At 64.8% G+C, this 56,215-nt stretch carries 57 protein-coding genes; 46 read left to right on the forward strand and 11 right to left on the reverse strand.

All coding sequences use genetic code 11. The features are described from left to right. Window positions 1-184: 184 nt before the first annotated feature. On the reverse strand, window positions 185-817 hold the full coding sequence (locus ACIPY3_RS19575; RefSeq protein ID WP_400336705.1) for a uracil-DNA glycosylase: 633 nt from the start codon (window positions 815-817) through the stop codon (window positions 185-187). 242 nt (window positions 818-1,059) lie between these two features. On the opposite strand from ACIPY3_RS19575, the gene ACIPY3_RS19580 reads away from it, so the two are divergent. The 13 genes from ACIPY3_RS19580 (at window position 1,060) to ACIPY3_RS19640 (ending at window position 14,119) form a co-directional block, all read left to right on the forward strand. Further along, window positions 1,060-1,401: a hypothetical protein gene (locus tag ACIPY3_RS19580; protein ID WP_400336706.1), complete on the forward strand. Its 342-nt coding sequence runs from the start codon at window positions 1,060-1,062 to the stop codon at window positions 1,399-1,401. A gap of 170 nt (window positions 1,402-1,571) precedes the next feature. Continuing rightward, on the forward strand, window positions 1,572-2,189 hold the full coding sequence (locus ACIPY3_RS19585) for a SipW-dependent-type signal peptide-containing protein (protein WP_400336707.1): 618 nt from the start codon (window positions 1,572-1,574) through the stop codon (window positions 2,187-2,189). Window positions 2,190-2,192: 3 nt separating this feature from the next. Then, window positions 2,193-2,867, forward strand: coding sequence for a SipW-dependent-type signal peptide-containing protein (locus tag ACIPY3_RS19590; protein ID WP_400336708.1), 675 nt, complete (start codon window positions 2,193-2,195; stop codon window positions 2,865-2,867). Next, the gene (locus ACIPY3_RS19595; RefSeq protein WP_400336709.1) at window positions 2,864-3,412 is read left to right on the forward strand and encodes a signal peptidase I; all 549 of its coding nucleotides are present in this window, start codon (window positions 2,864-2,866) and stop codon (window positions 3,410-3,412) included. The genes ACIPY3_RS19590 and ACIPY3_RS19595 overlap by 4 nt, the downstream gene beginning before the upstream one ends. Continuing rightward, on the forward strand, window positions 3,399-4,226 hold the full coding sequence (locus ACIPY3_RS19600; protein ID WP_400336710.1) for a hypothetical protein: 828 nt from the start codon (window positions 3,399-3,401) through the stop codon (window positions 4,224-4,226). The genes ACIPY3_RS19595 and ACIPY3_RS19600 overlap by 14 nt, the downstream gene beginning before the upstream one ends. Then, on the forward strand, window positions 4,223-4,753 hold the full coding sequence (locus ACIPY3_RS19605; RefSeq protein WP_400336711.1) for a hypothetical protein: 531 nt from the start codon (window positions 4,223-4,225) through the stop codon (window positions 4,751-4,753). Before ACIPY3_RS19600 ends, ACIPY3_RS19605 begins: the two co-directional genes overlap by 4 nt. A gap of 230 nt (window positions 4,754-4,983) precedes the next feature. Next, complete coding sequence (locus ACIPY3_RS19610; protein WP_400336712.1) at window positions 4,984-6,273, forward strand: adenylosuccinate synthase; 1,290 nt, start codon at window positions 4,984-4,986, stop codon at window positions 6,271-6,273. 144 nt (window positions 6,274-6,417) lie between these two features. Continuing rightward, a complete protein-coding gene (locus tag ACIPY3_RS19615) occupies window positions 6,418-7,866 on the forward strand; it encodes an MFS transporter (protein ID WP_400336713.1) in 1,449 nt (482 codons plus the stop codon). 35 nt (window positions 7,867-7,901) lie between these two features. Beyond that, the gene (locus ACIPY3_RS19620) at window positions 7,902-8,768 is read left to right on the forward strand and encodes an SMP-30/gluconolactonase/LRE family protein (RefSeq protein ID WP_400336714.1); all 867 of its coding nucleotides are present in this window, start codon (window positions 7,902-7,904) and stop codon (window positions 8,766-8,768) included. A 59-nt stretch (window positions 8,769-8,827) separates the two neighbouring features. Next, window positions 8,828-10,168, forward strand: coding sequence for an MFS transporter (locus ACIPY3_RS19625; RefSeq protein WP_400336715.1), 1,341 nt, complete (start codon window positions 8,828-8,830; stop codon window positions 10,166-10,168). 111 nt (window positions 10,169-10,279) lie between these two features. Further along, the gene (locus ACIPY3_RS19630; RefSeq protein WP_400336716.1) at window positions 10,280-11,275 is read left to right on the forward strand and encodes a Gfo/Idh/MocA family protein; all 996 of its coding nucleotides are present in this window, start codon (window positions 10,280-10,282) and stop codon (window positions 11,273-11,275) included. Window positions 11,276-11,323: 48 nt separating this feature from the next. Further along, a complete protein-coding gene (locus ACIPY3_RS19635) occupies window positions 11,324-12,616 on the forward strand; it encodes a DUF6379 domain-containing protein (protein ID WP_400336717.1) in 1,293 nt (430 codons plus the stop codon). Between the two features lie 21 nt (window positions 12,617-12,637). Continuing rightward, window positions 12,638-14,119: a DUF6379 domain-containing protein gene (locus ACIPY3_RS19640; RefSeq protein ID WP_400336718.1), complete on the forward strand. Its 1,482-nt coding sequence runs from the start codon at window positions 12,638-12,640 to the stop codon at window positions 14,117-14,119. A 93-nt stretch (window positions 14,120-14,212) separates the two neighbouring features. On the opposite strand, the gene ACIPY3_RS19645 is transcribed toward ACIPY3_RS19640, so the two are convergent. After that, window positions 14,213-15,160, reverse strand: coding sequence for a LysR family transcriptional regulator (locus ACIPY3_RS19645; RefSeq protein WP_400336719.1), 948 nt, complete (start codon window positions 15,158-15,160; stop codon window positions 14,213-14,215). A 196-nt stretch (window positions 15,161-15,356) separates the two neighbouring features. Between ACIPY3_RS19645 and ACIPY3_RS19650 the strand changes: the two genes are divergently transcribed. From ACIPY3_RS19650 to ACIPY3_RS19715, 14 genes are read left to right on the forward strand one after another with little or no spacing between them, the layout of a single operon-like run. Further along, window positions 15,357-16,643, forward strand: a complete 1,287-nt coding sequence (locus ACIPY3_RS19650; RefSeq protein ID WP_400336720.1) for an ABC transporter substrate-binding protein — start codon at window positions 15,357-15,359, stop codon at window positions 16,641-16,643. A gap of 55 nt (window positions 16,644-16,698) precedes the next feature. Then, on the forward strand, window positions 16,699-17,658 hold the full coding sequence (locus tag ACIPY3_RS19655; RefSeq protein WP_397326174.1) for a carbohydrate ABC transporter permease: 960 nt from the start codon (window positions 16,699-16,701) through the stop codon (window positions 17,656-17,658). Between the two features lie 2 nt (window positions 17,659-17,660). Beyond that, entirely contained in the window at window positions 17,661-18,497 is an 837-nt protein-coding gene (locus ACIPY3_RS19660) for a carbohydrate ABC transporter permease (RefSeq protein WP_397326172.1), read from the forward strand. A gap of 2 nt (window positions 18,498-18,499) precedes the next feature. Beyond that, the gene (locus ACIPY3_RS19665) at window positions 18,500-18,871 is read left to right on the forward strand and encodes a nuclear transport factor 2 family protein (RefSeq protein ID WP_400336721.1); all 372 of its coding nucleotides are present in this window, start codon (window positions 18,500-18,502) and stop codon (window positions 18,869-18,871) included. Between the two features lie 30 nt (window positions 18,872-18,901). Continuing rightward, entirely contained in the window at window positions 18,902-19,678 is a 777-nt protein-coding gene (locus tag ACIPY3_RS19670; RefSeq protein ID WP_400336722.1) for a TIM barrel protein, read from the forward strand. Then, window positions 19,675-21,240, forward strand: coding sequence for a GMC oxidoreductase (locus tag ACIPY3_RS19675; protein WP_400336723.1), 1,566 nt, complete (start codon window positions 19,675-19,677; stop codon window positions 21,238-21,240). Before ACIPY3_RS19670 ends, ACIPY3_RS19675 begins: the two co-directional genes overlap by 4 nt. 51 nt (window positions 21,241-21,291) lie before the next feature. Next, window positions 21,292-21,681: a DUF6379 domain-containing protein gene (locus ACIPY3_RS19680; RefSeq protein WP_400336724.1), complete on the forward strand. Its 390-nt coding sequence runs from the start codon at window positions 21,292-21,294 to the stop codon at window positions 21,679-21,681. Continuing rightward, the gene (locus ACIPY3_RS19685) at window positions 21,681-22,784 is read left to right on the forward strand and encodes a sugar phosphate isomerase/epimerase family protein (protein WP_400336725.1); all 1,104 of its coding nucleotides are present in this window, start codon (window positions 21,681-21,683) and stop codon (window positions 22,782-22,784) included. Before ACIPY3_RS19680 ends, ACIPY3_RS19685 begins: the two co-directional genes overlap by 1 nt. Window positions 22,785-22,802: 18 nt before the next feature. Then, on the forward strand, window positions 22,803-23,840 hold the full coding sequence (locus ACIPY3_RS19690) for a sugar phosphate isomerase/epimerase family protein (protein ID WP_400336726.1): 1,038 nt from the start codon (window positions 22,803-22,805) through the stop codon (window positions 23,838-23,840). Window positions 23,841-23,851: 11 nt separating this feature from the next. Then, window positions 23,852-24,622: a nuclear transport factor 2 family protein gene (locus tag ACIPY3_RS19695; protein ID WP_400336727.1), complete on the forward strand. Its 771-nt coding sequence runs from the start codon at window positions 23,852-23,854 to the stop codon at window positions 24,620-24,622. Window positions 24,623-24,630: 8 nt separating this feature from the next. Next, window positions 24,631-25,029 carry a DUF6379 domain-containing protein gene (locus ACIPY3_RS19700; RefSeq protein WP_400336728.1) on the forward strand — a complete coding sequence of 133 codons (399 nt, stop codon included), beginning with the start codon at window positions 24,631-24,633 and terminating at the stop codon, window positions 25,027-25,029. Next, window positions 25,026-26,225, forward strand: a complete 1,200-nt coding sequence (locus tag ACIPY3_RS19705; protein ID WP_400336729.1) for a Gfo/Idh/MocA family protein — start codon at window positions 25,026-25,028, stop codon at window positions 26,223-26,225. Before ACIPY3_RS19700 ends, ACIPY3_RS19705 begins: the two co-directional genes overlap by 4 nt. A gap of 28 nt (window positions 26,226-26,253) precedes the next feature. After that, the gene (locus ACIPY3_RS19710) at window positions 26,254-27,258 is read left to right on the forward strand and encodes a sugar phosphate isomerase/epimerase family protein (RefSeq protein WP_400336730.1); all 1,005 of its coding nucleotides are present in this window, start codon (window positions 26,254-26,256) and stop codon (window positions 27,256-27,258) included. Window positions 27,259-27,277: 19 nt separating this feature from the next. Continuing rightward, complete coding sequence (locus ACIPY3_RS19715) at window positions 27,278-28,060, forward strand: SDR family NAD(P)-dependent oxidoreductase (protein WP_400336731.1); 783 nt, start codon at window positions 27,278-27,280, stop codon at window positions 28,058-28,060. Between the two features lie 13 nt (window positions 28,061-28,073). On the opposite strand, the gene ACIPY3_RS19720 is transcribed toward ACIPY3_RS19715, so the two are convergent. Next, a complete protein-coding gene (locus ACIPY3_RS19720) occupies window positions 28,074-29,060 on the reverse strand; it encodes a restriction endonuclease subunit R (RefSeq protein WP_400336732.1) in 987 nt (328 codons plus the stop codon). Window positions 29,061-29,142: 82 nt separating this feature from the next. On the opposite strand from ACIPY3_RS19720, the gene ACIPY3_RS19725 reads away from it, so the two are divergent. After that, window positions 29,143-29,565, forward strand: coding sequence for a hypothetical protein (locus tag ACIPY3_RS19725; RefSeq protein ID WP_400336733.1), 423 nt, complete (start codon window positions 29,143-29,145; stop codon window positions 29,563-29,565). Here ACIPY3_RS19725 and ACIPY3_RS19730 read toward each other — a convergent pair. Next, window positions 29,562-30,827: an ROK family protein gene (locus ACIPY3_RS19730; RefSeq protein ID WP_400336734.1), complete on the reverse strand. Its 1,266-nt coding sequence runs from the start codon at window positions 30,825-30,827 to the stop codon at window positions 29,562-29,564. The genes ACIPY3_RS19725 and ACIPY3_RS19730 overlap by 4 nt on opposite strands. A 108-nt stretch (window positions 30,828-30,935) precedes the next feature. On the opposite strand from ACIPY3_RS19730, the gene ACIPY3_RS19735 reads away from it, so the two are divergent. The 15 genes from ACIPY3_RS19735 to ACIPY3_RS19805 all read left to right on the forward strand — a co-directional run bounded on the left by ACIPY3_RS19735 (window position 30,936) and on the right by ACIPY3_RS19805 (window position 45,755). Next, window positions 30,936-31,988: a Gfo/Idh/MocA family protein gene (locus tag ACIPY3_RS19735; protein ID WP_400336735.1), complete on the forward strand. Its 1,053-nt coding sequence runs from the start codon at window positions 30,936-30,938 to the stop codon at window positions 31,986-31,988. Further along, window positions 31,985-32,779: a hypothetical protein gene (locus tag ACIPY3_RS19740; protein ID WP_400336736.1), complete on the forward strand. Its 795-nt coding sequence runs from the start codon at window positions 31,985-31,987 to the stop codon at window positions 32,777-32,779. The genes ACIPY3_RS19735 and ACIPY3_RS19740 overlap by 4 nt, the downstream gene beginning before the upstream one ends. Window positions 32,780-32,871: 92 nt before the next feature. Further along, window positions 32,872-33,888, forward strand: coding sequence for a VOC family protein (locus ACIPY3_RS19745; protein ID WP_400336737.1), 1,017 nt, complete (start codon window positions 32,872-32,874; stop codon window positions 33,886-33,888). A 154-nt stretch (window positions 33,889-34,042) separates the two neighbouring features. Then, complete coding sequence (locus tag ACIPY3_RS19750; protein ID WP_400336738.1) at window positions 34,043-35,023, forward strand: fumarylacetoacetate hydrolase family protein; 981 nt, start codon at window positions 34,043-34,045, stop codon at window positions 35,021-35,023. Between the two features lie 11 nt (window positions 35,024-35,034). Next, complete coding sequence (locus ACIPY3_RS19755; protein ID WP_400336739.1) at window positions 35,035-36,045, forward strand: cyclase family protein; 1,011 nt, start codon at window positions 35,035-35,037, stop codon at window positions 36,043-36,045. Window positions 36,046-36,072: 27 nt separating this feature from the next. Continuing rightward, window positions 36,073-37,206, forward strand: a complete 1,134-nt coding sequence (locus ACIPY3_RS19760; protein WP_400336740.1) for an FAD-dependent monooxygenase — start codon at window positions 36,073-36,075, stop codon at window positions 37,204-37,206. Then, entirely contained in the window at window positions 37,203-38,207 is a 1,005-nt protein-coding gene (locus ACIPY3_RS19765; protein WP_400336741.1) for an amidohydrolase family protein, read from the forward strand. The genes ACIPY3_RS19760 and ACIPY3_RS19765 overlap by 4 nt, the downstream gene beginning before the upstream one ends. Continuing rightward, on the forward strand, window positions 38,204-39,169 hold the full coding sequence (locus tag ACIPY3_RS19770) for a fumarylacetoacetate hydrolase family protein (RefSeq protein WP_400336742.1): 966 nt from the start codon (window positions 38,204-38,206) through the stop codon (window positions 39,167-39,169). The genes ACIPY3_RS19765 and ACIPY3_RS19770 overlap by 4 nt, the downstream gene beginning before the upstream one ends. Before the next feature lie 148 nt (window positions 39,170-39,317). Then, a complete protein-coding gene (locus tag ACIPY3_RS19775) occupies window positions 39,318-40,814 on the forward strand; it encodes an MDR family MFS transporter (protein ID WP_400336743.1) in 1,497 nt (498 codons plus the stop codon). 21 nt (window positions 40,815-40,835) lie between these two features. After that, window positions 40,836-42,452 carry a GMC oxidoreductase gene (locus ACIPY3_RS19780; RefSeq protein WP_400336744.1) on the forward strand — a complete coding sequence of 539 codons (1,617 nt, stop codon included), beginning with the start codon at window positions 40,836-40,838 and terminating at the stop codon, window positions 42,450-42,452. Window positions 42,453-42,557: 105 nt separating this feature from the next. Continuing rightward, entirely contained in the window at window positions 42,558-43,046 is a 489-nt protein-coding gene (locus ACIPY3_RS19785; RefSeq protein WP_400336745.1) for a MarR family winged helix-turn-helix transcriptional regulator, read from the forward strand. Next, window positions 43,043-44,308 (forward strand): MFS transporter, encoded by a 1,266-nt coding sequence (locus ACIPY3_RS19790; RefSeq protein ID WP_400336746.1) that lies wholly within the window; start codon window positions 43,043-43,045, stop codon window positions 44,306-44,308. Before ACIPY3_RS19785 ends, ACIPY3_RS19790 begins: the two co-directional genes overlap by 4 nt. A gap of 248 nt (window positions 44,309-44,556) precedes the next feature. Beyond that, window positions 44,557-44,724, forward strand: a complete 168-nt coding sequence (locus ACIPY3_RS19795) for a hypothetical protein (protein WP_397326146.1) — start codon at window positions 44,557-44,559, stop codon at window positions 44,722-44,724. 26 nt (window positions 44,725-44,750) lie between these two features. Beyond that, entirely contained in the window at window positions 44,751-45,242 is a 492-nt protein-coding gene (locus tag ACIPY3_RS19800) for an NUDIX domain-containing protein (RefSeq protein ID WP_400336747.1), read from the forward strand. 51 nt (window positions 45,243-45,293) lie between these two features. Next, a complete protein-coding gene (locus ACIPY3_RS19805; protein WP_400336748.1) occupies window positions 45,294-45,755 on the forward strand; it encodes a type II toxin-antitoxin system Phd/YefM family antitoxin in 462 nt (153 codons plus the stop codon). 136 nt (window positions 45,756-45,891) lie between these two features. On the opposite strand, the gene ACIPY3_RS19810 is transcribed toward ACIPY3_RS19805, so the two are convergent. From ACIPY3_RS19810 to ACIPY3_RS19840, 7 genes are all read right to left on the reverse strand, one after another. Continuing rightward, window positions 45,892-47,403: an MFS transporter gene (locus tag ACIPY3_RS19810; RefSeq protein WP_400336749.1), complete on the reverse strand. Its 1,512-nt coding sequence runs from the start codon at window positions 47,401-47,403 to the stop codon at window positions 45,892-45,894. Window positions 47,404-47,443: 40 nt separating this feature from the next. Beyond that, entirely contained in the window at window positions 47,444-48,913 is a 1,470-nt protein-coding gene (locus ACIPY3_RS19815) for an aldehyde dehydrogenase (NADP(+)) (protein WP_400336750.1), read from the reverse strand. A 63-nt stretch (window positions 48,914-48,976) separates the two neighbouring features. Continuing rightward, a complete protein-coding gene (locus ACIPY3_RS19820; protein ID WP_400336751.1) occupies window positions 48,977-49,774 on the reverse strand; it encodes an IclR family transcriptional regulator in 798 nt (265 codons plus the stop codon). A gap of 36 nt (window positions 49,775-49,810) precedes the next feature. Continuing rightward, a complete protein-coding gene (locus ACIPY3_RS19825) occupies window positions 49,811-50,596 on the reverse strand; it encodes a 2-keto-4-pentenoate hydratase (protein ID WP_400336752.1) in 786 nt (261 codons plus the stop codon). Next, window positions 50,586-51,035 carry an ester cyclase gene (locus tag ACIPY3_RS19830; protein WP_400336753.1) on the reverse strand — a complete coding sequence of 150 codons (450 nt, stop codon included), beginning with the start codon at window positions 51,033-51,035 and terminating at the stop codon, window positions 50,586-50,588. Before ACIPY3_RS19830 ends, ACIPY3_RS19825 begins: the two co-directional genes overlap by 11 nt. 2 nt (window positions 51,036-51,037) lie before the next feature. Beyond that, a complete protein-coding gene (locus tag ACIPY3_RS19835) occupies window positions 51,038-51,601 on the reverse strand; it encodes a flavin reductase family protein (RefSeq protein WP_400336754.1) in 564 nt (187 codons plus the stop codon). Between the two features lie 11 nt (window positions 51,602-51,612). Further along, complete coding sequence (locus ACIPY3_RS19840) at window positions 51,613-52,998, reverse strand: LLM class flavin-dependent oxidoreductase (RefSeq protein ID WP_400336755.1); 1,386 nt, start codon at window positions 52,996-52,998, stop codon at window positions 51,613-51,615. Window positions 52,999-53,128: 130 nt separating this feature from the next. On the opposite strand from ACIPY3_RS19840, the gene ACIPY3_RS19845 reads away from it, so the two are divergent. The 3 genes from ACIPY3_RS19845 to ACIPY3_RS19855 all read left to right on the forward strand — a co-directional run bounded on the left by ACIPY3_RS19845 (window position 53,129) and on the right by ACIPY3_RS19855 (window position 56,188). Next, a complete protein-coding gene (locus ACIPY3_RS19845; protein WP_400336756.1) occupies window positions 53,129-53,914 on the forward strand; it encodes an HpcH/HpaI aldolase/citrate lyase family protein in 786 nt (261 codons plus the stop codon). A 299-nt stretch (window positions 53,915-54,213) separates the two neighbouring features. Continuing rightward, window positions 54,214-55,302 carry a betaine/proline/choline family ABC transporter ATP-binding protein gene (locus tag ACIPY3_RS19850; RefSeq protein WP_400336757.1) on the forward strand — a complete coding sequence of 363 codons (1,089 nt, stop codon included), beginning with the start codon at window positions 54,214-54,216 and terminating at the stop codon, window positions 55,300-55,302. Further along, on the forward strand, window positions 55,292-56,188 hold the full coding sequence (locus ACIPY3_RS19855) for an ABC transporter permease (RefSeq protein ID WP_400336758.1): 897 nt from the start codon (window positions 55,292-55,294) through the stop codon (window positions 56,186-56,188). Before ACIPY3_RS19850 ends, ACIPY3_RS19855 begins: the two co-directional genes overlap by 11 nt. Window positions 56,189-56,215: the final 27 nt, after the last annotated feature.

The following is a 56,215-nucleotide window of genomic DNA, read 5'->3' on the forward strand; positions in this document are numbered from 1 at the left end:
CCGCGAAACCTGCACTCCCATGGGAAGCTGGCGCGGAAGGACCCAGCCCGGCGATAATGACCGCCCCAGGCGGGCCGCCCCCGTTCATATTGTCTGACTGGCAGTAGTGGTTGCTATGAGCGCTTGCTATGAGCGCTCAAAACAACAACAAATGCGAGCTAGTTGGGGGGCGGGTGGCGGGTAGCTACGCCTTGCGCGGGATGCCCGTGCGTGCCATGGCTTCGGCGTAGGCCGCGTGGATGGCGTCAAGGTATTCCTGCTGGCGTTCGGGCGTTCCGGCGAAGGAGCGGCCACCGAGGGAGCGGACCTTGAACGTCTTGAAACCGCGGCGGGCGATGCTGGCCGGAGCGGCCTTAATGAGCTGGTCGGCGAGGCGGTGTGCCTCGTTGCCGTGTGCCACCAGGGCGGACGTGCGCGGCAGGAGCTGCAGGAGGCGCAGGAGCGGCTTGAGGCCCTCGGTGATGTTGGCGGGGGTGAGCTTGCCCGGTTCCTCGGTGGGTTCGATCCACGGGTAGGCGTTCCACGGAATGACGTATTCCGGACGCAGGCCCAGCTGCCACTGCATGCCGAGCATGCGGGTGGTGGCCTCGTCGTCGCCGGGCTTGATGAAGCCCTCGCCGGAGGTGGTGCGCTGGTTGGAGAAAAGGCTGACGATACGGCAGTCGTCCATGCTGTGCGCGGGGTCGATGTAGAGGACCTCGCTGCCTGGCTTCTGTTCCTTGAGGGAATCGCACAGTCCGTTGACCTCGGCGATGTGGTCTTCGTAACGGCGGTTCCAGAGGAGTTGTTCGGGTGAGTCGATCGCCAGGTCTTGCATCAGAAGTTTGGTCTCCTAGGTGTCACAGCGCGCACCAATCGAACCGGCCGCGGACATGGCGCAGCGGACGCTCAAAGGGTGCTGTTGGGGGCTGGTTAACCTTACCGGACTGTGGAGGTGGTACTGTCCCGCCTCCGGCGTGCCGACCGAATAAGACGCGGCGTGTTGCGGCCCGGCGTGGCGGAGATCTCTCCTCCAGGGAGGCTCGACGGCGGGTGGCGGCTTCCGGCATGATGCCCGGTATGGAGAAACATGAGTCGTCCGCTGCCGCCGTGTCCGCTTTCGAGGACCTCGGTGCGGACCTCGCTGCGGCGGGAGTAGTGGTTGGCAAAATGTTCGGAGCCTCCTCGCTCATGCTGAACAAGAAAGCCCTCGCCTGCCTCAACGGCAATAAGGTGACCTTCAAGCTCGGCAGGAGCACCTCCGAACACGCCCGCGCGTTGGCCCTTCCAGGGGCGGCCCTGTTTGATCCTTCGGGAATGAACCGGCCCTTTAAGGATTGGGTGGAGGTGCCGTTCGAATCGCACGCGGAATGGCCGGCGTTCGCTGAGGCAGCGTTGGAGTTCGTGGCCGGCGAGAAGTGACCGCAGGAAGCGGCTGGGTAACATTTCCGCAGGTCAGCAACCTTACCGTTGACTTTGCCCCAGCCAAGTGATGGGTTGGAAGCAACGGTTTTGGGGGAAACCAGTACGGGACCCCCACATCCCGGCTCCCTGGCCGGGCCGCCGCAAACATCTACCGTGGGGGGTACAAAGTGGTTGCAACACATGAAGCGTCGCCGGACATCGACCAACGCCCAAGCAATGCTCCAAGAATCCGGGCAATCCTGGCTGGCGGCCTGGTCCTGGGAGTAGGTGCAGCCATCACCCTGGCTGCCTGGAACGACTCCGAATTCGCACAGGGCACCTTCACTGCAGGTGCCTTCAACCTCGAAGGAAGCACCGACGGCACCACCTTCGCGGAGCACCCCGTCGGCTCGCCGGCCACGCTGAGTTTCACGGCGAACCCGGGCAACCTCGCGCCCGGCGACGTGGTCACCGCGCCCTTCGCCGTCCGGCTTGACGACGGCACCACCAACGACGCTACCGTCACTGTTTCCACTGAGGCATCCACCGGTTTCCTGACCGGGCTCACGTACTCACTGACACGCTCGACGGCGTTCGGCTGCGGCGAGGCGGTTACCGGCACCTTGGTGACTGCCGGCCAGGCATTGGGCACGACGCCGGGGAGCGTCACCTTCGCGCTGACGCAGGGCGCAGGGACCGACCCGGGAGATGCGGTAAACCTCTGCTTCAGGATCACGGCAGATACCAACCTGGTTCAATCCCAAACCGGGACCACCACCTGGGAGTTCGCGGCGGAATCCCAGTGATCCATGGGCATCCAACACTCAACGACGCGCCGCGGAAAGAGGCAGCGGCGCGAGGTGTTCCTGCGCCTCCGGGCACTCCTTGCCGGGGCCTTGGCGCTGGGAATTGGCGGCTCGGTCACCCTCGCTGCATGGACTGACAGCGACTACGCCACGGGGACCTTCGGGGCCAGCGTGTTCGTCACGGAATCCAACGTCACCAAGCCCTACAGTGCGGCCGGAACATGGAGCACCAACGACGCGGCGCCTGGCGGGTCCTTGGTCTTCACCGCCACCGCGATGAGCCCCGGGACGGTTGCTTACGCACCTTTTGCCATCCGGACCAAGGCAAATTCCGTCGCGGGGGAAGTCGTGCTTGGCATTCCTGCCGTCACCAGCAGCGGAACAGGCACCTCGGACCTCGGTGCCGCGTTGCGGTACCGTGTGGTCCGCTCAGCCACGTGCGACGCTTCCGCCTTTACCGGGACACCCGCCTTCGTGGTGGGCAGCGACGGCGCCAAGCCTTTCACGCAGGGGCAAGCGGCCGGCGTCGTGAATCCGCTCGCTGCCGCCACCGCATCGTTGCCGGGGGCACCCACGCAGTTCTGCTTCGAAGTGACGCTGCCCGTGGGGGCGAACAACGCCCTCCAGGGCCAGACGGCGACGGCCACCTGGCAGTTCACGGCTGCCTCGAGCTCATGAGCAGCAGTCCTTGGCCCCGCCGCCTCCGCGAAACTCTGTTGAACATCGCGGCCGCCGGTGGTGCCGTGTGCATCCTGGCCGTCCTCGCCGCCGTGGTTTTCAACATTTCCCTGGTCCTGTTCAAGACCGGCTCCATGTCCCCGGCGATTCCGGCAGGGTCGTTGGCGCTGGTCCGCGAGGTACCGGCCGCGGATGTCCGGGTGGGGGACGTCGTCACCGTCGACCGGGCCGGGAAGCTGCCCATCACGCACCGCGTGCAGACCATCCAGGCGGCGGAAGGGGAATCCCGGACCATCACCATGAAGGGCGACGCCAACGCCCAGCCCGACCCGGCGCCCTATGTCGTGGAACGGGTCCGCGTCGTCCTGTGGTCCGTGCCCGGGCTCGCCTACCCGCTCGCTGCCGCCGCAAATCCAGTGTTCCTTGGCGCCACCACGGTAGCCGTTGCGGCGCTGGTGACGTGGGTGTTGTGGCCGCGGTCCCGGCGCCGGCCGCGTGCGGAACAGCGCAGCGGGCGTAAGGGCGGACGGCATGCGGCTGCGTAGTTGGGGGTTCGGCGTGGCAGGGCTGGCGGTGCTGGCAGCGGCAGCGGTCCCGGCCGGTGCCAGTGTGACGCCGGACGGTCCGCCCGACGCGCCGCCGTCCGGCTGGTTGGAGGTCGACGGCGGTCCGGCCGGCCAGGTGCACCAGCTCACCCCTGGCGGGACTGCCCACTGGGCGGTGGACGTGAAGGTCCAGGGTGAGCCGGCCAGTGCCTTGGAAGTGTGGTTGGAACCCGGTTCAGTTGCGGCGGAAGAGCAAATGCTTCGCGATCATCTCAGCGTGGAACTGCAAGCCTGCGGGCAACCGTGGGTGGATGGTGCCTGTGCCGGAGGTCTGCAGGAGTTGCTGGAACCCACGGCGCTCGCCGATGCCGAGGGCGCCAGGGTGCAGCTGGAGGAGCCCGGGCCGGCTGGTTCCCCTGGGACGTACGTGCTGGTCACGGCCTCGCTCGCCAACGATGCCCCACAGGAGATCCAGGGAAAGAAGACGCGCCTGGTCCTGGGTGTTCACGGCGCGGGGGATGACCTTGGCGGTGCCGGCTCGGGTGGTGAAGACGGGCCGCCCGGAGGAGCCGGGTCTGGCGGCGACGGGTCTGGCGGCGACAGCGCGAACCACCCAGCCGAACCGGGGCAGGGAACCCAGGCACCGCCGTCGGGCTTTCTGTCCGAAACCGGCACCAAGCTGGCCGGATTCGCACTCCTGGGCGTGCTCGCCGTCGGCGCAGGCTTCGCGTTGTCCGGCCTGCGGGGTGGGACGGGGTTCCGGGGCGGGGCCGGGCTCCGGGGTCGGGCCGGGTTCCGGGGTGGGCGCGCATGAAGGCACGCATGATGCTGGCCGGGCTTGCCCTGGCACTCGGGATGGTGTTGTCCGCAGCGAACCCTCTGGAGGTCACCGAGGCGGCATGGGAGCGGAACACCTTTGCTACGGACAGCTTTGGCACGGTCACCATTCCGGCGCCGACGCTCAACGGCCAGTGCACGTACAACCCGGGGCCTCTGGGACTGAACGCGTATGTGCGGATCTTCTGGTTGCCACCGGCAGGCTACACCTTGGCGCAGGCCGAGATGCAGGCGTCCACCAGTGGGCTTGGCTCCGCCCTGGCCCCCTTGACCGGATACAACCTGACCACCAACACCACGGGGAACGCCACCACGGGGTACATCACGGACGTCCAGACCAACCTGCTGGGCGGGCTGTTGGGCCTCGGAACCGAGCTGCAGCTGGCGATCGTGATCAAGGATCCCGCCACCGGGTGGACCTCGAAATCCGCGTCCGTTGCCAGTAATGCCGGCCTGATCGGCGGGCTTGGCGGGAACTGCAGGAACCTGCCGGCGGGTTCCTGATGCCGTGCAAGACCACAAGCCGCCCCGCCGCCACCAAAACTTCACGCGACCGCCGTCGAACGCTCCTTGACACCAGACTTTCAGGGCGCATCGGCTAAACTTGGCTGGTAAGAGCCCCGAACCTCTTGCGTTGGCTGCCGTCATGGTGGCCACACCGGTAACCTCGGGGCATTCTCATGTACGGCGCCCAGCCACAGCGGCTCGGCCCGAAAAGAATGGGGGAGGATCCCATGCCCGCAATCGTGATCGTCGGAGCCCAGTGGGGCGACGAAGGCAAAGGCAAAGCAACCGACCTGCTCGGTGGCCGCGTTGACTACGTGGTCAAGCCCAACGGCGGAAACAACGCCGGGCACACTGTGGTTGTTGGCGGTGAGAAGTACGAGCTCAAGCTCCTTCCCGCAGGCATCCTGAGCCCCAACGCCATTCCGATTATTGGCAACGGTTGCGTGGTGAACCTCGAGGCCCTCTTCCAGGAGATCGACGGCCTCGAAGCCCGTGGCGCGGACACCTCCCGACTGCGGGTATCCGCCAACGCCCACCTCGTTGCTCCTTACCACCAGGTGCTGGACAAGGTGACCGAACGCTTCCTCGGCAGCCGCGCCATCGGCACCACCGGCCGTGGCATCGGCCCCGCCTACATGGACAAGGTGGCCCGCCTGGGCATCCGCGTCCAGGACGTCTTCGACGAGTCCATCCTCCGCCAGAAGGTGGAAGGCTCGCTGCGCCAGAAGAACGAGCTCCTGGTCAAGGTGTACAACCGCCGGGACATCGAGACCGAAGAGATCGTGCAGTACTTCCTGTCCTTCGCCGAGCGACTGCGCCCGCTGGTCATCGACAGCACCCTGGAGCTGAACAACGCCCTGGACGAGGGCAAGGTGGTGCTCATGGAAGGCGGCCAGGCAACGTTCCTGGACGTGGACCACGGCACCTACCCGTTCGTCACCTCCTCCAACCCGACGGCCGGCGGCGCTTCCGTGGGTTCCGGCATCGGGCCTACCCGCATCTCCCGCTCCATCGGCATCATCAAGGCCTACACCACGCGCGTTGGCGCCGGCCCGTTCCCCACGGAACTCTTCGACGAGATGGGCGTGTACCTGCAGAAGACCGGCGGTGAGTTCGGCGTGAACACCGGGCGTCCCCGCCGCTGCGGTTGGTACGACGCCGTCCTGGCCCGCCACGCCTCCCGCGTCAACGGCTTCACGGACTACTTCGTCACCAAGCTGGACGTGCTCACCGGCATCGAGCAGATCCCCGTCTGTGTTGCCTACGACGTTGACGGCGTCCGCCACGACGAGATGCCCATGACGCAGACCGAGTTCCACCACGCGGTGCCCATCTTCGAGTACTTCGACGGCTGGACCGAGGACATCACCGGCGCCCGGACCCTGGAAGACCTCCCCGAGAACGCCCGCAACTACGTGCTGGCCCTCGAGAAGCTCTCCGGTACGCGCTTCTCCGCGATCGGCGTCGGCCCGGACCGCGACCAGACGATCGTGGTGCATGACCTGATCAACGACTAACTGCCAGTCACTGATTGACGACGGCGGCGGACCACCTCGGGCGGTCCGCCGCCTTTGTCGTTCCCGGGACTAATTCCGCAACCACCGCGGTTAGCACCTTGAGGGGACGGAAACACGGTACGAACGCGACGGGATAAGACATACATGACTGCAGAAACTGCCGACGGAGTCGGGTTCCGTTCCAAGCGTGGGCCCATCCTCATTGCCCTGATGCTGTCCACCGGGCTCGTAGCCATTGATTCCACGATCGTGGCCACGGCCGTCCCGTCGATCGTTGGGGACATCGGCGGCTTCTCGTCCTTCCCCTGGCTTTTTTCGGCCTACCTGTTGGCGCAGGCGGTGTCCGTTCCCGTCTACGCGAAGCTCTCGGATGTCCTGGGCCGCAAACCGATCATCCTCAGCGGGATCGCGCTTTTTCTGCTCGGCTCCATCCTCTGTGGACTTGCTTGGAGCATGCCCGCCCTCATCGCCTTCCGTGTGCTGCAGGGTCTTGGCGCCGGTGCGGTGCAGCCGGTATCGATCACCATTGCCGGCGACATCTACACCCTCGCCGAACGCGCCAAAGTGCAGGGCTACCTGGCCAGCGTGTGGGCCATTTCCTCGGTGGTGGGTCCCACGCTGGGTGGCGTGTTCGCATCGTTGGGCATCTGGCGCTGGATCTTCCTGATCAACATCCCGCTATGCCTCCTGGCCGGCTGGATGCTGGCCCGCACCTTCCACGAAGACGTCAAGAAGACCACGCACCGCATCGACTACCTCGGCGCAGTCTTGTTGACCACCGCGCTGAGCCTCCTGATCCTCGGGGCGCTGGAAGGAGGCCAGGCCTGGGCCTGGAACTCGCCCGTCAGCATCGCGGTTTTCGCCGTCGGTGCAGTGCTGCTCGCCGCGTTCCTCCTGGTGGAGCGGAAAGCAGCCGAACCGGTCCTCCCCCCGTGGGTGGTCTCCCGCAGGCTGCTGTCGACGACGGCCATGATCGCCTTCGGAATTGGCGCGGTGATGCTTGGCCTCACATCGTACGTGCCCACGTTCCTCGAAGGAGCACTGCAGACCTCGCCGCTCCTGGCCGGTCTCGCGTTGGCGGCGCTGACGCTTGGCTGGCCCATCAGTGCCTCCCAGGCAGGCCGCTTCTACCTGCGGATCGGCTTCAGGCGCACAGCCCTGATCGGCATTTCCATCACCGTGGTGGGCACCGGCATCCTGGCCCTCACGGCGTCCGCTCCCAGCGTCCTGCTGGTTGCGGCCTCGTGCTTCGTGGTGGGGCTGGGCCTGGGGTTGGTAGCCACGCCAACACTCATCGCCGCCCAGTCGAGCGTCGAATGGAACGAGCGCGGGGTAGTCACGGGCACCAACCTCTTTGCCCGGTCCATCGGCAGTTCCATCGGGGTGGCGGTGTTCGGGGCGGTGGCCAACGCCATTTACGCCAACAGTGGCGGGCCGAATCCGCAATCAACCATCCAAGCGTCCAGTGCCGTGTTCCTCGCCGTCCTGGTCGGCGCCGTGCTCACTGTCGTCGCGGTCGTCGCCATGCCGGAAGCCGGTGCCAAGAGTCCCGAGGCGGCCCCGGAGACGGATGCGGTGCGCTCGCAGGACTAGGCTCTATCCCGGGGTCACAACGGAAAGGTCACCGCATGGAACTGATCACGGGCACGCTGGAAAAGGTCTTCGAGGGCACCATCTGGGCGGAGGGACCTGTATGGATTCCGCAGTCCCAAACCGTCCGCTGGAGCGACATCCCCAATAACAGGATCCTTGAGTACAGCCCGGAGTCAGGCCAAACGCGGGAGTACGCCACCGCCGTCGAATTCACCAACGGCCGCACCCTGGACCGCGACGGCAGCGTAGTCCAGTGCAGCCACGGGCGGCGCCGCGTCGAGCGGGATCACGACGGCGTGGTGTCGGCAATCGTCGATTCGTTCGGCGGGCACCGGCTCAATTCGCCCAACGATGTTGTGGTGGCCAAGGACGGGACGGTGTGGTTCACGGATCCGCCCTACGGCATCCTGCCCGGGACCGTGGAGGGCCACGAGGGGGAGCAGGAATATGGCGGTTGCTACGTGTTCCGCTTCGACCCGGCCACCAAGGAACTGACGCCGGTGGTCACTGACCTGGTCCATCCCAACGGGCTGGCGTTCTCTCCGGACGAGTCCGTTCTGTACGTCGCGGACACCGCCGGCCCTGGGCGCGGTTCGCCGTTCCGGATCGCAGCCTACCCGGTTGAAAACGGGACGTGCGGAGCCGGGCAGACATTCGTGGAACTTGAGGACGATAAGGTTTCGGACGGATTCCGGGTGGACGTCGAGGGCAGGGTCTGGACATCCGCCGGCGCTTCGGTGCGGGTTTACGCGCCCGACGGCGGCCTGTTGACCGCCGTCGATGTTCCCGAACGCGTTTCCAACCTGTGTTTCGGTGGGCAGGACGGCCAGGACCTGTACCTCACCGCGACCACGTCCCTGTATCGGCTGAGGACATCGACGCGGGATACCGTCCACCCCTAGCGCTCGCCGCCCCGATGGACGATCATCGGGAGAAAAGCGGTTCAAGCCAAGGACAGGCCATGAAGGACACCAAGAACGTCGTGGGGGATCCAGTCCAAGCTACCGCCGCCTTCAAGCGGCGCTTCATGTACAGGATGGTCTTCGTCCTGGCCGGAGGCATGTTCCTGGACGGCTACATCCTGGGCATTTTTGGTCCGGTGACGGGGTCCATGACCGAAGACCTGGACTTGTCCACGCTCTGGGAAGGCCTGATCGCGGCCGGCCCGCTGTTCGGGATTCTCCTGGGCTCACCCATCGGCGGTTGGGCGGGGGACAAATTCGGCCGGAAGCCCCTGTTCCTGATCGACATGAGCCTCTTCGTGGTGGCCTCGGGCGTGCAGTTCTTCGTCGACTCGCCCGAGGTGCTCTTTGCTGTCCGCTTCGCCATGGGCGTGGCGATCGGCGTCGAGTATTCCGTTGGTTGGCCGCTGATGTCCGAGTTCGCTCCGGCGCGCTTGCGGGGACGGCTCCTGGGCCTGACCCTGGTGGCTTGGTATGCCGGCTTCATGCTCGCCTTCCTCTTTGGCTACCTGCTAGAGCAGTTCACCGCTGTGGACTGGCGCGTGATCCTGGGCAGCAGCACCATCATTGCCGTGGTGTTGTTCCTCTTCCGGATTGGCCTGCCGGAATCTCCCCGCTGGCTCTGGAACCAGGGGCGGCGTGATGAGGCCATGGCGGTGGCCCATAGGTACATGGAAAGCCCTGACGAAATGGCTGACGTGCAGCGGGAAGACACCAAGCACGGGACGTTCTCCATGCTCTTCTCGCGGCAATACTGGCGGTCCACGCTGTTCGTCTCCATGTTCTGGTTCTGCGGCGTGGCCCCGTACTTTGCCATCGCGACCTTCGCCGACAGCGTGCTGAGCGGATATGGACTCGGCGGAGGGTTGGCTGGCGGCGTCGGGCTCTCCGCAGTTGCGCTCGTCGCCGTGATCATCACGGTCCTCCTGGTCGACAAAGCAGGCCGGCGCGCCATGACCGTCCCGCCCCAGTGGGCTGCCGCCGTCGTGCTTGCCGTCATTGGACTATGGGGCGGTGCGCCGCCGCTGGCAGTGCTGATTTTGTTCCTGGTGTTTTCCTTCGTCAACGCCATGTACAACACACTCACCGGCATCTATCCGGGCGAGGTCTTCCCCACGGAGATCCGCGGCATCGGGACGGGCTTCGCGGCCGCGGTCAGCCGGGTGGGCGCGGGTCTGGGTACCTTCCTGCTGCCGTGGTCCATGGTGAACCTCGGCTCGGCCACCACCATGCTGATTGCCTCGGGCGTCGCGTTCGTCGGCGCTGGCCTCTCGCAATGGTTGGCGCCGGAGACGAAGGGGAAGAGCCTCACGGAGGCGGCCGCGGGCTTCTCGCACTAAGAATGGCAAGAGGCGTGCCTTGGGATGACTCCGCCATTGCTTATGTCTGAAAAGAACATTAGAGTGTTCAAAACAAGACTAAGTAAGCCGTGTAGCTGAGGAGAACCCCTAATGACGCGTCCATCGCTGAGGGTTGGCATCTTCGGGACTGGAAGCATCGCCGAGCGGGCCATGGTCGAGCCTTCTGCCCTGGTCGATAAGGTCCAAGTGGTAGCCGTGGGGTCCCGCGAGCCCGAACGGGCACGGGCGTTCGCCGATCGTTTCGGAATCCAGTCGGCCGGTGACTACGCCAGCGTCATGGCCGATCCCGACGTCGATCTTGTGTACGTGGCGCTGCCGCCCACCGTTCACGCGCAATGGGCGGTGGCTGCCCTCCAAGCCGGAAAGCACGTGCTCTGTGAGAAGCCGCTCTCCGCAAACGGTACGGATGCCAAAGCCATCGCGGATGCTGCGTCGGCCAACGGCCGCTCTGCCTTCGTCGGCTTCCACTACCGGCTCCACTCCTTCACCCGGCGGCTCCTGGAAGTCATCCGGTCAGGACAGCTCGGAGATATCCAGGATGTCGGGATCGACTTCAGCATCCCCCATTTTGTGGTCAAGCCAGGCAATATCCGTTTGAACGGTGCCCTGGGCGGTGGCGCCGTTATGGACGTCGGCTGCTACGCGATTGATCTGTTGCGTGCGGCATGGGGTGAGGCGGAGGTGGTTTCGTCCACCTCCAAGCTCTACGACGACGATCCTCGCGTCGATATGGAGACCGACTTCGTGCTTGCTTTCACGTCCGGTATCAAGGCCCGGGTCCGGGCGTCCTTCCTTGGCGATGACAAAGGGCGGATGTCACTGGATATCGTCGGCTCCAACGCATCGCTGCGCGCTACCAGCGTGATCGTTCCCCAGTGGGGCGCTACGCTCCGCGTCACAGCCGGCGACACGGTGCTCATCGACGAAAAGGCTTCCGAAGGGGAATCGAGTTATGTAGCGCAGCTTGAGCACTTGGTGGAGGTGCTCGGCGCGGGCGCTCCGACGCCGCTCGGTGCCGCCGACGCCACAGCCACCATGGCACTCGTCGACGACGTCTACCGGGCTTCGGGGCTCCAGCCCCGCTGAGCTTGACCAGCGGTTTTTCCTACCTGTAACCAGAGAGAAAGAGCAACGATGCTTCTCGAGCGAGACCTTATCCAAGCCACCGGCTTCCGCAATGTCCGCGACGGCGACCGGATCACCGGGTTCCAATTCCGGGTGCGGATGCCCTCCTACCGCGGCATGGCTGCATCTCTGATCGACGGCGTTGCCGTCCGCGTGGGCAACCTCGTGGATGTACCTGCTGACGTTCCGTCGTGGACCCTGCAGGGCAAGACGCACACGCTGCAGGAACTCTGGGCCAGCGAGGGCGTGCGCTGGCAGTTGGATGAGGCCGCCACTGTAACGGTTCCCCTTGAGGGAGGGCTGCCCCAAGGTGTCCACGAACTCCAGATCGAGCTGAAGCTGCGCATGTCCTACATTCCCGTGGAACACCAGCCCTCGGTTTACCGGGAATCCCGGTGGATCACGCTTGGCCCCGAAGGCGGGGAGGGCGTGTTCCGCTATGGCGTGTCCCTCTACAGCTTTATGCACGACTTCGGTACGGTCCTGGACCTGGAAACCGCGTTGGCGGCCGTGGCAGATACCGGGGCCACCGGCGTCGAAATCCTGGGCGAGGGGCATGTACCCGGCTATCCGGAACCCACCCCCGAATGGATCGACCAGTGGTTCAGCCTGCTGGAGAAGTACTCCCTTGAGCCCACCAATTACGGCTCCTGGATCGATACGAGGCTCCGTCCTGGCGCGGCCATGACTGCCGAAGAAGGGGCCGCGGCGCTGCAACGCGATCTCCGCCTGGCCAACCGCCTGGGCTTCGGGTTCGTGCGGCCCAAGATCGGCCTGGTCTCCAGTGACCTGATCCCGGACCCCATCTGGACCGAATCCGTGGAGCGCTCGCTGGACCTGGCCCACGAGCTGGGTGTGGTGATCTGCCCGGAAATCCACTCGCCGACTCCCATCAAGCACCCGGTGGTGGACGACTACATCAACCTGATCGAGCGCACGGGGACCAAGAACTTTGGCCTGTTGATCGATACCGGTATTTTCCAGGACCGGCCCATTCCGCTGCGCGCCGGCGAGACGCGGGAAACACGTCCGGCGTTCCTTGATGGCATTGGCGTGGACCCCGCCGATTTCGCCGACGTCGCGAAGTACGTGGTGTTTGTCCAAGCCAAATTCCACGACATTGACCAAAACCTTGAGGACCAGCAAATTCCGTGGCGCCCCGTGCTCAAGGCGCTGAAGGACTCGGGTTACGACGGCTACCTGTCCAGCGAATACGAGGGCGAACGGACTCCGTGGCGCTCCATCGAGCAGGTACGCCGCCAGCATTCACTTATCCGCACCATTGCCGCCGAACTAGCCTGACCCCCACAGCAAGGACCCAAGATGCCCAACGGACTCATCCAAGAAGACAGCCTCCGTGCACACCCGGACGGCCTCGCGCTATCGCTGACACTGCCCTGGTACCGGAGCCTGTGGTTGTCCTCGGTTTCCACCCTGAAACTCACGGTGGATGGCGAGGAGGTGCCGCAAGAGGACCTCTCCCTCCAGCTGGGTGGAAAGACGTACTCGCTGACCGAACTGCCGGCCCAGTCGGAAACGCTCTGGTTCCTGCAGGAACATCCGCGCTTGGTTGCCCGACGCCCGGAACCGGTGTCCCTGGGCGAAAAGCACACGGTGCAGATCTTTGGCGAACTTCGCCTCCCGTACATGCAGATTGCGCCGGGCCAGGACGGCGGACCGGGAATGTACGTGCCGAACTTCGTTAACCAGACGCTGGAACTGACAGTGGTGGACGCGGACGCGCCGGCACCGGAAACCACGACGGCGGTCACCCCGGCGCCGCCGAAAGCGGACGAAGACCCGTTCCACCTGGGGCTGACGCTCTACTCGGCCAGCGCGGAATTCCGGGCCGGCTGGTACGACTTTGACGGCTTGCTTAACCGTGTGGCGGAACTGGGCATTGGGCCGGGTATCGAAATTGTTGCCTCCCAGGTGCTTCCGGCGTACCCGGAGGTCAGCGACGACTTCGTACGGTCCTGGCAGGCTGCGTTCGACAAGCACGGCTTCGACGCAAGCTCCTTCGGCGCCAACCTGGACATGGGACGGCGGCGGGACCGGGACATGACCCCGGACGAAGAGTACGAGTTCACGGAGACGCTCTTCCATGGAGCAAAGAAGCTCGGTTTCCCGCTGGTGAGGATCCAGAGTGCCAAGCCTGCCCTGCTCCGACGGCTGCTCCCGCTGGCAGAGCAACTCGAGCTCAAGCTCGCCTACGAGATCCACGCTCCGCTTGGCCCGAACTCGCCGGACATCATGAAGGTCCGGGACGTGTACGCTGAACTGGATTCACCGTTGCTGGGCTTCGTGGCGGACTTCTCTTCCACCATGCACAGCATGTCGCCCACGTTGCTCCGGGCCGTTTCGAGGGCGGGCCTCGATGGGGAAGCGCTGGAACGCCTTCAAGCCGTCTGGGCAACGGATGCCTCCATGCGGGAACGCCAGGAGGAGTTCATTGGCTACCTCCGCAGCCGCGGATTCGACCCCGCGAGGCTTGGCTCGTTCGCCCACCTTGCCTTCAACATGCACGGCCACATCAACCCGCGCGAATGGGCAGACATCATGCCGCAGATCATGCATGTCCACGCCAAGTTCTATGACATCGACGAGCATGGCAACGAGCCGGCCATCGACTACCCGGAACTCGTCAGGGTGTTCGTGGAGGGCGGCTACCGTGGCTACTGGTCCAGTGAATGGGAAGGCCATGCTTTCGCAGAGTTGGGCGAAGTGGATCCGTTGTTGTTGGTGCGGAAGCAGCACGACCTGATCCGCCGCAGCATGCGGGCTGCAGTAACCGCTGCGGTCTAACGCCGCGGCCTCTCAACGCAGACGTCAAGCCTGGCCGGATTTCCGGCCAGGCTTGACGTGCTGGCCCTGAGCCTGGATCCGGCCGCCGCCAGGTCAGGCGTCGGTGCCGGCGTCAGTTGCGGAGGCTACGATCGCCGCGGCCTCCTCGAACAGTCCCCGCATCCAAATGTGCTCCGAGTCCGCGTTGTGGACGGGGTGCCACCACAGGGCGTTAACCAAGGGAGTTGCCGGGAACGGCAGCGGGAGGACCCGAACGCCGCCGAGCCGCCGGGCGATCGGGGCCAACGCCGCCTGGATCAGCCCGATCCTGTTGGTGCCGGCCACAAAGTGGGGGAGTGCCTGGAAGCTCTCCACCACTACCTCCACCCGGGGCTCGATGCCCAGTTGTTGGATCTGCCGTTCCGCGGACGTGAAGGCGGAACGTGATTGGTAGGTCATCACCCAGGGCAATTGGGCGATGTTGTCCATGGAGACGGCCTCGCCCACCTCCTGGTTGCTCTCGGAAACTACGGCCAGCCAGTCGTCGCGCCAGAGGTCCACGAAGGGCAGCCCTGTGAGGATGCCGTGCGGGATCACCATGCCGTCCGCGGCCCGGAGGCGGTTGGCTGCGTCCTCCACCACTACGGGGTTGTGGAGCATGAAGCGGAAACGGACGCCCGGAGCGCGCTCAGCGGCTAGCTCCGAGACCACGCGGCCAACAGTGGTGAAGCCGTAGTCCGAGCCATAAATGGAGAACTCCCGGGCTGATTCGTTGGGCTCCCAACTGGCCTGGCTCTCGAAGACCCGGCGGGCGGCGTCCAAGGCCATGGTGGTGTGCTCGGCGAGGCGCAACGCAAAGGGCGTGAGCTCGTAGGTGTTGCCGCGGCGGGCCAGGATGGGATCCCCGAAGTGGTTGCGCAGGCGTGCGAGCGAGGCGCTCAAGGCGGGTTGGCTCAGGTGCAGGCGCTCTGCTGCGCGGGTCACGCTGCGCTCGGTGATCAGGGCATCCAAGGACGTGAGCAGGTTGAGATCAAGCCTGGAGAGCAGGGAGTGGTCCGTCACAACGGGCATCCTTCGAGTCGGGGCCGGGGGCGTCTTTCCGCCTGATGAGGGCGCAGCACGTTCATCTTAACTTAGAGCAGCGGGACTTATGTGCGGTATCCGAAATACTTATGTGTCTTTCTGGCAGATGCCATGCATACTGGTGAGTGACCGGGGTCACGGACCCCGCCAGACAAAGAAGTCAGAAAGGCTGAACATGACACAGCACCGCTTCCGGGGACTCAAGCTCGGCGTCCTCGTTATCCCAACCGCTGCTGCACTCGCACTCACAGGCTGCTCGAACTCCGCGTCGACGGGCAGCAACGGAGGTTCCAAGGAATTCTCCTTGACGTTCTCCACCTCCAACACCATTGAAAGCCCGTTCCAAAAGCTCGGCGAGCAGTACATGGCCGCACACCCGGATGTGAAGATCACGTTCAACGCGCAGCCCAACGACTCCTACGACCAGACGGTCCGCACACAGTTGCAGGCCGGCAATGCCTCCGATGTCATCGTCACCTCTCCCGGTTCGGGAACGGGTCGAAGCATCCTCCCGCTGGTTGACGCGAACTTCCTGGAACCCCTGGACGATTCGGCGAAGAACCTGGTTCCGGTTGGAAGTGAGGCGCTGTTCGGCAAGGACGGCAAGGTCTACGGCCAGGCCGCCGAGATGACCGTTGTTGGCTTGGTGGTGAATGAAACCGCGGCCAAGGCCTCAGGTGTTGCAGACTTCCCCACCGACTTCGCAGGGCTGGAAAAGCAGTGCTCCACGCTCAGCTCCGCCAACAAGTCCTTCTTCGCCCTGGCCGGCTCTGCCGCACCGAATACGGGCTTGATGGCGATGTCCCTTGCCGCGTCCCGCGTGTACGCAGAAGACCCCAAGTGGAACGAAAAGCGGTCCGGCAACCAGACCAAGTTCGCCGACTCCCAGGGCTGGAAGGACTCCCTCGAGGCAGTCAAGAAGCTGAACGATGCAGGCTGCTTCCAGAAGGGTGCGGCCGGTGCAGGCTTCGACGCCATCACCAAGGGCCTGGCCAGTGGCACCTCAGTTGCCGGCTTCGTACCCGCTCCGTCGTGGAAGCAACTTAAGACCGCCGCCGCTGATTCCGATTTCGTAGTTCGTGCGCTTCCGTCCGAGCAGAGCTCAGACAAGGGCTTTGTCTACGCCAGCGCCAACTACTCCTTCTCCATCAACGCCGCCTCCAAGAACAAGGACGCAGCCAAGGCGTTCCTCGATTGGGCAGCCCAGCCGGAGCAGACCAAGGCTTTCGCCGAGATCGACGGCGCCCTCCCGGTCAGTGGCCTGGATACCTATGACTACGCTTCCGGCGCCTACAAGAACGTGGGCGACCTCATCAAGGACGGAAAGTACGGTCCGCTTCCCAACAGCCAGTGGCCCAACTCTGCTGTCTACGACGCCCTCGCCACCGGTGTCCAGGGACTCCTGACCGGCCAGAAGTCTGTTGACCAGGTCCTGCAGGCCATGGATTCGGCCTGGGGCTAAGCCGGATTCCCACCATCACCGTTCGCTCTACTCCAAGGGATAAGCAAGGATTACCATGACTGCGACGATGCAATCCAAGACCGAAGCAGCTGACGCTTCCCGGCGAGGCAAGCGCGCTCCGGGGACGGTCCGAAAGGTCCGTTCCCGGGGTGGCTCCCTGCAGTTCGGACACTGGTGGTGGGCCCTCCCGGGCATTGCCCTGGTGATTGCCATCCACTATGTGGCAACCGGCATCGGTGGCTACTTCGCCTTCACCAACTGGACCGGCATCGGATCCTTCAAGGTAGTGGGACTGGCCAACTTCGAAGCCATCTTCAAGGACCCCACCAAACTGGGCGCCTTGATGAACACCCTGTTCCTGGCTTTTTCGTCGGTCTTCATCGGCAACGTCGCGGGCCTCGTCATCGCCCTGGGCCTGAACCGGGTGCTGAAGACGCGCTACATCCTCCGTACCTTGTTCTTCATGCCCGTGGTGCTCAGCCCCCTGGCGACGGCCTACATCTGGAAGTACATCTTCGACTTCGATGGACCCATCAACGTTTTCCTCAGGTCCATCGGTGCGGAGGACCTCGCTAAGCCGTGGCTCGCAGACCCGCAGTGGGCCATCTGGACGGTTCTGATCGTGCTGGTCTGGGGTTCCACGGGGTTCGCGATGGTGATCTTCATGGCGGGGCTGGCCAGTGTCCCGGTGGAAATCGAGGAAGCCGCCGCCATTGACGGCGCCAACCTGTGGCAGCGCTTCTGGAACGTGACGCTTCCAGCGATCCGTCCGGCCGTGGCAATCGCCACCACGCTCGGCATCGTCCAAGGGCTCCGGGTCTTCGACCCCATCATGGCCCTCACCGGCGGCGGTCCCGCCGGTGCAACGGAAACGCTCGCCACGCAGGTCTACAAGCAGGCCTTCGCCCTCGGAAACTTCGGTGGCGGCGCGGCACTGGCCCTGGTGCTCGCAGTCATCATCCTGATCTTTGCCGTTATCCAGCAGCGGCTGACCCGCTCCAACCCGGAGGACTGACCATGTTCCGCTACACGAAACTCACCCTTCTCCGCGAAATCGGGTTGTGGGCGCTGGCCCTGCTCTTCCTGTCTCCGTTCTACTTCCTGGTGACCACGGCCTTGAAGCCCAGCAGCGAGATCTACACGACGTCACCGCTGGCACCGCCGTCGAACCCTGACTTCAGCAACTTCACTGCGGTTTTGACCGCTTCCGGCAACTCCAATGTGGTCCTGGGCCTGGTGAACAGCGTGATCATCACCGCAGGCAGCATCCTGGGCCTCATCGCCCTGGGGTCGATCACCGGCTACGTCATCTCCCGGCACACCCGCCGCTGGAGCAAGCTTGCCTACTACCTTTTCCTTGTTGCCATCATCCTCCCGGGACAGCTCGGTGCGGTTCCCCTGTACATGGGCGCCCGTTCCCTGGGCCTGACCGGCTCGGCCTGGGGTTTGATTGTCCTCTACACCGGAATGCTGCTGCCGCTCTCGATCTTCCTGTACGCCAACTTCTTCCGTGGGCTCGGTACCGACTACGAGGAAGCCGCCACCATCGACGGTGCCAGCAAGACCCAGATCTTCTCCAAGGTGGTCTTCCCCATGATGGCCCCGGCAACGGGAACGGTAACGATTTTCGCCGGCCTGATTGTGTGGAACGACTTCTTCACCTCGCTGATCTTCCTGGGCGGTTCCAGCAACCAGACGCTGCCGGTGGCCATGTACTACTTCATCGGCTCCCTTGTGTCCCAGTGGAACTCCATCTTCGCGATCGTGATCGTGTCCATGATCCCTATCCTTGCCCTCTTCCTTTTCGCCCAGAAGCGCTTCATCCAAGGCTTCTCCGGCGGCCTGAAGGGCTAGCGGTGACGGACAACCGCGCCGCCTTCGAAAAGTTCGTGGACGTTTTCTACACGAAGAAGAGGGTCCGCGAAGCCTTCGACTTCCTTGTGGCGGAGAGCTACGTCCAACACAATCCGAACATTCCGGACGGCCCGGAAGCTGCGATCACGGCGCTCACGCCCAAGTTCGACGGTTCGCCGGACGCTCGCTTCGACATCCAGCGGATCCTCGTGGACGGCGATCTCGCCATGGTCCATGTCCGCGCCTCGTACCCGGGCCGGCCGGATGCCGCGGTGGCTGACATCTACAGGTTCGCCAACGGCAGGATCGTCGAGCACTGGGACGTGCTCCAGCCGGTCCCGGCCGACGCAGTCCATGGCCACCCCATGTTCTAGAAACTCACTCATAAGTCACAGGAGACAACCATGTTCCAACTTGCGCCGAATATTGACCTTTTGTTCTCTGAAGCAGGCGAAAGTGCTGCCGAACGCGTCCGCGCCGCAGCATCAGCCGGCTTCGACGCCGTCGAAATGTGGGGCCCCAGTACCAAGGACATCCCGGCCCTCAAAGCCGCGCTGCAGGAAACCGGCATCCAGCTCACCGCCCAGCTCGCCGAGCCGCGCATGCAGTTCATGATCCCGCCGAAGAACCACGAACCGTTCTATGAGGGACTGGATGCCGGGGTGAGGGTTGCGCAGGAACTCGGTTGCCCGCGCATCGTTGTGGGGAGCGGAACCGGCTTCGGTGGCCGGAAGCGCCAGGACCAGTTGGATGAGCTCATCGAGATCTTCTCCAAGGGCATCAAGCACATCGAGGGCTCCGGCATCACGCTCGTACTCGAGCCGGTGAACATCCGCGTGGACCACCCTGGAGCCCTCCTGGATCGCACCTCGGAGGCTGTCTACGTTGCCCGCGGCGTTGACTCGGCCAATTTCGGCATTCTCTACGACCTCTACCACTCCACGGTGGAGGGCGAGGACGTGGCCGCGGAACTGGCGAACGCAGGTGATTTGGTCAAGTACGTGCAGATCGCCGATGCGCCAGGCCGTGGGGAACCCGGCTCCGGTTCCATCGACTGGACAGCCCGCCTGAACGACCTGGAGGCCAGTGGTTACGCCGGACCGGTCGGACTCGAGTATTACCCGACCATCGATTCCGCGAAGTCGGTGCGCCGCATCCAGGAATTGGTGGCTTCGCGGTGAGCCAACGTTCCTACCCGGCATCGGTTGATGTCGCGATTGTGGGGAGTGGTCCGACGGCTTCTGCCTACGCCCGCATCCTGAGCGAGGAGGCGCCCGGCGCCAGCATCGCCATGTTCGAGGTGGGCCCCACGGTCAGCAACCCACCCGGCGCCCACGTCAAGAACATTGCGGACCTGGAACGGAGAACCGAAGCCCAGCGGGCTTCTGAAGGCCCGGGCGCCGGAGCCGCAACAGTCAACTCCCCGGGTGCAGTCAAGGCTGGCGAAAGGCGTGCGCGGCCGGGAACCTACCTGCTCAGCGAGGGGTACGCGTTTCCAGGCGAAGACGGCCTCCCGGTGGCCGCGATGTCCAGCAACGTCGGTGGCATGGGTGCCCACTGGACCGCTGCCTGCCCACGTCCGTCCGGCAAGGAGAGGATCGACTTCGTCCCGGACATGGACGGGCTGTTCGAGCATGCCGAGCGTCTCCTGGGCGTCACCACCCACGCTTTCGACGGCGCCCCCTTCTCCGACATCGTCCATGACCGCCTCGCCGCGGCGGTGGACGAGGGCCGGGACCCGGCCACCAAGGTCCAGCCCATGCCGCTTGCCGTCCACCGCGAAACGGATGGCCGCCTCCTCTGGTCGGGAGCCGACGTCGTGATGGGTGAGGCGACCCGGAAGAACCCGCGCTTCGGGCTTTTCGACGAGTCTCTGGTCACCAAAGTGACGTACGACGGCGGAACGGCCTCGGGAGTGGAAGTCCAGGACCGCCGTACTGGCGCGAGTCACCGGGTGGCCGCCCGCTTCGTGGTGGTGGCTGCTGATGCCTTGCGGACTCCACAGTTGCTGTGGGCTTCGGGTGTCCGGCCGGAGGCCCTGGGGCGGTACCTCAACGACCAGCCGCAGGTGGTGTTTGCCAGCAGGCTTGAAGGTGTGACGGGCGCCGCAGAGCCGGCGGAGAATCAGCCACAGGGCGGGTTGTCCCAGCAAAGCGGTGTCGCTTGGGTGCCGTACACGGATGACGTACCTTTCCACGGCCAGATCATGCAGTTGGACGCCTCGCCCGTGCCGCTGGCGGACGATGATCCCGTGGTGCCCGGATCGATCGTGGGCCTGGGCCTGTTCTGTGCCAAGGACCTTCAGCGGGACGACCGCGTTGCCTTCGATGACGAGGTCCTGGATGCCTACGGAATGCCGGCCATGCGGATCCACTACCGCCTGACGGATGCGGACCACGACGTGATCGAGCGGGCAAAGACGGAAATCGTCCGCTTGGGTCAGGCGGTGGGTCGCCCGCTGGATGAGCGCCCCTTCGTGCTGCCGCCGGGCGCATCCCTCCATTACCAGGGATCGACGCGAATGGGATTGGAAGACGACGGCGAAAGTGTGTGCTCGCCGGACAGCGAAGTGTGGGGAGTCCGTGGCCTGTTCGTTGCAGGCAACGGAGTGATCCCCACCCCGACCGCATGCAACCCGACCCTCACTGCCGTGGCCCTGGCCGTCCGGGGTGCGCGCAGGATCGCCGAAGAGCTTGAGACCTCTTTACTTATGTCGGAAACAGACAATAGAATTACGAAATAAGGAAAAAGTCCTTTCGGGCGTTGATGCCCGGAGGCAAGACAAGGAGTCCCGATGATTGCCGACCGCATGATCGAGCAAGGAACACTCACCGCGGAAGGCGGCCGCGCCGCCGTCGAAGTCCGCATCCCTTGGTACCGGGCGTTGCCGGGTTCGTGCATTGCCGGGGCAGCCCTCACCATCGACGGTGTGGCTGCTCCTGAGGATTCGCTCCGCTGGACCATGAACAACCGGACCTTTAGCTTCGCGGAGCTCGTGGAGGAAACAGGGGAGTGGTGGCACCCCCTCGATTCCGCAGTCCTTTCCGGTGAGCTTCCGGTGGATGCGGCGGCTGAGCACGAGGTCCGCGTGGACCTGAAGCTCTACATCCCCTACATCATCACCGACCACGGTGTGCTGCACATCGAAGAAAACGACACCAAGACCATGAAGGTAGGACAGTGATGACCGGCCTCGGCACTCCCATCCAGGGCGTAACGCTCTACAGCTTCACCCGCGCTTTCCACGGCCGGCAGTACGACCTCGACGGCCTGATCCGCAAGGTGGCCGCTGAGGGCTTCGGCCCCGGCCTGGAAATCATCGGCTTCTCCAGCCTTCGCGGCTTCCCGGACCGGATCGATGACTCTTTCGTGGGCCACTTCCGCGACCTCGTGCAGGAAGTGGACCTGGTTCCCACTTCCCTGGCCGTGAACGTGGATACCGGCATCCGCAGGGACCGCTTGATGAACCACGACGAGCTCGTGGAGTACATGCGCAAGCAGATCGAGGTTGCTTCGCGCCTCGGCTTCCAGATCGCCCGCGTTCAGATCTCGCTGACCCCGGATGCCATGGAAAGCCTGCTGCCGGTAGCCGAAAAGTACGGGGTGACGCTGGCCCTGGAAGTCCACGCCGACCAGCACGGCGCCCACGAGCGCGTGCTTGCCCTCCGCGACCGCTACGAGAAGCTCAACTCTCCGCTGCTCGGATTCACCGCCGACTGGGGTGCCACGGTCACCGGCTTCGCGCCCTCCCTCATCGAGGCCTACCGCCGGCGGGGAGCTTCCGAAGAGCTGCTCCAGCAGGTGGTGGATCTCTGGAACGGCTTCTACGCAGAGGGCCCGCCCAACACCCAGAAGGTCCATGGCGAACGCTTTGGCGCCTTCATTGGCCTTGCCGCGCGCAACGGCCGGCCGGATCTCGGCATCGACTTCGCCATCAACGGAACCGGACTCTTCGGCCCCGCTCCGATCGATACGTGGTTGGAAATCATGCCGTTCGTCAAGCACGTGCACGGCAAGTTCTTCGGCATTGACCAGAACGGCGAGGAACCCTCCGTCCCGGTGCGCGACCTGGTTCGCCAACTCGTGGAAAACGGCTACTCCGGAGCGATCTCCAGCGAATACGAAGGCTGGCACTGGAACAACTGGGAAGACCCCTTCGAGATCATCCGGGGCGAGCAGGCCGTCCAGCGCTCCGCTGCCGCCAACGCCGGCTCGGCCATGGTCACCGATCCCGCAGAGGCCCGCCGCATCCTCAACAGCCACCTCGCCCAGCCGGTCCTCGGCTAGAAGAAACGGATACACATTATGTCTAACGGCATCGCAGGCTCGGGCATCGAGCTTGGCATCACCCTTTACTCCCTGACCTCCGAATTCGCCGCCGGCCTCTACACGCCTGAGACGCTCATCAAGGCCGTCGCCGACGAAGGCCTGGGTCCCGGCGTCGAATTCAACATCGCGCAGATGCTGCGCACCTACCCGGACGTGGACGAAGACTTCGTCAAGCTGTGGCGCGACAGCATGGACCGCTACGGCCTGACCCCCAGCGCGGTCGGCACCAACCTGGACATGGGCCGGCGCAAGGACCGGGACATGACCCCGGACGAAGAATTCGAGTTCTTCGCACGCCAGCTCAAGACCGCCAACACGCTCGGCTTCAACAAGATCGTGATCCGTTCCGCAGGCAAGGAACTGCTCCGCAGGCTCCTGCCGTTGGCCGAGAAGTACGACCAGAAGCTCGGGTATGAGATCCATGCTCCGCAGGGACCCAACGACCCCAAGATCCTCCAGATCCGCGAGATGTATGAGGAACTCGACAGCGAGCGGCTGGGCTTCACCGCCGACTTCAGCTCCACCATGCACAGCCTTTCGCCCACCCTGTTCCGCACGCTGACACAGATGGGCCTGCCGAAGGAACACTTCGCGGTAATGCAGGACATCTGGCGCAAGCCGCTGCCCATGCAGGAGCGCAACCAGGAGTTCGAGGACTACCTCCGCTCCAACAACTTCGATCCCGCGCAGCTTGGACCCTTCACCCGCCTTGCCTTCAACATGCATGGACTGGTGGCACCGGAGGAATGGCTGGACATCATGCCCCAGATGTTCCACGTTCACGCCAAGTTCTATGACATCGATGCGGACGGCAACGAACCCGCCATGGACATCCCGCGGATCGTCCGGCAGTTCGTCAAGGGCGGCTACACCGGCTTCCTGTCCAGCGAATGGGAAGGACACGCGTTCGCCGATCTGGGCGAGTCCGATCCGATCGAGCTGGTGAAGAAGCAGCACGCCCTCATGCGCCGCGCCATCGAAGAGGCCCGCGCCACCGACTCTGTTTCAGCATAGGAAGGCCCGCGATGCCGGCAATCGACACGGATCTTACCGCTGAGATCCAGCAACTGCGCGAGGAACTCAGGGAAGCGCAGCGCTTGGCCCGTCGCGCCACTGACCGGGGCGACATCGAGAACCTCTTCAACCGATACATGTACCTGCACAATGCCTTCCAGGACGAACAGATTATTCCTTTGTGGGTGAGGCCAGGCACTCCCGGAATCCGCGCCCGCTATACCAACGCGGGGCAGTACACGGACTACGAAAGCGTCATCCGGTACCACCAGGGACGCCCCAATCCGGTGGGCAAGCTGATCCTGCACTACACCACCACTCCGGTGATCGAAGTGGCGGCAGATGGCGAGACTGCCAAAGGCGTGTGGATCATGACGGGCAACGAGTCAGGCCTGACGGACCCCGAGGTGGCCAAGGAAAGCCCGGACTACATGTACTCGCCGGGCGAAGTGCAAGGCAAGAAGGTCTGGGCCCACTGGGTCTGGTGCAAGTACGCCGTGGACTTCCTGCGCCAGGACGGCGAATGGAAGATCTGGAAGTTCCGCTGCTACGAGCTTCTCCGTGCTCCCTTCGAGGAGAACTGGATCAGTTTTGCCGAAAAGAACCAGCACGCGTTCGCCCTGGACCTCATGTACTTCGGCGACGACGGCAAGCCGGTCTTCATGCCTCCGGCGGACGAGCCCGTCCCGGCGGAGTACCACCCGTACAGCCCCTCGGCGCGGCAAACACTGGAACCGCAGCCGCCGGTTCCGCACCAGACCTTCGTAGAGACTTTTGAGTAAGGATCATCATGGCAACCCACAACTCCCTGTTCCAGGACGCTGACGTCCGCCGGCACCCCGAGGGCATTTCTGTTTCCGTGCAGTTGCCCTGGTACCGCAGCCTGTGGCTGTCCGCCGTCGACGACGTTGCTGCCACCGTGAACGGCGTGGAAATCCCCACGTCCGCACTGCGCTTCGAGCTCCAGGGCAAGTCCTACACCATCGCCGAACTCCCGGATCAGTGGGAGACCCTGTGGTTCGTCGCTGATAAGCCGGAGATCATTATCCCGCTTGACCGCGTCCCCGAAGCCGGTGAGGAGATCGACGTCGAGGTTATCCTCACGCTCCGCCTGCTGTACATGCAGATCGCCCCCATGCGCTACGTCGGCAACCGCGTGGCCGTGGACCGCAAGGTAGTGCTCGCATGAAAAAGCTCCGGGTGGCCATGATCGGCTACGGCTTCATGGGTGCGGCGCACTCGCAGGGCTGGCGCACGGCACCTCGGGTGTTCGACCTCCCGGCAGAAACCGAGATGGCCGTCATTGTGGGCCGCGATGCCGCCGCCGTTGCCAAGGCGGCCGGCAAATGGGGCTGGGCCGAATCGGCAACGGACTGGCGGCACGTCATTGCGAGGGACGACATCGACATCGTGGACATTGTCACCCCGGGTGACTCGCACGCGGAGATCGCCATTGCGGCTTTGGATGCCGGCAAGCACGTCCTGTGCGAGAAGCCGCTGGCCAACACTGTCGAAGAAGCGGAAGCCATGGCGGCCGCCGCTGAACGAGCCGCCGAAAAAGGCGTTAAAGCGATGGTGGGTTTTACTTACCGGCGCGTGCCGGCCGTGACCTTCCTGCGTCAACTCATCGCCGAAGGAGTGGTGGGGCGGATTGCGCACGTCCGTGCTTCCTACCGTCAGGACTGGCTGGTGGACCCGGACATGCCCCTGGCCTGGCGGCTCCAAAAAGAACATGCCGGGTCCGGTGCCTTGGGGGACATCGGTGCCCACGCGATCGACCTGGTGGAGTTCGTGACCGGCATGGACGTGGAGCAGGTTTCCGGCGTTCTGGACACGATCGTGAAGCAGAGGCCCCTCCAGGGCAGCGGCACTGGTCTTTCGGGTTCCGGGCTCGCCGGCAAAGCAGCCGCAGGATACGGCCAAGTGACCGTGGACGACATCGCGATCTTTACTGGCAGGCTGGCGTCGGGCGCGCTCGCATCCTTTGAAGCCACGCGCTTCGCCACAGGCCGCAAGAACGCGCTGTCCATCGAGGTCTCCGGCGACAAGGGTGCTTTGGCGTTTGACCTCGAAGACCTCAACAGCATCCAGTTCTACGACCGCACGGCCCCCGCCGACCTGCAGGGCTTCCGCAAAATCCTGGTGACCGAGCCAGTCCACCCCTACGTTTCGGCGTGGTGGCCCGCCGGACACATGCTGGGTTACGAGCATGGCTTCTCCCACCAGGTGAAGGACCTGGTGGAAGGAATCGCCAGGAACACGGACCCGCACCCGACGTTCGCCGATGGGCTCAGGGTCCAGCGCGTCCTTGAAGCCGTGGAACGCAGCGCCGACAACGATTCCGTGTGGACCCGCGTGGCGGCAGACGTCCCAGTCAAGGCATAGGGCTTGTAAAAGCCTGGAAGGAGTTAACATGGCACGACCCATCACCCTGTTCACTGGACAGTGGGCGGACCTGCCGTTCGAAGAGGTCGCCCGGCTCGCTGGAGAGTGGGGCTACGACGGGCTTGAAATCGCGTGCTGGGGCGACCACCTGGACCCGTGGCGCTGGGATGACGACGCCTACGTCCAAGGCAAGCTGGACGTCCTGGAACGCAACGGCCTCAAGGTCTGGACCATCTCCAACCACCTCAAGGGCCAGGCAGTTTGCGATGATCCCATCGACCAGCGGCACCGCGACATCCTCCCGGACATCGTCTGGGGCGACGGCGATCCCGAAGGCGTGCGCCGCCGGGCCGCCGAGGAAATGAAGCACACCGCCCGACTGGCGGCCAAGCTCGGCGTCAAGACGGTGACCGGCTTCACCGGTTCGGCCATCTGGAAATACGTGGCCATGTTCCCGCCGGCCAGCGAGAAAATGATCGACGCCGGGTACCAGGACTTTGCGGACCGGTGGAACCCCATCCTGGATGTCTTTGACGAGGTTGGCGTGCGCTTCGCCCACGAGGTCCACCCCTCGGAAATCGCCTATGACTACTGGACCACCCAACGCACCCTCGAGGCCATTGGGCACCGTGCGGCATTCGGCCTGAACTGGGACCCGAGCCACATGGTCTGGCAGGACATAGACCCCGTGGGATTCCTGTGGGACTTCAAGGACCGGATCTACCACGTGCACTGCAAGGACACGAAGAAGCGCCTCGGCAACGGGCGCAACGGCCGCCTGTCCTCGCACCTCGCCTGGGCCGATCCGCGGCGTGGGTGGGACTTCATCTCCACCGGTCACGGCGACGTGCCCTGGGAGGACGCCTTCCGGATGCTCAACGCGATCGACTACAACGGACCGCTGTCAGTCGAGTGGGAAGACGCCGGCATGGACCGCCTGGTCGGGGCACCGGAAGCGCTCGGTTTCGTCCGGAAGCTCTCCTCCTACCAGCCCTCCGCCGCCGCCTTCGACGCGGCGTTCAGCACCAAATAACCACATAAAGGGGAACCACATGCGGCTGCGCAAGCCCAGGCTCGAAGGCAAAACCGCCGTTATCACCGGCATAGCCAGCGGCCAGGGCCGCGCAGCCGCTTTGGCGTTCGCGGAGGAGGGTGCGATCGTCGTCGGCTGCGACATGGACGACGACGGCGCTGCCGCCACCGTGGACATGGTGCTCGAAGCGGGCGGCCAGGCCGGCAACACCCGCGTGGACCTGACCGACGATGCCGCCGTCGCGGACTGGGCCGGCCTCGTCGCTAAGACTCACGGCCAGGTCCACATCCTGTACGCCAACGCCGCCGCCACGCGCTTCGCGCCTGTGGACCGGATCTCCTTTGCTGACTGGCAGTGGAACGTGGCCCACGAGATGGATGTTGTCTTCCTGCCCGTGCGGCACTTCTGGCGGCAGTTGGCAGCAGCCGGAAGCTCCGCCGTCGTGCTTGTTGGCTCAACGGCCGGCGTCACCGGCTCGGTGACCAACGGGCGCCTTGCCCACACCGCCACCAAGGGCGCCGTGGTGGCCATGACCAAGCAGCTGGCAGCCGAGGGGGCGCCGCTGGGAATCCGCGTCAACGCGGTCAGCCCCGGCATGATCCGGACCTCGGCCACCGAAGGCGACCTCCTGGCGCCGGGGCATCCCATGAACGCGATCGCGGGGCACATTCCCCTGGGGCGTATCGGCACACCCGATGAGGTGGCCCGCTGCGCCCTTTTCCTTGCCTCCGATGAGGCCTCCTACGTCACAGGCGCCAACCTGATGATCGACGGCGGCTGGTCCGCCGTGCTGCCAGGCTGACGCCCGCTGTGGGTTAGGCGAGCGACTCCGCTGCCAGCGCCAGGTGCCGGCGGGTCATTTCGGAGGGATCGTCCCGGAGCCACTCATGGCCGCCCCATTCGCTGGTCAGCGTGCCGGTGAATCCCTCCTGGGCCAGAAGATGGCCCAGCTCCTCGATCGGGCCGGACACCCGTTGATCCGCATCGTCCAGATCCCAGAACTTGAGGTGGAATCCGCCCACCAACGGGAGGATTTCCTTCAGGTCCGCGGCGTCGCTTCGCCCGAACCGGATCAGCAGGTTCATGAACAGGGTATGGATGCGCGGGGGAACGGTCCCTGACCGCAGCGCAGCCATGATGGCGTCGTTGGTGGCGGGGTCCTTCCATTCAGACTCCAACCTGCTGCAGAGCACGGGCGAGACTCCGCCGCGCGCCAGTTCGTCCAGATAGCTGACCGGGAGGGCGGGCATCAACATGCTGATGTCCACCAGCACCCGGATGCGGGGGTCGTCCAGCGCTGCGATGTGGTCCAGCGCGGGCTGGACGCGTGGATTCCGCGGGTCTTGCTGCCCTTGGATTTCCTCGAACAGCACCAAGTCCAGATCGTGCAGCAGGGGTTGGACGAGCCCGAGCAATTCGGGTCCGGCTTGCCCGATCGGGAGGCGCACGCCGGTGGCACCAACCCGCCGGGCCGCATCGAACTGGGGGACGAGGAACTCCAGCCGCTGACCCGTAGTGCGGCGTTCCGTCGTCGTTGTGTAGTCATCCAGGCTGCAGCCGAGAATGCTGACCCGGCCACCAGCCGCTTTCAGTTCTTCCCGGAAGGCGTCGACTTCGAGGTCCTGTGGTGCGGGAAAACTCCGCCAGAGGGAACCTGGTTCCACTTCCACAACATCGGCAACGCCGGAGGCGGCGATGTCGGTGACGATGTCTTGCGGGGTCCGTTCTGCCTTGATGATGTCCGGCGTCCAGTTGAAGGAGCTTGCGGCCAGCGTCCAGCTGGCAGGCAAAGAGGCTTCCATGATGGGCCTTTCCAAATATGCGTCTTAGTGACAAACTTATGTCAGTTTCAGACAAAAAGACCATGGAGTCAAGGAGTGTGTGATGTTGCAGAATGCCCTGCGCGACGATGCGTGGAGTAATACGACCGAAGGCCACGAGCTGCGCGTCGGACTGCCGTGGATCCGTTCCATGCCGCTGTCCAGTATTGCGGGCCTTGCTGTGGAGGTTGACGGGCAGCCCGTTGGGGAAGAGCTCCGCGTACGGCTTGGTGAACGGGAAGTGCGGCCGGACACGTTGGCCGCAGAGCCCGGCTGGTGGTTCATCCAGGACCGGCTCGTGCTGGTTTTTCCAGGAGCAGTCTCCGCCGCGCCCGGGCGCCCGCGCAGGGTGTCCGTGGACTTTGAACTGATGGTTCCGTACTTGCAGGGCGGGGGAGGGGGCCCGCTGGTCCTCCCGTTCCACCTTGAAGCCAACCTGCGGACTACGCAGGCTCCGGTCGCGGGAGTTTCCCGCGACGTCGCTTAGCCAGCTCCCAGGGTCCTGACCGGCCCCGGCTTGCCCTGGGCGAACCAGCGCGGGAAGGTCACCTCGAAAAGCTGCTCGCGGGCCAGCTCCACGCCACCCCGGAGGGGTTCGCGTTCGTCATTGACGGACAGCAGGATCCGCAAGTCCCTCGTGGCAAGCGGCAGCGACAGCTCGTAGACCCGCTGCCGCACCTCGGCGAGATACACCTCGCCGGCAGAGGCCATAGCGCCGCCGATCACGATGATTCCGGGGTTGAACATGTTGACCAGTGCCGCAATCGACTCGCCAACCACGCGCGCGGAGCTCTGCAGGAGGCGGACTGCCAGGCCGTCGCCACTGATGGCTGCGAGGGCGATGCCTTCGGGGGAGAGGGTGTTGCCCTTTTCCACGGATGTGGCGAGGGGGCCGGTGGCGCCTTCCTTGATGGCGAGCTCGGCGTCGCGGATCAGGGCCCAACCGCCGGCCACCGCCTCGAGGCAGCCAACTTTGCCGCAGCGGCACAAGGCGTCGGAATCGGGCACGCGGACATGGCCGATGTCTCCGGCCGCACCGTTGGCGCCACGGTGGATGCGGCCCTGTGAGAGCAGTCCCGCGCCGATGCCGGAGCCGATCTTGCAATAGATCAGGTCCGCGTAGGCATCCCGTCGCCGCGCCCGTTCGCCCAAGGCCAGCAGGTTGACATCGTTGTCCACCCAGGCGGGGGCATCGAACCGTTCTTCGAAAGGAGTTCGTATGTCATAGCCGTTCCAGCCGGGCATGATGGGAGGCGCCACGGGCTGTGCGCTGTCGAAGTCCACCGGGCCTGGAACGCCAACCACAACCGACCACACTGGCTTGTCTCCGGCGTCCTTGAGGAGGTCGTCCAGGAGTTCCATGGCGGCCTTCAAGGTTTCCTCGGGCCCGCGGGCGATGTCCCACTCGCGGTGCCGCTGTTCCACGATGTCTCCATCAAGTTCGGAGTACCCCACGCGGATATGGAGGGCGCCGAGTGCGCACACGATGATGCGGCCGCGCTCCGATTGGAAACGGAGGGTCCGGGGTGCCCGGCCACCGGAGGACGCGCCGAATTCGCCGTCGCCCAGGAAGCCCATCTGGATCGCCTGGTCCACCCGCTGGGTGACTACACCGCGACCCAGGCCGGTGACCCGGCCGATTTCCGGTCGGGTGGTGGCTTCTCCGGTTCTTACGAGGTTGACGATGCGAAGCAGGCTGGTGACTTCGTCTGTTTGGGCGCCGAACCGGAGGGTCGAATCTGTGGTCATACCTCCAGATTGTTCCACAGTAACGGCACTATGGTGCGGAAATCCGCAACTATAGCCAGAAATGCAATCACTTATGGATAATACTGACAAAAGAAGGGAGATGAAGGCGTGAAGATAGGGTTTCTGGGCGCCGGGCCGGGGGTGGCTGCGCTGCATCTACCCACCGTGAGGCGGTTGGGTGAAGGCTTCCGGGTGGCCCACATTGCGGACGGAGGGAGCGGCAGGGCGCAGGCGCTCGCGGAGCCCGTGGGTGCCCGGTGGTCATCGGGTGATCACGAACTGCTGACCGATCCCTGCGTGGACGCGGTGGCCATCTGCACTCCGCCGTCCGAACATGAGCGGCAAATCCTGGCCGCGGTTGCCGCGGGAAAACACGCCATCTTTTGCGAGAAACCACTTGCCGTCACCCGGGAAGCGGCTGCCGCCGTCGTCTCGGCCTGCCGCGAAGCCGGCGTCATCCTGCTGGTCGGCACCAACCATGCCCATGATCCGGGCTGGGCGCAGGCCCGCGAGGTGCTCAAGCAGCATGGGCGGCCCCTCCAATCCATCGCCGTCACTCTGGCGCTTCCTCCCAACCGCCGCTACCACCAAGTGGTGTATGACGGTGGTCCCTTCCCTTCTCCTTCCCGGGGAAGGCCAAATACCGGCGATCCTGCCGTGGCGGCAGGCATCGTGCAGCAATTGCTGACGGGGCTGGCCATCCACGACTTCCCGGCCATCCGGCATTTCGCACCGGTCCTGGAGCACATCCAGTACGCCCGCTTCGTTCCGCCGATCGGCTACGCCGTAGGCTTCAAAGCCAGTGGCGTCAGTGTCCAACTGGTCCTCACCATGCTCCCGGAAGGGCCGGACTCCCTCTGGCGCATGACCTTCTCCACCGCCGATCTCAGGCTGGATCTGGACTATCCGCCACCCTTCGTCCACGCGGGCAGCGGAGCGGTCACCGTCCATAACGGGGATGGTTCCGTCGCCCGCTTTCCGCAATCCCTGCAGGACGGCTACGAGGCCGAGTGGCAGTTGTTCGGGGAGTTGATGGCGGGAACGTGTCCGGTCGATTACGGGCAGATCCTGGCGGACGCCCTGTATCCGATCGACGTGGCAGATGCCGTCTTCAACACCATGTTTACCGAAGCGCAGCCATCCACGGGAGTCCATCCATGAGCCCGGTTTTTCCCGTCGTCGCCTCGCACGCACGCTATCGGGCCGCCGTGGCCGAACTTCCACGTAGTACCTGGCACGCTGAAACTGCGCACGGTGCCGTGGTGGTGATCCCCGGGGAAGGAGCCTGGTGGGAGGAGCTGTTGGAGGCCCAAGCGGCCGGCGCGTCAGCCGTCGTCGTAAGTCATCCGCAAAGTATTCCGGCCGCGGCGCAAGCCGGGCTGGTGGGCATCCCCGTCGTCGTCGAACGGCCGCACCTGCGGGCGGACGCGGCCGCCGAGGCCGTACGACGGCGGGCGGAGACTCCCGCCACAGTGGTCACCGTTGAGTGCGCAGCTCCCTCCGGTGGCCTTGACCCGGTCCTGCGCGACGGCGTCCGGTGGGCTGCAGTGCTCGCCGATGGACCTCTCCACGCCGTCAGCGGGGCCATCCCGGCCGAAGGCGGCATGGCGTTGCTCGAAGCCAGGCCGTTAACAGTTGCCGATCCTGTGCCGGTGACTGTCCTGGCTGCGGTGCTTGGGACCAAGGCGCGGACCCCGCTGCTCCGCGTAACTGCCTTGGCGAAGGTTCGCACGGTGGTGGAGTGGGATGGCCTGGGGTCTGGCCTAAGCATCAGGACAAGCGCCGAAGGCGGATCAATGCGTGCGCCGAACCACTATGAAGGGTCCGCCCGGCTGGCCCTTCGCCGGGCCATGGAAGCTGCCTCAGAAGGTGCCGTGCTGCCGGACCTTGGCGAGCTGCTGGCAGACCAGCTGGTCGTCTCCGGGCTGCGTCAAGAGCATAAGCAAGGCTGATCTTCGGCATAGGCAATATCGTCTTCCCTGATGCGCCAGTGCGGCCGGAGACTTGATGTGAACAGCTTCACAGAACACCGAAAGGATCGAAGATGATCAAGCTTCTCTCCCACCTCTCCTACGTGGCCATCACCACTCCCGACGTCGAAGCCTCCGTCGACTTCTACGTCAAGCAGGTGGGACTCAAGGTTGTTGACCGCGTGGACGGCGCCGTTTACCTGCGCTGCTGGGGCGACTACTACCGCTACAGCGTGGTGGTGGTTCCCGGCACCGAGCCTGCCCTGGAAACCATGGCATGGCGTACTTCCAGCGCGGAAGCCCTCGAAGAGGCGGCCCGGCGCATCGAAGCCGCGGGCGTCGCCGGTGAATGGATCGACGGGCACGGCATCGGTCGGGCGTACCGCTTCACGGGTCCGTGGGGCCACAGCATGACCCTCCACTGGGACGTCACCCGCTACCAGGCCGAGGGCAGCGAACTCTCCACCTACCCGGACCGCCCTGCCCGCCGAAGCATGGTTGCCGGCGCGCCCCGCCAGTTGGACCACGTGACCATCGCAACCTCTGATGTTGACGGATTCGCCAAGTGGTACAACGACGTCCTCGGCTTCCGCATCATGGCCCGCACCGTCCTGGACGAAGCTCCGATCTCCGTGTTCTCCGTGCTGACCACCAACGAGAAGTCACACGACTTGGGCGTCGTGCTGGACGGTTCCACCCGTGCAGGCCGCATCAACCACTACGCCTTCTGGGTGGACACCCGCGAAGAACTGCTGATCGCCGCGGACACCCTGATCGAGAACGGCGTGCCGATTGAGTACGGCCCCTCCATCCACGGCATCGGCGAGCAGAACTTCCTCTACTACCGCGAACCGTCCAGCCTCCGCATCGAGCTCAACACCGGTGGCTACCGCAACTATGTCCCGGACTGGGAGCCCAACACCTGGACCCCGTCCCTGGGCTCGAACAACATGTACCGCAACGGTGCCATGCCCATGTCCATGACCGAGTCCTTCCCGCCCGCCGATGGCCCGAGTGCCACCGAGGAAGGCGTGCCGGACGAGATCAAGGAAGCACTGTTCAACCCGTACGCCCGGCAGGGCCAAGGCTAGAAGAGGCAGCCCAGGGCTGGACAGCCAGGCAGCATCACCGGCGTGGGCATCCATGCCGGTGATGCCCGGTATAACCACAAATTGATGTACTTATGTCGAATTCTGACATTAAATGAGGGTGGGCCGAGGGCGGCCCGCGAGGGGAGTTACATTGATGACGACGTCGTCAGACCACACCGGGCTGGAAGCACCATTTGCCCTGGCCCGCTTCCGCGAGGGGCGAGCCGTTCGCTGGGGCCTGGTTGCCGGCGGGCGCATCCGGCCGCTGGAGGAGCAAGACCTCGGCAGCGGAGGCCTCAATGGGTTCCTGGCTGCACTGGACTGGGAGCGCCTTGAGAACCTCGCTGCGGAAGACGGTCCATGGGTGGCGTTGGACAGCGTGGTGCTGACTGCCCCCGTGGAACCCCGGCAAGTGCTGCAGACAGGCGCCAACTATCGGACGCACGTGATCGACCTGGTGGTGGCAGGACTGTCCAAAGACGATCCGCGCTCGCCGGAGGAGGCCCGCGAGTGGGCGGGCAAGATGATGGACGACCGCCAAGCCAACGGCGAGCCGTACTTCTTCATCGGGCTGCCGGCCTGCGTTGTCGGCGACGATGAACCCTTGGTCCTCCCGGCCTACAGCGGGAAGCACGACTGGGAGCTGGAACTTGCTGTCGTCATCGGAACCGAGGCATTCCGCCTCTCCAGGGCAGAGGCCATGGACCACGTTGCTGGCTACACGATCGTCAACGACATCACCACCCGAGACCTCGTCTTCCGCCGCGACATGAAGGAAATCGGAACCGACTGGTACCGCGGCAAGAACGCTCCCGGCTTCTTGCCTACGGGGCCGTTCCTGGTGCCGGCGAAGTTTGTGGATCCGTCCAAGCTCAAGGTCCGTTTGGAACTCAACGGCGAGGTCATGCAGGACGCCACCACCGACGACCTCCTCTTCGACATCCCCGCCCTGGTGTCGGCTGCTTCGCAGAACATGCCGCTCCTGCCCGGAGACCTGTTGCTGACGGGAAGCCCGGCCGGAAACGGCGCGCACTGGGGCAGGCTGCTCCGCGATGGCGACGTGATGACGGGCAGCATCCAAGGCCTCGGAACGCAAGTAGTGCGCTGCGTCGCTGAGCAAACCAACCAGGGCTAAGGACGGGAACCATGAACCTGGATCACGCTGAGCTGCTGGAAACGCCCGCGTCTCTGGACCGCAACGACCCCGACGGCGAAATCTCCCGCCGAGGAAAGGCATACCGCAACTGGGGCCGCTGGGGCGAGGACGATGCCCTGGGGACCTTGAACTTCATCGACGCCGCGAAGCGGAAGCAGGCAGCCTCGCTGGTGCGCGACGGTGAGGTTGTTTCCCTCTCGCAACCCTTCGACATGAACGGTCCGCAAAAGGGCTGGCGCCGGCGCACCAATCCCGTCCACACCATGCTGGACACCGGAACGGATGCGGAACGCGGCACGCAGGGCTTCCCGCACGGCCTCGGCGGCGCAGACGACGTCATTTCCATGCCCCTCCAGTGCTCCACCCAATGGGACGGCCTGGGCCACATCTTCGACCACGGCAACGCGTGGAACGGTCGCCGTGCTGGAGACGTAGTAACGAGCGACGGCGACCTGGTCACCGGAATCGAGCATGCGGCGGCGTCTCCCGTCTCCCGCGGTGTCCTGCTTGACCTCGGCCGGCACCTTCAACCGGACACGGGCGAACTTCCCGACGGCTACGCGATCACCACCGAGGACCTGGAGTCCTGCATCGCAGCCCAAGGTGCCACCAGCGCGGTTGGCCGCGGCGACATTGTCCTGGTCCGCACGGGACAACTCAGCCGGGCTCGACGCGACGGCTGGGGAGATTACGCCGGCGGGCCCGCGCCTGGGCTGTCCCTGACCACGGCGGGGTGGCTGCACCGCACGGAAATCGCCGCCATTGCTACGGACACGTGGGGCTTCGAGGTCCGCCCGAACGAATTCGACGTCCCTGCCTTCCAACCGCTGCACCAAGTGGTCATCCCGAACATGGGCCTTACCGTGGGCGAGCTGTGGGACCTGGATGCCTTGGCCCACACATGCCACGCACGCGGCCGCTACGGGTTCCTCCTGGTGGCAGCCCCGTTGCCCATCACCGGTGCGGTGGGTTCACCCATCAACCCCGTCGCCATCCTCTAACCAGTCCCAAGAACCAAGGGGTACATCATGACAGCAGTTCAGAAAGTGGCGATCGCCGGCAGCGGCGTGGCTGCCATGGCCACCGCCATCCAGCTCGCCAAGGCGGGGATCGCCGTCGACGTTTTCGAAACCAAACCGGAGCTGAGCGCCCTGGGAAGCGGCATCACCCTGCAGGGCAACGCTTTGCGCGTTTTCGACGAGTTGGGCGTCTGGGAGGACGTGCGGGAAAAGGGCCTGGCTTTTGAGGGGCTCACCCTTAGGGCGCCTGGCCCCGATGCTCCGGTGATCGCACAGCTTCCAGAGGTCAAGACAGGCGGACCTGACTACCCGGCCTGCATGGGCATGTACCGCCCGGACCTCGCCAAGATCCTCCTTGACCACGCGGAAAAGGCCGGAGCCAAGACCACTTTCGGAGCCAAAATCACCGGCTTCGATGTCACGGACAACAAAGTGGAGGTGTTCGTCAACGAGACCTCGGCAGGAACCTACGACCTCCTGATTGGCGCCGATGGGGTGAACTCCACCGTGCGGGGCCTCATGGGAATCGAGACGTCGCCGGAGACCACGGGCATGGGCATCTGGCGCGCTTTCGTCTCCCGGCCCAAGGACGTGGAACACAGCGAGTTGTACTACGGCGGCCCGGTGTACATTGCCGGCTACACGCCCACAGGCGAGGACACCATGTACGCGTTCCTTGTGGAGAAGGCACAGGACCGTTTTGGGGTATCCGATGACCAGGCCGTGGAGATCATGCGCGGGGAATCCCTTGCCTATGGCGGTCCATGGAACTCGATCCGCGAGGACCTCAACCAAGGCGCCAAGGTCAATTACACCTGGTTCACCAAGCACCTGGTGCCCGGCCGGTGGAACCGCGGACCCGTCGTCGTCATCGGGGATGCCGCCCACAGCTGCCCGCCAACGATTGCCCAAGGTGCCGCGCAGGCCCTCGAAGACGCCGTCGTCCTGGCCGAGCTCCTGGTGGACGCGGACCAGGTCAGCGAAGAACTCTGGGACACCTTCCACGAGCGCAGGGTTCCCCGTGTGCAGGCCGTGGTGGACGCTTCCGTGCAACTGGGCGAATGGCAGATCGAGGGAAAGAAGGACGCAGACGCTCCGGGCCTGCTGTTCGGGATCGCGCAGAAGATGGCGGTACCGGCATGACCATCGATGTCCACGCCCACGTGCTCCTTCCTTCCCTCCAGGCCGAGGTGGAACGGCGTGCTCCCGAGGCCTTCAAAGAGGCGGCCGAACTCGATGCCCGTCGCAACGGTCCCGCAAGCCTGGCCGCTTCGGGCCGGATGATCGGCGAGCGGTTTCCGAAACTCACCGATGTCCGCGCCCGCTTGGCTGCGATGGATGCCCAAGGCGTTGACCACCAGTGGGTCAGTGCCTCGCCGAACCATTTCTACCCCTGGGCCGAGGAGGGCCTGGCCGTGTGGAGCGCCACCGAGGCCAACCGCCTGGTGGCCGAGCACGTGGCCCAGGCACCTGAACGCCTCACCGGCCTGGGCCTCGTGCCGCTGCAGCATCCCGGGCGGATCGTGGAATGCGTCGATGACGCCATCCTGGGCCGCGGCTTGGCCGGCATCGAGATTTCCTCGTTTGCCGGCGACGTCGAGTTGTCCGACGAACGGCTGGAGCCTTTCTGGAGCCGCGTGGAGGAATTGGGCGTCGTCGTTTTCCTGCATCCGTTCGGCTGCAGCCTGGATGAGCGTCTCGACCGGTACTACCTGTCCAACACGGTGGGCCAGCCTGCCGAAAACGCCGTTGCCCTCTCGCACCTGATCTTCTCCGGCGTCCTGGACCGGCACCCCGGCTTGAAGATCCTCGCGGCCCACGGAGGCGGATACCTGCCCACGGCGATCGGCCGCTCCAACCATGCCTGGCGCGTCCGCCCCGAAGCCCACGATTGTGCCGAGGAGCCGTCCAGCTACTTGCGCCGGATCTGGTTCGACACCGTGGTGCACGATCCTTCGGCCCTGCGTCACCTCGTGGATGTCGCGGGACCTTCGCAGGTCCTCATGGGTAGCGATTTCCCGTTCGACATGGGGCCGGAGGATCCCGTTGGCGAGGTTCGCGCTGCCGGACTGCCGTCCGACGTGACAGCGCAGATCCTGTCCGGCAACGCCGCTGCACTCTTGGAACAGCGGGTGCGGGCATGAGAATCGCGCGCTGGCAGGACGGTGCCGAGACCGGTGAGGGCTTCATCATTGACAACACCGCGGTGCCGTTTCCCAATGGACTCCGCGTGGCCGAGGTGCTGGCGCGCGGCTTGGATGGTGCCCGGGATCTCTTTGGGCGGGTAAACCACGACGCCGGGCGGCCGCTTGCCGAAGTCCGGCTCCTTGCGCCGCTGGTCCCCGCGGCGATCAGGGATTTCGTTGCCTTTGAGGAGCATGTGGAAGGAGTCAGCGCCTCCGTGGACGGCAAGAGCGAGGTGGTGCCGGAATGGTACGAGGCTCCCACGTTCTACTTCACGAATCCGCACACGGTGCTGGGGCCGGGCGAACCGGTGATCCCGCCGGTGACCCAGCGCCTGGATTTCGAGCTTGAGATTGCGGCCGTGATTGGCGGCGCCGGCGGCTCCAACCTGTCAGGCAAAAACGCCGCCGACGCGATCTTTGGCTACACGATCATGAACGATTGGTCTGCCCGGGACATCCAGTCGCGGGAGATGAAGGTCCGTCTGGGTCCCGCCAAGGGCAAGGACTTCGGGACGAGCCTGGGGCCGTGGATTGTCACGGCAGACGAGCTTGAACCGTACCTCGACGCTGACGGGTTCCTGGCCTTGCGGGCGGAAGTCTTCGTCAATGGCGAGCTCGTGGGGGAGGATCTCGTGTCCAATATGGGGTGGACGTTCCCCGAGCTGGTGTCCTACGCCTCCAGGAATTCCCGCGTGGTGTTCGGCGATGTCCTGGGTTCCGGGACGGTGGGCAACGGAGGCTGCCTCGGCGAGTTGTGGGGCCGTCGCGGCGAACTGACGCCGGCACCGCTTGCCGAGGGAGACGAGGTACGCATGGTGGTTGAATGCATCGGCGCGTTGACCGCCACCGTGGCTGCCGCAGTCGAAGGCTGCTCCGTGCCGCGGGCCCGGGACCGAAATCGCGCCCGCGCCAGGGTCTAAGAACTGCAATCTTTTGTTGCTTTCAGACTAAAGTCGAACTAAGATGAAAGTGGCGTCGGGATCCCCTCAAGGATCCGTTCCCGGCAGTGATGATGCAGCCGGGGCACAAACCGTCGCGTCGACGGCCCGATCGTTCGGGCAGAAAACCATGCCACTTTCCACTGTGAAACTACGCTTCCTGGTCGCATCCCTGCTGACCGTGTCCTTCCTGGGCGCACTGGACCACACCGTCGTCTCCACCTCGCTGGCTACCATTGCCGGTGAGCTCGGGGCGTTGGAGCTCATGAGCTGGGTGGTGGTGGGCTACACCCTGGCCAGTACCGTCCTGCTTCCCGTCCTGGGAAAACTCGGTGATGTCCTTGGCCCGCGGAGGGTCTTCCTGGCTTCCCTCCTGGTTTTCCTGGGAGCCTCCCTCGCCTGCGGATTCGCCCAGGACATGACCTGGCTGGTCGTTTCCCGGGTGGTCCAAGGCATGAGCTCGGCCGGGCTGCAGCTCATGTCGCAAACCATCATTGCCAGGGTCACCACGCCCCGGGAACGCCCCCGGTACATGGCGATCATCGGGGCGGCCTTTCCAATCGCCATCCTGGTGGGGCCGGTGCTCGGCGGGGCTATCACCGACTATTGGGGCTGGTCCTGGGTCTTCTGGATCAACCTTCCGGTAGGCATTGTTGCCCTGGCGCTTGCCCTCGTGGCGGTGCCGAAACTTGAGCGTGGACAGCTTCCACGGCACTACGACGTGGCCGGCGCTGCCGCTTTCACCTTGGGCCTGGTGTCCCTGGTCCTTGGCGTGACGTGGGCAGCGGAACGCAGCGGCGGAGTGCAGGCCGTGGCAGCCCTGGTGGTTGCGGGTGTGGCCCTGCTGGCGTTCTTCATCATCGAGCGCAGGGTGCCCGAGCCAATCGTCCCGTTGCGTTTCTTCGCCAACCGCACCATTGCCGCCGGTACCGCGCTCTCGGCGATTATCGGCGTCGGGCTTTTTTCCATCACCGCCTACCTGCCCACCTACTTTCAGATGGCCTACGAGGTCAGTGCCACCGTGTCCGGCCTGGTTCCCATCGCCACGGTCCTGGGCATGCTGGCCAGCAACCTGCTGACGGGATGGTTGGCCAGCCGCACCGGCCAGTACCGGATCTTTCCGATCATCGGGACCTGCATGGCCTCGGCGGGGCTCTTCGTTATGGCCGGGCTCCCGGTGGGGGTTCCGCTCTGGGTGCCCATGGCCGTGATGGCCACGGTGGGGTTGGGGACGGGCTCCTTCATGAGCCTGATCGTCGCCGTGGTTCAAAGCGCCGCACCAGCCAACCAGACCGGAAGCATCACGGCCACCATCAACCTGGTGCGGCAGATTGGGTCCACCGTTGCCACCGCCGTCATCGGTGGCACCATCGGATTCGGCGTGGCGGCTCTGTTGCCCCCGGGCATGGACGCCGCAACGCTGACGCCCCAATCGGTGCACCAAGCGGCTCCCGCCATCCAGGAATCGGTGGCCGCGATCTATGCCTCGGTGTTCTCCCCGATCTTCTGTGCGCTTGCTGTCACCTATGCACTCGGCATCATTGCCGCCGTTCTGCTGCCGCAAGGACGGCTGTCCGACGAACCGGACACTGTCCGTTCACCCAATACCGAGCCGGTTCCGGCCTGACCTCCCATGAAGGAGAAAGCCATGTCTGTTAGCCACACCATTGCCATCGTTGGCAGCGGGCCGATCGGCTCCGCGTACGCCCGCCTGCTGGTGGAGGGCCTGCCTGACGCCCGGGTGGTCATGTTCGAGGCAGGCCCCCAGCTGACCGAACGCCCTGGTGAAAGCGTCCGCAATATCCCGGACGCCGACCATAAAGCCCGTGCGAGGGAAATGTCCCAAGGTCCCCAGGCGGGCGCGTTCCGCGAGTCACTGGGCATCCCTGCCGGAACCGTCACCGAGGGAATGTTCACTGCACGGCAGGGCACGCATTTGCTCGACTTCGGCGGCACGGGTTCCGCGCACGCTGAGTCCTTCCCTGCAGCGGCGGCGGCCACCAACGTGGGCGGCCAGGGCGCGCACTGGACCTGCGCCACGCCGTCGCCGGCCTTCAGCGAGAAGGTTTCCTTTATCGGGGACGCCGAATGGGAGTCGCTGATTTCTGCGGCGAAGTCCCTGCTCCATGTCCAGGACGCTGCCTTCGCCGACTCCGGAGTCGGGGCCGCCATCCGTTCCCTGCTGTCGGAGGAGTTCGGCGACGAACTGCCCGAAGGCTACGGCGTGGGAACCCTGCCCGTTGCCGGTGATCCGCAGCCGGACGGTTCCATGCGCTGGGCCGGGGCGGACGTGGTGCTTGGCCCGCTCATTGACCAGGCATCACCGCTCTCCCGTCGCTTCGAACTGCGCGATCTCACGCTGGTCCGCCGGGTGGAAACCGAGGGGAGCCGGACCACGGGCGTCACGGTGGAGGACCTCCGCACGGGAACCACCTCCTTCGTTTCCGCGGACCTTGTGGTGGTAGCTGCAGACGCCTTCCGCTCACCCCAGCTCCTGTGGGCCTCGGGTATCCGGCCCAAGGCGTTGGGCCGCTACTTGACCGAGCATCCCGTGGTGATCTCCACCGTTGCCCTCGATGCAGAGAAGATGGAGCGGTTTGCCACCGAGGCCGACCTCGACGCGGAGCTCGCCCGCCGGGCCCAGAACCCCGCGGACCCGGTTGCGGCGGTGAACCGCATCCCGTTCTCCGAGCCGGACCACCCCTTCTCCGTCCAGGTGATGTACTCCGAAACCACGCCGTTCCCCATGCCGGAGGACGCTCCCTTCGCACGCAACCGCTGGGGCTACGTCAACATGGGCTACGGCATGCGGAAACACCCCCGGTTCGAGGATGGCGTGACCTTTGACGACAACGAACTGGACTACCGCGGCTTCCCGAACATGACCATCAGCTACGCCCTCACTGAGCGGGAGACGGCCGAGATCGAGGATGCCACGGCGAGGCTGCGCCGGGCCGGCCAGGCCTTGGGCTTCTTCGTGGCCGAACCCCGGTTGATGCCTAACGGCTCAAGCCTGCACTACCAAGGCACGCTGCGGATGGGGGAGGCCGACGACGGAACTTCCGTTGCCGATCCCTGGTCGCGGGTGTGGGGCTACCAGAACCTGATGGTGGGCGGCAACGCGCTGATTCCGACGGCAACGGCGATGAACCCTACCTTGATGAGCGTCGCCATCGCGGTGCGTGGTGCGCTGAAGGTGGTGGAGGAGCTTGGCGCGGTCGAGGAAGCCACGGCGGATGCGGTGCGCGCGGGGGCCTGGACGTAGCCCTCATCACCTTCCATGGACAGCAACCTGAGTAAACGAGCATAATAGTTAGCGGAGCTAATTAGCACTGCTAACTATTATGCCAACCTCAGGAGGCGCCTCCCTTTGACTGCTGCAAACACGGCCACGCCAGCCGACGCCATCACGCCAGCCGGTCCACCCCACGCCGAAGCGGACATCCAACCGGACGCGCTCGCCATCGACCTCCGCACCGCGGTGATGCGCACGTCCCGCCGGCTCCGTATCGAAGCCACGGGCGACGTCATCACGCCCGGCCAGTACACCGTGCTTGCCCACCTCAACACCGCGTCCCAGACGTTGCGGGAGTTGGCCGAACGCGAGCACGTCCAAGCGCCGTCCATGACCAGGATCGTGAATGCGTTGACGGAGCAGGGCTTTGTCTTGCGGCAGGCGCACCCGGGTGATGGGCGCCAGGTCCAGATCAGCATCACCCCGGCCGGGCAGGAAGTCCTGGCTGAGGCCCGAAGCCAACGGACCGCGTGGCTGGCCCGGCGTGTTGCCGGGCTCAGCGAACAGGATCGGCTGGTCCTCAGTCGCGCCGCCCACATCATGCAGGAAATGAGCGCCAAATGAGCGCCATGTTCCGGGCCCTTGAGAGTCCCAACTACAGGCTGTGGGCCGGCGGCGCGCTGGTTTCCAACATCGGAACATGGATGCAGCGGGTGGCCCAGGACTGGCTTGTCCTGACAATCCTCACCAACCATTCCGGAACAGCCGTCGGCATCACCACGGCCCTGCAGTTTCTTCCCATGCTGCTCTTCGGTCCCTACGCGGGCGTGCTGGCTGATCGCTACCGCAAACGCGTGATCCTGCTCTGGACCCAAGCGGCCATGGGCGTCTGCGGCCTGGTCGTGGGACTCCTGGTGGTCACCGGAGTAGCCCAGTTGTGGCATGTCTATGTCGCCGCTGCGGCACTGGGCTTGGCTGCCGCCATGGACGCACCCGCCCGGCAGGCCTTTGTGTCGGAGCTCGTGGGCCCGGACAAGTTGTCCAATGCCGTGGCCCTCAACTCCGCCTCCTTCAACAGTGCCCGCCTCACCGGTCCCGCCATCGCCGGTGTGCTCATCGCCTGGATCGGCACCGGACCGGTCTTCATCCTGAATGCGGCGAGCTTCGTGGCTGTCATCATCTCCTTGCTGCGCGTCAAGACCGCACAATTGGAACCCACCGCACTCGTAGCCCGTGGCAAGCATCAGTTTGTTGACGGCCTGAGCTACGTCCGGCAGCGTCCGGACCTGGTGCTCATCATGGCCATGGTGGGCATGCTCGGAGCCTTCGGCATGAACTTCCCGGTCACCAATTCCTTGATGGCCACGGCAGAGTTCGGCATGGGCCCGGAGGAGTTCGGCGCCTTGGGTTCCATCATGGCGGTGGGAACGCTGGCGGGTGCCCTGCTTGCCGCCCGCCGGTCCGGCCCGCGGCTGCGCTTCCTCTTGGGCGGGGCCCTGAGCCTCGGTGCCTTTACGCTCGTGGCGAGCATCGCGCCGTCGTTCTGGATCTATGCCGCGGTCCTCATCCCGGTGGGCCTTGCCTCCATCACCTTCCTTAACAGCTGCAACACCACCATCCAGTTGTCCGTTGAACCGCAGTTCCGTGGCCGCGTCCTCGCGCTGTACCTGGCTATCCTGCAGGGCGGAACCGCGATCGGCGCGCCGCTCATGGGGTGGATCGGCACTGAATTCGGCGCGCGCTGGGCGGTGGCGGCTGGCGGTGCCGTGGTGCTGGTGACCGGGGTCGCCTGCGTGATCATGGTCAGCCGGCGAAGCCCGAAAACGTTCCGCGAGCACGTGCGTGGTTTCCGTCTCCGGAGGCGGCGGACCGCGGAAGCCTCCTAGCGGCAGCACCCCAAACAACAAGGCAGCGGACGACGGCGGGAAGCACCCGGCGTCGTCCGCTTTTGTCATGTTTCGGCTGCTTGTTTTCACGTGCGCTTTTGCCTTGCGTGACGGCGTGACTCATGCCATAGTTATCTGCATACCGTTCATTCAATGAACGGTATGACCAACTAATGAATGGTCTGAAACTTTGAACGACCAAGGGCTGCGAGGACGAACTCGAAGCTGGACCAGAAGGGAAAATCCGCATGCTGAACGTTGATCTTTCCGCCAACGTGGGCGGGGACTTCGGCGCAACTGCCGCGCAGCAGAACGCTGGAATCCACGAATTCAACCCCACCGGCCGCGTGGTGTGCTCTCCGTGGGAGGGCATGTACCTAGAGCAGGCCCACACATTTTCCGCGGGCTCGCGGTAGCCCTGCTTTCATAGGGGGACCCCGCCATGACCATTACCACCGCTGAATCGCCCGCCATCCACACGCCGGTCGTCCAGTCGCCGGCCGTCCAGCCCTCGATGCATCTTGCAGGCCACACCGTTGTGGCCGTCGTCATCGAATGGCGCGGCAAGATCGCACTGCTCAAGCGCAGCCAGGGCCCGTCGCACGACCGCGGCCGCTGGCACTGCGTCACGGGGTACGTGGATGAGGGAGTCTCGCCCGGGGAGCAGGCACTGCTGGAATTGTCCGAAGAGACGGGGCTGCACGCTGCCGACATCCAGGAACTCCGCGAAGGCCCGGTGTTGATGCTGAGCGACGACGCCGGGGCGCCTTGGTTCGTGCACACCTTCACGGCCGTCACGGGCCAGCGGCGCCTGACCCTCGATTGGGAACACGACGCTTTCCGCTGGACCGTGCCCAGCAAGACGGCACGCTTTGCCAACCGCGTGACTTGGCTGGACAAGGTCCTCGCGGCAACAGGCCACCTGGGTCAATGAGCCGGGGTTGCGTGTTCTGAACTTATTCAGAACTATGGAAGCATGTCCGTTATGGCCCACTCACGCTCCGCCACGTCGTCCGATTTGTCGCGCAATCCAGGCTCGGTCTTTCGGGCAGCTGAAGAGGGGCCGGTTACCATTACCCGACGCGATGGTGCGCCACTGACGCTTGTCCGGTCCAGCACCCTTGAGCAAGAGCATGATGCTTTGCGATTTGCGTCCAACCTGGTTGCGGCGTCCCTCGCCCCCGGCCCCGCAAGTTTCGCTGAACGATTGCTCGCGCCATTTCCGTGGCTGGGGTTCCTGCCCCACGATCAGCGAGAGCAGTTCGCCTCGGAAATTGTAGAGGTTGCCCGTGCTTGCGCAGCAATTTCCAGCTTCGACCGACTCTTTGTGATGCTCGCCGAATGGCGGGCTACCGCCGAAGCCATTGCCGCCGGCTACACACCGGACCATGACTTGGACTGGCTCGATGAACCTGAAGTGGTAGACGACCCTCGGGTTGGGGATTGAGCCGGCATGAAGGGCGACCTGGAATCCGTCACCCACAAAGGAGCGACCCACCGCCGACGCCAGTACGAGCTCCCAAATGGAGCACGAATCTGGTTTTACGTCGACGATGGGTCGGGGGTGATGAGCCGCCGGATAATTACAGGGCGCTGTGCTTTCCCGAACCGGTGGGTACCGGAACCAGCAGCATGGTGGACGTGTCAATGTGCTTGTTGGTGTCCTGGTCCCTGACCAAAGCGTCGGCTTCCTCGGCACTGGCGACAACCGGAACCGATCCGAGCAGCGGCCGTCCCGCGGTTTCACGCATCCTGGTCAGCGCAAACAACGCCACCGCCGAGAAGAACATGACGTAGAACGCCGGAGCGAACGAGTTGCCCGTGAACTCCACCAGGATCTGGCTGATCAGGGGAGTGGTTCCACCGAACAGGGAGATGGCCACGTTGTGCGTGAAGCCCACTCCGCCGTAGCGGGAGGCCGTGGGGAACAACTCGGACATCGCAGCACCGGTCAGTGCCAGGAAGAAGGCACTGGGCAGCGAGACCATGAACAACGCCAGGTACAGCGACCAGACCTCGCCAATGTGCATCAACGCAAAGGCCGGAACCAACAGGACGAGGTTGCCGATTGTGGCGACCGTGTAGATGGGTTTCCTGCCGATCCTGTCCGACCACCGCGCAACCACCGGGACAATCAGCGCCTGGATGAGCAGGATGATCACCGTCGCCACGGCCGTGTGGACAGCGGCCATGCCGATCTGCGTTTCCAAATACGTTGGCATGTAGCTGGTCACGGTGTAGGAGGACGTACCGTCGGCGGCGATCAGGGCGATGCCGATCAGGATCTGCGGCCAGTAGAGCCGGAGGATGCTGGCCAGGTTCTGCCGGACGAAGAGCGGGTCCACGTCCGCGGTCTCGGTCTTCTCATGCACGGCTTCGAAGCTGGGTGATTCCGGAATCCGGTTGCGGAGGGATATCGCGACGATGCCGAGCGGCAGGGCCAGGAGGAACGGTATCCGCCAGCCGCCGTCGCGCATCGCTTCCTCGCCCCACACGGACGTGGTGATCATGGTGGTGGCCGCAACAACTGCCGCACCGGCGGCAAAGCCGAGTTGGGCTCCGGTGTTCAGCAGCGCCGTCCAGAACCCACGGTGCTTGTCCGGGGAGAACTCGGCCACGTAGGTTGCGGCACCTGAGTACTCGCCACCGGTGGAGAACCCTTGCAGCATCTTCAACAGGTACAGCGGGACGATGACCCACAGGCCCACGTTGCCCGCGGTGGGCAGGACGCCGATGAGGAAGGTGGCCGAGGCCATGAGTGCCATGGTGAAGAACAGCACCTTGCGGCGGCCGATCCTGTCGCCCAGCGGGCCCAGGATCATGCCACCCAGCGGGCGGACAATGAAGGACACTGCGAAGCCCAGGAGCGTCACCAGCAAGCCGGTGCGCTGGTCCATGCCTTCGGTGAAGACACTCGTCATGGTGATGGCCAGGTATCCGTAGATCCCAATGTCATACCACTCGATGAAGTTGCCCACGCCTGCGCCGAGCTGGGCTTTGCGCAGCTCGCGCTTGTCGACGACGATGCAGTCTTCAGTCCGCAGCCTGCGGTTGGTTTTTCTTAAGGGGAGAGGGGTTTCCCGTTTTTCGGACATCTTTGTCTTTCTTTCTGGGTGAATGGGGGAGCCCGCGGACCTAAGCCGTGCGGACGCCGTCCACCAAGCGCGGCGCGGAGATGGGGTTCGCTTCCTGCAGCTCAAGGGGCAGCAGGTGCTGGGGGAAGTTCTGGTACGCCACCGGGCGGAGGAACCGGGTGATGGCGGCGGTCCCTACGGAGGTTGAGCCAGGGACAGTGGTGGCCGGGTACGGACCACCGTGCTGCTGTGCGTAGGTGACGGAAACACCGGTGGGCCACTGGTTCCACAGGACCCGGCCTGCCTTCTCGACGAGCACGGCGATCAGGTCACGGACCTGGCAGTCTTCCTCCGCCTGCAGCGTCGCGGTCAGTTGTCCCTCGAAAGTCCGCGCTGCCTCCACAAGCTGCGCTTCGTCGTCGTACTCCACCACGAAAGCGGCAGGGCCGAAGCATTCCTCTTCCAACGCCGCCGGATTGGCGAGCAGGCGCTCAATGGACGTGGCGAGCAGCACGGGAGCCGGCGAACCGTCGGCGGCCTCGGACGTGTTCAGCGTTTCCACGCCTGCGATGCCGGCCAGCGTGCCAAGGACTTCGCTGAAGCTTGCGTGGATGCGCGGGCTCAGCATGGCGTGGACCGCCGGCAGTGTCGCCTTGGCCAGCTCCTCCACCATGCCCGACCCCCGGGGTACGAAGAGCATGCCCGGCTTGGTGCAGAACTGGCCGGAACCCATGGTGAACGACTCGATGAAGCCGGCGGCGATGTCCGTGCCGCGCCCGCGGGCGGCAGCCTGGGTGACGAAGACGGGGTTGTTGCTGCCCAGTTCGCCGAAGAAGGGAATGGGATCAGGGCGGGAGGTGGCGATGTCCATGAGCGCACGGCCACCGGGAATGGATCCGGTGAAACCCGCGGCTTTGATGCGGCTGTCCTTCAGGACGATGGTTCCGGCCGCACGGCCGAAGACCACCGTGAGGAGGTTCGGATCAGCGCCGGCAGCGGCGAGGGCGTCGCGGACAACGGCCTCGGTGAGGCGGGACAGGCGCGCATGCGCTTCATGTCCTTTAACGACGACGGCGTTGCCCGCCGCGAGCGCGGAGGCGGTGTCGCCGCCGGCCACGGAGAACGCGAACGGGAAGTTGCTGGCGGAGTAGACCACCACGGGGCCGATCGGGCGGAGGGAGCGGCGCAGGTCCGGGCGGGGCGCACCCATCGGCCAGGCGGGGTCGGCGTGGTCGACCCGGGCGTCGAGGAAGCCACCGTCGCGCAGGACGGTGCCAAAGAGGCGCAGCTGGAAGGCGGTGCGCTTGAGTTCGCCGCGGAGCCGCGGCTCGGTCAGGTTGGTTTCCTCGATTGCGGCAGGAACCAGGGTTTCCACCGCGTCCTCGAGCGCGTCGGCTACCCGGTCCAGGACAGCGGCGCGGTCGGTCGGTGCGGTGGCCGACCACACGGCGTGTGCGGCAGCGGCTGCGGCAAGCGTCTCTTCCGCGACGGCGGCCGAGGTTTCCTGCGTGTCGATGTGGGTGGTGGTCATGTCAGTTGTTCCCTTCGGGGGTGGTTCTCTTGTGCATGAGCCACCCGTCAGGAAACGCGACAGCTATTCCTGGGTGGTTGGGCTCATGCGCTGCTGCACCTTTTCGGCAACAGCAACCAGGCGGGCTGCGAGCTCTGCCTGCTTTTCCTTGCTTTCCATGCGGTGGATGGGCCCGACGACGGACAACGCACCCAGCAGCGTTCCGACAGAATCCCGCACGGGAGCGCCGAAGGCGATGATGCCGTCTTCGAGTTCCTGAACCGTGCTGGCCCAGCCACGCTCGTGGACCGTCTTCAGTTCCTTGGCCAAGACATTGCGGTCCGTGATGGTGCGCGAGGTCAGGGCCACCAGCTTGTCGCCCAAGGCCATCCGCAGCTGATCGGGAGTGAGTTCTGCGAGGAGCACCTTGCCCGTGGCCGACGCGTGGTGCGGCCACTGCATACCGTGCATGTCGGACATGGTGACGCCCAGGAGCCGGGGAGAGGACTGCAGAACCAGATCGAGTTCGTACAGTCCGCGCCGCAGGCTGAACGTGACCGTCTCGCCTGATTCATCGGCGAATTCGTCCAGGATGTCCTTGATGCGGGGCACCACGCCGGACGCGGGATCCACGGTTTGGGCCAGGCGACCCAGGTCCCACCCCAGGGAATACAGCGTGTCCTGGCGGTCCACCATGCCTTCATCCTCCAGCGTCATGAGGAGGCGGAAAGTAGTGGCCCGCGCCAGTCCGATCTTCTTGGCAACATCGGTGACCGTCATGGGGGTCTCCGATGCCGCCAACGCCCGCAGGATCCGGATGGCCCGGGTCACTGAGCGGTTAGAGGCGTATCCCTGCTGGGGTGTTTCCGGGCTGCTGCTCACGTCGGTCAAGCCTTTCGAGTAGAGGTCTACTCAACCCTAACCGGCGGTGTAGTCGAAGCTGACTTCTCCCCAGCCTTTAAAGCGTCCGGTGATCCGGGTACCGGGGATCATCTTTGCGGCCGCGAGGCAGCTTCCGGGAAGGATGAGCTGGCCGGCCTTGAGCGTGATGTCGTACTCGGCGATCCGCTTGCACAGCCAGACCAGTGCGGAGACCGGGCTGCCGTAGATGGCGTTGGTGTTGCCTTCTGCCACTACTTCGCCGTCGAAGGTGATCACGCCGTGGGTGTCGGAGAGGTTCACTTCGCTCAGCGTGCGGGGCTGGACGCCGAGGATGACGCCGGCTGCCGAGCCGCTGTCGGCCAGGGTGTCGAAGATGCCGATTTTCCAGTCGCGTACGCGGGAATCGATGATTTCCAGGGCCGGAACCACAAAGTCGGTAGCGGCGATGATGTCTGCCACGGTGACGTGGACGCCGCCAACATCGTGCTTGAACACGAAGGCCGGTTCCAGCTCGATGTAGGGCTCGATGAATTCCTTCTGCGAGCGGGGGAGGTTCTCCGGGTAGAACTGGCTGGACAGGAGGTATCCGTAGTCCGGCTCGTCCACGCCGAACTTGGTCTGCATGGCCTTGGCGATGTTGCCGAGCTTGAAGCCTGCAACCTTGTCCCCGGCTTCGACCTGGCGGCGGATGACTTCCTGCTGGACGCGGAACGCGTCGGCAACCGTCGGCTCGTCCTCGGGCCGGACCAGGACCTCCACGGGGGAGCGATTGGCCTTGGCCTCAAGGATGCGCGTGGCGGTCTCTGCGATGTTAATGGGCATTGGTTTCAGACTTTCTGCGGGTGGAACGCTGGTCACCGAGGTGCCAGATACTCATGGAGGACAGCATTTCGCGGGGATCCCAGACCACTGCTTCGTTGGTGATCAGGCCGTCGTGGTGGCTGATGAAGGAGGCTCCCTGAACGGTGACCGTCCGGCCGGTGGGAGGGACTCCCATGAACTCGCCCGTGTGCTTGCCTTCGGTTTCCCAGTGGATGGCCACGAGGTTGTGGTCTTCGATGGCCCGCAGGACGGTGACGTGGAAATCGCCGAACGCGCGGTGGGATTCTTCGATCTGCTGGACGACCTGGGCCAGGCCCTCGGCGCCGGTCTTGGAGGTGCGCTCGTACTCGGGGGCAACCAGGCGTTCGAAGGCGGTGGTGTCGCCCTCGCCCCAGGCCTTGGTCCAGGCCTCGGTGATCTTTTCAAGCATGGTGGTCATGGCTACTCGGCCTTTCCGGCAGTTGCGGGCGCTGGGGTTGCTGCGGCCGGAGCAGGCGCCGGCCATTGGTTGAAGTCGCCGAACTTGCCGCCCTTGAAGAGGAGCGCTTCGCCTTCGCCCGGGACGAGTTCTTCGATGGAACCCACGATCATGTAGTGGTCACCGGCAACAACCTCGGACAAGACTTCACAGTCCACCCAGGCCGTGGCACCGGCGATGCGGGGGGTTCCGAGCGGGCTGGTCTCGTAGTCCACGCCGTTGAACTTCTCGTCACCCTTCCGCGAGAGTGCGCGGCACACGGGGAGCTGTTCGGTGGAGAGGATGTTCGCGGTGAACTTGCCCAGGGAACGCAGGGTGGGCCAGGTGCTTGAGCCCTTGTCGACGCAGAACGTCACCAGGGGTGGCTCGAGGGACAGGGACTGGAACGTGCCGACCACGAAGCCGCGGGGCGTGCCGTCTTCGGTGAGGCCGGTAATGGCCGTGACGCCCGTGGGCAGTGCGCCGAAGACCTGGCGCTGGGTTGCCGGATCGATCGAGGGATTCTCGGCAGTAACGATGATGGACATTGTGGGCTTCCTTATTTCGCCTGGGTGGTGAGCGAGTGGTGGTAGGCGGCACCGGGGTGGTCCGAGGCAAGCTTGCTCTGACCAGCGCCGAACAGCGTTTCGCGGAGGGTGTCGCCGTCGTACGAGGTACGCATCAGGCCACGGGCCTGCAGTTCCGGTACGACGTAACGGACGAAGTCCTCGATGTCGTGGAACTTGACCGCATGGGAGATGTTGAAGCCGTCCGCGCCTGTCTCGTCGATCCAGGACTGCAGTTCGGCGGCGACGGTCTCCGGACCGCCGACGATCACGGGGGAGGTGCCGCCGATTCCGTTGTAATCGGCGATGTCACGCGGGGTCCAACGCTTCTGCGGGTCGATCTTGGTGAAGAAGTTCACCATGGTCTGGCCGGCGTTGGTTTCCACGTCCTCGAAGGGCTGGTCCGGGTTGAACTGGGCCATGTCCATACCGGTCCACCCGCTGTAGCGGGCCATGGCGCCGTCGTAATCCACGTACTGGAGGTAATCCTGGTACTTGGCCTGTGCCTCTTCATCGGTGGGGGCGCTGATGACGGTGACCATCTGCAGGACGGCGATGTGCGAGGGGTCGCGACCGAATTCCACAGCGTTGGCGCGCAGCGCGTCGATCTGCTTCTTCAAGCCTGCCTTGGTGGCGGAGTTCATGAACACGGCCTCGGCGGTCTGGGCTGCCAGGGCGACGCCGCGGGGTGAGCCGCCGGCCTGGAAGATCACCGGGGTGCGCTGCGGGGAGGGCTCGCAGAGGAAGATGCCCGGGACGGTGAAGTGCTTGCCCTCATGGCCGATTTCGTGGACGCGTGCAGGGTCCACGTAAGTGCGGGCTTCCTTGTCGCGGACCACGGCGTCGTCGTCCCAGGAACCTTCCCACAGCTTGAGGGCGACGTCGATGAATTCCTCAGCGATTTCGTAGCGGTCATCGTGGGCGGTCTGGGTGCCGGTGCCGAGGTTGCGTGCGGCGCTGTCCGAGTAGGAGGTCACCACGTTCCAGCCGATGCGGCCGCGCGTGACGTGGTCCAGGGTGGAGAACTTGCGGGCCAGCGCGTACGGGTGGTCATAGGCGGTGGAGGACGTGATGCCGAAGCCCAGGTGCTTGGTTCCGGCAGCCATTGCCGGGATCAGGTAGGCGGGGTCGTTGGCGGGGATCTGCGCCGCATCGCGCAGGGCACCGTCCACGTTGCCGCGGTACTTGTCGTGGTAGCCGTTGTTGTCGGCGAAGAACATGCCGTCGAAGCCGGCCTTCTCCAGAAGCTGTGCGTACTCAACCCACCGGTTGATGTCCGTGTATTGGGCGCCGCCGTCGTTGGGGTGCCGCCACAGGCCGGCCGAAAGATGGGCCGGTCCGTTGAAATCGAAGGCAAACACCTTCATTTGCTTTGCCATGGTCAATCCTTGCTGTTTGCTCACTAGGTGAACAGACTATTTATCTGTTGAACACCAAGGTAAAGTGGCCCGGGACACATCGTCAAGTCCCCGCCGGTAATAAAGCGGCTTCCGCGAAAGGAAAACCAGCATGAAGATTCCAGGTGAAACCAGCAGGCCCAGTCCGCTGACGGCACCTACCCTCGACCTCGCCGGACGCGGCCGTCGCGGCGTGTGGGTCGATGTCCCGCATCCGGCCTCCTTGGAGCTCATTGCGGCCGAAGGTCCGGACTGGGTGTGCATCGACGGCCAGCATGGCCATCCCGATTTCCCGGACATGCTGGGCCTCATCGACGCGGCCAACGTCTTTGGCGTCCCCGCCATGGTGCGCGTGCAGGGTCATGAGTTGGGTGGCGCCGGGAGGGTGATCGACGCCGGCGCCCAGGGCCTCATTTTCCCTACGGTCGAGGACGGCGAAACGGCGGAACTGCTGGTCAGGGCCTGCCGCTTCTCACCGCGCGGCAGCCGCAGCTATGGGCCCGTGCGGCGCGCGCCGCGTTATGCAAAGGCGACGCCGGGCGTCCTCGCTGACGATCCTTTGGCCATCCTCATGGTGGAAACCCGCGCGGGTTACGAAAACCTTGACTCCATCCTGGCTGCGGGGCCGGATGCGATCTTCGTGGGCCCCTACGACCTCTCGCTCAGCCTGGGTGTCGATTTCGATTCATTCCTGGCGGGCGATCCGGACGGCGTGCTTCGCGACATTGCCAAGCGCTGCGCGGATGCCGGTGTATCCGCCGGCATCTACACCGGCTCGCCCGCCCTCTCCGAGGCGCCTATCAGTTGGGGTTACAGCTTCATGCCCATTGCCTCGGACTTCTCACTGATCTCCACGGCAGCGCGTGCCGTCCTTGAGGAGGCCTCCGTTCCTGCCTGACGCATGCTTTACGGCGGGAATCGCCGGTGCGCGTGAATTGTCGAGCCTATGCCAGCCCCGGACGCCGTTGCGAGCGAGCGTCCGGGGCTGGGGTCTATGTGCCGCAGTTCGCTGGCGGTCTAAACAATTCAGACTGAGGGTATTGACGAGTGATCAACGTCACCCTATGCTTTTGATCACTGAACAATCAAACTGTTCACTGAATGAACGCACTCCACCACCATCCGTTCGCTCCGCGATATCACCGTCGATGCCGTGAAGCGGTGGAGGGCCTCGAACCAACAGTCCCGGAGGACTGCATGACCACCATGCACGCATCGCCATTCGCATCCCTTCTCCACGAGGAACCCATGGATCCTGAACAATCCTTCATTCGAGTCGAAAACCTCACCAAGGTCTTCCAGCCCAGGAAGTCCCGGCGCATGCTCGGACTCTTGCCGGCGAAGTCCGCAACGGTGGGTTTCACCGCCGTCGACGACGTCTCCTTCGACGTCAAGCGCGGCGAGATCTTCGTGATCATGGGCCTTTCCGGCTCCGGGAAGTCCACCATCATCCGCATGGTCAACCGGCTGATCGACGCCACCGCCGGAACCATCACGGTGGACGGCAAAGCCGTCCGCTCGCTGGAACCGGCCGGGCTGCGCGATTACCGGAACCGGACCATCAACATGGTCTTCCAGCACTTCGGACTCTTCCCGCACAAGTCCTTGGTGGACAACGTGGCCTTCGGCCTTAAGGTCCGCGGCGTGGACAAAGAGGCCCGCGAAGCCAAGGCGGCCGAAGCGCTGGCCATTGTTGGACTCGGTGACCGGATCCACGCCATGCCGGACCAGCTCTCCGGCGGCATGAAGCAGCGCGTCGGCCTGGCCCGGGCGCTGGCCACCGACGCCGAGATCCTCCTGATGGACGAACCCTTCAGCGCCCTTGACCCATTGATCCGCAAGGACATGCAGGAACTGCTGATCAAGCTGCAGAGCAACTTCAAGAAGACCATCATCTTCGTCACCCATGACCTCAACGAGGCCATGTACCTGGGCGACCAGATCATGGTCATGAAGCAAGGGAAGAACATCCAACGCGGCACCGCCCTGGACCTCCTCGAAGCCCCGGCCGATCCGTACATTGAAGAGTTCGTCGCCGAAGTGGACCGCAGCCGCGTCCTGACCGCAGCCATGATTGCCCGGCGCCCGGGCGCAGGTGGCCTGCAGTCCCACGCGACCGTCCGCGTCACCGGGGACACGGTCCTGCACGAACTCCTCCCCACCCTCGCCACCGGCGCAGAACCCCTGGAAGTGGTGGACCAGGACGGTTCCGTCCTTGGCAAGATCACCGCCGAAGACGTTTTCTCAGCTCTCTCACCCAGCAAGGGGACCAGCCATGCAGCTTAATATCGGAACAGGTTTCGCGGCCGTCATCGACTGGCTGTTGGCCAACGTGGGCTGGTTCTTCGACGGAGTCTCGGCGGTAGTCCAGTTCTTGGTGGGAAACGTGGAGAACGTCCTCGTCGGGCTCCATCCCTTCCTCATCATCGCCGTCCTGGCAGCGGCCGCGGCTGGGCTGACGCGCAGCCTCGGCCTGACCGTCTACACCATCCTGGCCTTCCTGCTCATCGTCGGCATGGGCCTTTGGGTCCAGAGCATGTCCACCCTCGCGGTGGTGTTGGTCTCGGTGGTCTTCTCCCTGGCCATCGGTATCCCCTTGGGGATCTGGGCTGCGCTCAACGGAACCGTGAGCAAAGTGGTCCGGCCTGTCCTTGACCTCATGCAGGCCATGCCTGTGTTCGTCTACCTCATCCCCGCCGTGTTCTTCTTCGGCGTGGGCATGGTCCCCGGCATCGCCGCAACGATCGTCTTCGCCATCCCTCCGGCCGTCCGCTTGACCGAACTCGGCATCCGGAAGCTCGACCTTGAACTCCTCGAAGCAGCCACCGCCTTCGGCGCCAAGAAGGGCCTCATCCTCAAGGACGTCCAGCTGCCCCTGGCCTTCCCGTCCATCATGGCCGGCGTCAACCAGGTCATCATGCTGGCCTTGTCCATGGTGGTTGTCGCAGGCCTGGTCGGCGCCGGCGGGCTCGGCGGAGTCGTCGTCGAAGGCGTCGCCCAACTCGATACCGCCCGTGGCTTCGAAGGTGGACTCGCCGTCGTCATCCTCGCCATCTATCTGGACCGCGTCACCAGCGGATCCACCTCCTTCGGCGAGGTCCTCCGCAGCCGCAAGGTCCGCAAAGAACAACTCGCAGCAGCAAAGACGCCCGCTCCCGCGGTAGCCGTCTAATCCACTACAAGAATCAACGGAGATTAC

The organism is Paenarthrobacter sp. NPDC089714 (assembly GCF_044748905.1).
Lineage (GTDB): Bacteria > Actinomycetota > Actinomycetes > Actinomycetales > Micrococcaceae > Arthrobacter.

Coding starts and splice junctions, on each gene's coding strand:
- ACIPY3_RS19575 (WP_400336705.1), bottom strand. CDS start 817: ATGCAAGACCTGGCGATCGACTCACCCGAACAACTCCTCTGGAACCGC.
- ACIPY3_RS19580 (WP_400336706.1), top strand. CDS start 1,060: ATGGAGAAACATGAGTCGTCCGCTGCCGCCGTGTCCGCTTTCGAGGAC.
- ACIPY3_RS19590 (WP_400336708.1), top strand. CDS start 2,193: ATGGGCATCCAACACTCAACGACGCGCCGCGGAAAGAGGCAGCGGCGC.
- ACIPY3_RS19595 (WP_400336709.1), top strand. CDS start 2,864: ATGAGCAGCAGTCCTTGGCCCCGCCGCCTCCGCGAAACTCTGTTGAAC.
- ACIPY3_RS19600 (WP_400336710.1), top strand. CDS start 3,399: ATGCGGCTGCGTAGTTGGGGGTTCGGCGTGGCAGGGCTGGCGGTGCTG.
- ACIPY3_RS19605 (WP_400336711.1), top strand. CDS start 4,223: ATGAAGGCACGCATGATGCTGGCCGGGCTTGCCCTGGCACTCGGGATG.
- ACIPY3_RS19610 (WP_400336712.1), top strand. CDS start 4,984: ATGCCCGCAATCGTGATCGTCGGAGCCCAGTGGGGCGACGAAGGCAAA.
- ACIPY3_RS19615 (WP_400336713.1), top strand. CDS start 6,418: ATGACTGCAGAAACTGCCGACGGAGTCGGGTTCCGTTCCAAGCGTGGG.
- ACIPY3_RS19620 (WP_400336714.1), top strand. CDS start 7,902: ATGGAACTGATCACGGGCACGCTGGAAAAGGTCTTCGAGGGCACCATC.
- ACIPY3_RS19625 (WP_400336715.1), top strand. CDS start 8,828: ATGAAGGACACCAAGAACGTCGTGGGGGATCCAGTCCAAGCTACCGCC.
- ACIPY3_RS19630 (WP_400336716.1), top strand. CDS start 10,280: ATGACGCGTCCATCGCTGAGGGTTGGCATCTTCGGGACTGGAAGCATC.
- ACIPY3_RS19635 (WP_400336717.1), top strand. CDS start 11,324: ATGCTTCTCGAGCGAGACCTTATCCAAGCCACCGGCTTCCGCAATGTC.
- ACIPY3_RS19640 (WP_400336718.1), top strand. CDS start 12,638: ATGCCCAACGGACTCATCCAAGAAGACAGCCTCCGTGCACACCCGGAC.
- ACIPY3_RS19650 (WP_400336720.1), top strand. CDS start 15,357: ATGACACAGCACCGCTTCCGGGGACTCAAGCTCGGCGTCCTCGTTATC.
- ACIPY3_RS19655 (WP_397326174.1), top strand. CDS start 16,699: ATGACTGCGACGATGCAATCCAAGACCGAAGCAGCTGACGCTTCCCGG.
- ACIPY3_RS19660 (WP_397326172.1), top strand. CDS start 17,661: ATGTTCCGCTACACGAAACTCACCCTTCTCCGCGAAATCGGGTTGTGG.
- ACIPY3_RS19670 (WP_400336722.1), top strand. CDS start 18,902: ATGTTCCAACTTGCGCCGAATATTGACCTTTTGTTCTCTGAAGCAGGC.
- ACIPY3_RS19680 (WP_400336724.1), top strand. CDS start 21,292: ATGATTGCCGACCGCATGATCGAGCAAGGAACACTCACCGCGGAAGGC.
- ACIPY3_RS19685 (WP_400336725.1), top strand. CDS start 21,681: ATGACCGGCCTCGGCACTCCCATCCAGGGCGTAACGCTCTACAGCTTC.
- ACIPY3_RS19690 (WP_400336726.1), top strand. CDS start 22,803: ATGTCTAACGGCATCGCAGGCTCGGGCATCGAGCTTGGCATCACCCTT.
- ACIPY3_RS19695 (WP_400336727.1), top strand. CDS start 23,852: ATGCCGGCAATCGACACGGATCTTACCGCTGAGATCCAGCAACTGCGC.
- ACIPY3_RS19700 (WP_400336728.1), top strand. CDS start 24,631: ATGGCAACCCACAACTCCCTGTTCCAGGACGCTGACGTCCGCCGGCAC.
- ACIPY3_RS19705 (WP_400336729.1), top strand. CDS start 25,026: ATGAAAAAGCTCCGGGTGGCCATGATCGGCTACGGCTTCATGGGTGCG.
- ACIPY3_RS19710 (WP_400336730.1), top strand. CDS start 26,254: ATGGCACGACCCATCACCCTGTTCACTGGACAGTGGGCGGACCTGCCG.
- ACIPY3_RS19715 (WP_400336731.1), top strand. CDS start 27,278: ATGCGGCTGCGCAAGCCCAGGCTCGAAGGCAAAACCGCCGTTATCACC.
- ACIPY3_RS19720 (WP_400336732.1), bottom strand. CDS start 29,060: ATGGAAGCCTCTTTGCCTGCCAGCTGGACGCTGGCCGCAAGCTCCTTC.
- ACIPY3_RS19725 (WP_400336733.1), top strand. CDS start 29,143: ATGTTGCAGAATGCCCTGCGCGACGATGCGTGGAGTAATACGACCGAA.
- ACIPY3_RS19730 (WP_400336734.1), bottom strand. CDS start 30,827: ATGACCACAGATTCGACCCTCCGGTTCGGCGCCCAAACAGACGAAGTC.
- ACIPY3_RS19740 (WP_400336736.1), top strand. CDS start 31,985: ATGAGCCCGGTTTTTCCCGTCGTCGCCTCGCACGCACGCTATCGGGCC.
- ACIPY3_RS19745 (WP_400336737.1), top strand. CDS start 32,872: ATGATCAAGCTTCTCTCCCACCTCTCCTACGTGGCCATCACCACTCCC.
- ACIPY3_RS19750 (WP_400336738.1), top strand. CDS start 34,043: ATGACGACGTCGTCAGACCACACCGGGCTGGAAGCACCATTTGCCCTG.
- ACIPY3_RS19755 (WP_400336739.1), top strand. CDS start 35,035: ATGAACCTGGATCACGCTGAGCTGCTGGAAACGCCCGCGTCTCTGGAC.
- ACIPY3_RS19760 (WP_400336740.1), top strand. CDS start 36,073: ATGACAGCAGTTCAGAAAGTGGCGATCGCCGGCAGCGGCGTGGCTGCC.
- ACIPY3_RS19765 (WP_400336741.1), top strand. CDS start 37,203: ATGACCATCGATGTCCACGCCCACGTGCTCCTTCCTTCCCTCCAGGCC.
- ACIPY3_RS19770 (WP_400336742.1), top strand. CDS start 38,204: ATGAGAATCGCGCGCTGGCAGGACGGTGCCGAGACCGGTGAGGGCTTC.
- ACIPY3_RS19775 (WP_400336743.1), top strand. CDS start 39,318: ATGCCACTTTCCACTGTGAAACTACGCTTCCTGGTCGCATCCCTGCTG.
- ACIPY3_RS19780 (WP_400336744.1), top strand. CDS start 40,836: ATGTCTGTTAGCCACACCATTGCCATCGTTGGCAGCGGGCCGATCGGC.
- ACIPY3_RS19790 (WP_400336746.1), top strand. CDS start 43,043: ATGAGCGCCATGTTCCGGGCCCTTGAGAGTCCCAACTACAGGCTGTGG.
- ACIPY3_RS19795 (WP_397326146.1), top strand. CDS start 44,557: ATGCTGAACGTTGATCTTTCCGCCAACGTGGGCGGGGACTTCGGCGCA.
- ACIPY3_RS19800 (WP_400336747.1), top strand. CDS start 44,751: ATGACCATTACCACCGCTGAATCGCCCGCCATCCACACGCCGGTCGTC.
- ACIPY3_RS19805 (WP_400336748.1), top strand. CDS start 45,294: ATGGCCCACTCACGCTCCGCCACGTCGTCCGATTTGTCGCGCAATCCA.
- ACIPY3_RS19810 (WP_400336749.1), bottom strand. CDS start 47,403: ATGTCCGAAAAACGGGAAACCCCTCTCCCCTTAAGAAAAACCAACCGC.
- ACIPY3_RS19815 (WP_400336750.1), bottom strand. CDS start 48,913: ATGACCACCACCCACATCGACACGCAGGAAACCTCGGCCGCCGTCGCG.
- ACIPY3_RS19825 (WP_400336752.1), bottom strand. CDS start 50,596: ATGCCCATTAACATCGCAGAGACCGCCACGCGCATCCTTGAGGCCAAG.
- ACIPY3_RS19830 (WP_400336753.1), bottom strand. CDS start 51,035: ATGACCACCATGCTTGAAAAGATCACCGAGGCCTGGACCAAGGCCTGG.
- ACIPY3_RS19835 (WP_400336754.1), bottom strand. CDS start 51,601: ATGTCCATCATCGTTACTGCCGAGAATCCCTCGATCGATCCGGCAACC.
- ACIPY3_RS19840 (WP_400336755.1), bottom strand. CDS start 52,998: ATGGCAAAGCAAATGAAGGTGTTTGCCTTCGATTTCAACGGACCGGCC.
- ACIPY3_RS19845 (WP_400336756.1), top strand. CDS start 53,129: ATGAAGATTCCAGGTGAAACCAGCAGGCCCAGTCCGCTGACGGCACCT.
- ACIPY3_RS19850 (WP_400336757.1), top strand. CDS start 54,214: ATGACCACCATGCACGCATCGCCATTCGCATCCCTTCTCCACGAGGAA.
- ACIPY3_RS19855 (WP_400336758.1), top strand. CDS start 55,292: ATGCAGCTTAATATCGGAACAGGTTTCGCGGCCGTCATCGACTGGCTG.